Annotated in this window: 61 protein-coding genes (1 of these 61 running past the window's edge); 21 read left to right on the top strand and 40 right to left on the bottom strand. The window is 65.0% G+C overall.

The genetic code is table 11. The features are described from left to right. The 4 genes from VIF40_RS13615 to motA all read right to left on the bottom strand — a co-directional run. On the bottom strand, window positions 1-362 hold the beginning of the coding sequence (locus VIF40_RS13615) for a flagellar motor switch protein FliG (protein ID WP_331938051.1). 661 nt of this gene lie to the left of the window's left edge; 362 of the gene's 1,023 nt are visible here — the first part of the coding sequence; it begins with the start codon at window positions 360-362; the stop codon falls past the left edge of the window. 18 nt (window positions 363-380) lie between these two features. Next, the gene (gene fliN / locus VIF40_RS13610) at window positions 381-680 is read right to left on the bottom strand and encodes a flagellar motor switch protein FliN (RefSeq protein WP_331938140.1); all 300 of its coding nucleotides are present in this window, start codon (window positions 678-680) and stop codon (window positions 381-383) included. A gap of 137 nt (window positions 681-817) precedes the next feature. Next, a complete protein-coding gene (locus VIF40_RS13605; RefSeq protein WP_331938050.1) occupies window positions 818-1,762 on the bottom strand; it encodes a FliM/FliN family flagellar motor switch protein in 945 nt (314 codons plus the stop codon). 5 nt (window positions 1,763-1,767) lie between these two features. Next, window positions 1,768-2,637 carry a flagellar motor stator protein MotA gene (gene motA / locus VIF40_RS13600; RefSeq protein ID WP_331938049.1) on the bottom strand — a complete coding sequence of 290 codons (870 nt, stop codon included), beginning with the start codon at window positions 2,635-2,637 and terminating at the stop codon, window positions 1,768-1,770. 156 nt (window positions 2,638-2,793) lie between these two features. On the opposite strand from motA, the gene flgF reads away from it, so the two are divergent. The 3 genes from flgF (at window position 2,794) to VIF40_RS13585 (ending at window position 5,371) form a co-directional block, all read left to right on the top strand. Next, entirely contained in the window at window positions 2,794-3,516 is a 723-nt protein-coding gene (flgF, locus tag VIF40_RS13595) for a flagellar basal-body rod protein FlgF (protein WP_331938048.1), read from the top strand. After that, window positions 3,513-4,847: a flagellar protein export ATPase FliI gene (gene fliI, locus VIF40_RS13590; RefSeq protein ID WP_331938047.1), complete on the top strand. Its 1,335-nt coding sequence runs from the start codon at window positions 3,513-3,515 to the stop codon at window positions 4,845-4,847. The genes flgF and fliI overlap by 4 nt, the downstream gene beginning before the upstream one ends. An 80-nt stretch (window positions 4,848-4,927) precedes the next feature. Beyond that, window positions 4,928-5,371, top strand: coding sequence for a hypothetical protein (locus VIF40_RS13585; protein ID WP_331938046.1), 444 nt, complete (start codon window positions 4,928-4,930; stop codon window positions 5,369-5,371). 10 nt (window positions 5,372-5,381) lie between these two features. On the opposite strand, the gene VIF40_RS13580 is transcribed toward VIF40_RS13585, so the two are convergent. Continuing rightward, window positions 5,382-5,930, bottom strand: a complete 549-nt coding sequence (locus VIF40_RS13580; protein ID WP_331938045.1) for a hypothetical protein — start codon at window positions 5,928-5,930, stop codon at window positions 5,382-5,384. 250 nt (window positions 5,931-6,180) lie between these two features. Here VIF40_RS13580 and VIF40_RS13575 point away from each other — a divergent pair, with 250 nt between their 5' ends. Next, window positions 6,181-7,374 (top strand): hypothetical protein, encoded by a 1,194-nt coding sequence (locus VIF40_RS13575; protein ID WP_331938044.1) that lies wholly within the window; start codon window positions 6,181-6,183, stop codon window positions 7,372-7,374. Between the two features lie 12 nt (window positions 7,375-7,386). Here VIF40_RS13575 and VIF40_RS13570 read toward each other — a convergent pair whose 3' ends face one another. Next, complete coding sequence (locus tag VIF40_RS13570) at window positions 7,387-7,878, bottom strand: transglycosylase SLT domain-containing protein (protein ID WP_414684808.1); 492 nt, start codon at window positions 7,876-7,878, stop codon at window positions 7,387-7,389. A 46-nt stretch (window positions 7,879-7,924) separates the two neighbouring features. Further along, window positions 7,925-9,010, bottom strand: coding sequence for a flagellar hook-length control protein FliK (locus VIF40_RS13565; RefSeq protein ID WP_331938042.1), 1,086 nt, complete (start codon window positions 9,008-9,010; stop codon window positions 7,925-7,927). Window positions 9,011-9,995: 985 nt separating this feature from the next. Between VIF40_RS13565 and VIF40_RS13560 the strand changes: the two genes are divergently transcribed. Then, window positions 9,996-10,802: a hypothetical protein gene (locus VIF40_RS13560; protein ID WP_331938041.1), complete on the top strand. Its 807-nt coding sequence runs from the start codon at window positions 9,996-9,998 to the stop codon at window positions 10,800-10,802. A gap of 270 nt (window positions 10,803-11,072) precedes the next feature. Continuing rightward, complete coding sequence (locus VIF40_RS13555; RefSeq protein WP_331938040.1) at window positions 11,073-11,474, top strand: hypothetical protein; 402 nt, start codon at window positions 11,073-11,075, stop codon at window positions 11,472-11,474. 1,168 nt (window positions 11,475-12,642) lie between these two features. Here the strand turns inward: VIF40_RS13555 and VIF40_RS13550 are convergent. The 10 genes from VIF40_RS13550 to VIF40_RS13505 all read right to left on the bottom strand — a co-directional run bounded on the left by VIF40_RS13550 (window position 12,643) and on the right by VIF40_RS13505 (window position 22,367). Beyond that, a complete protein-coding gene (locus VIF40_RS13550; RefSeq protein ID WP_331938039.1) occupies window positions 12,643-13,791 on the bottom strand; it encodes a hypothetical protein in 1,149 nt (382 codons plus the stop codon). Beyond that, window positions 13,791-14,900 carry a flagellar motor protein MotB gene (locus VIF40_RS13545; RefSeq protein WP_331938038.1) on the bottom strand — a complete coding sequence of 370 codons (1,110 nt, stop codon included), beginning with the start codon at window positions 14,898-14,900 and terminating at the stop codon, window positions 13,791-13,793. Before VIF40_RS13545 ends, VIF40_RS13550 begins: the two co-directional genes overlap by 1 nt. After that, on the bottom strand, window positions 14,897-15,553 hold the full coding sequence (locus tag VIF40_RS13540) for a hypothetical protein (RefSeq protein WP_331938037.1): 657 nt from the start codon (window positions 15,551-15,553) through the stop codon (window positions 14,897-14,899). Before VIF40_RS13540 ends, VIF40_RS13545 begins: the two co-directional genes overlap by 4 nt. Beyond that, on the bottom strand, window positions 15,553-17,205 hold the full coding sequence (fliF, locus tag VIF40_RS13535) for a flagellar basal-body MS-ring/collar protein FliF (RefSeq protein ID WP_331938036.1): 1,653 nt from the start codon (window positions 17,203-17,205) through the stop codon (window positions 15,553-15,555). Before fliF ends, VIF40_RS13540 begins: the two co-directional genes overlap by 1 nt. A 143-nt stretch (window positions 17,206-17,348) precedes the next feature. Beyond that, window positions 17,349-18,260: a flagellin gene (locus VIF40_RS13530; RefSeq protein WP_331938035.1), complete on the bottom strand. Its 912-nt coding sequence runs from the start codon at window positions 18,258-18,260 to the stop codon at window positions 17,349-17,351. A gap of 335 nt (window positions 18,261-18,595) precedes the next feature. After that, complete coding sequence (locus VIF40_RS13525; RefSeq protein ID WP_331938034.1) at window positions 18,596-19,507, bottom strand: flagellin; 912 nt, start codon at window positions 19,505-19,507, stop codon at window positions 18,596-18,598. Between the two features lie 263 nt (window positions 19,508-19,770). Further along, window positions 19,771-20,502, bottom strand: coding sequence for a flagellar type III secretion system pore protein FliP (fliP, locus tag VIF40_RS13520; RefSeq protein ID WP_331938033.1), 732 nt, complete (start codon window positions 20,500-20,502; stop codon window positions 19,771-19,773). After that, window positions 20,499-21,074 carry a flagellar basal body-associated FliL family protein gene (locus VIF40_RS13515; protein ID WP_331938032.1) on the bottom strand — a complete coding sequence of 192 codons (576 nt, stop codon included), beginning with the start codon at window positions 21,072-21,074 and terminating at the stop codon, window positions 20,499-20,501. The genes fliP and VIF40_RS13515 overlap by 4 nt, the downstream gene beginning before the upstream one ends. A gap of 19 nt (window positions 21,075-21,093) precedes the next feature. After that, a complete protein-coding gene (gene flgH / locus VIF40_RS13510) occupies window positions 21,094-21,819 on the bottom strand; it encodes a flagellar basal body L-ring protein FlgH (protein WP_331938031.1) in 726 nt (241 codons plus the stop codon). Next, window positions 21,816-22,367 (bottom strand): MotE family protein, encoded by a 552-nt coding sequence (locus VIF40_RS13505; protein ID WP_331938030.1) that lies wholly within the window; start codon window positions 22,365-22,367, stop codon window positions 21,816-21,818. Before VIF40_RS13505 ends, flgH begins: the two co-directional genes overlap by 4 nt. A 254-nt stretch (window positions 22,368-22,621) precedes the next feature. On the opposite strand from VIF40_RS13505, the gene VIF40_RS13500 reads away from it, so the two are divergent. Continuing rightward, window positions 22,622-23,290, top strand: a complete 669-nt coding sequence (locus VIF40_RS13500; protein ID WP_331938029.1) for a response regulator transcription factor — start codon at window positions 22,622-22,624, stop codon at window positions 23,288-23,290. A gap of 71 nt (window positions 23,291-23,361) precedes the next feature. Here VIF40_RS13500 and VIF40_RS13495 read toward each other — a convergent pair whose 3' ends face one another. From VIF40_RS13495 to VIF40_RS13435, 13 genes are all read right to left on the bottom strand, one after another. After that, window positions 23,362-23,826 (bottom strand): flagellar basal body-associated protein FliL, encoded by a 465-nt coding sequence (locus VIF40_RS13495; RefSeq protein ID WP_331938028.1) that lies wholly within the window; start codon window positions 23,824-23,826, stop codon window positions 23,362-23,364. A 16-nt stretch (window positions 23,827-23,842) separates the two neighbouring features. Further along, complete coding sequence (locus tag VIF40_RS13490) at window positions 23,843-24,226, bottom strand: hypothetical protein (RefSeq protein ID WP_331938027.1); 384 nt, start codon at window positions 24,224-24,226, stop codon at window positions 23,843-23,845. A gap of 84 nt (window positions 24,227-24,310) precedes the next feature. Beyond that, window positions 24,311-24,778 carry a rod-binding protein gene (locus VIF40_RS13485; RefSeq protein ID WP_331938026.1) on the bottom strand — a complete coding sequence of 156 codons (468 nt, stop codon included), beginning with the start codon at window positions 24,776-24,778 and terminating at the stop codon, window positions 24,311-24,313. Between the two features lie 43 nt (window positions 24,779-24,821). Further along, complete coding sequence (locus VIF40_RS13480) at window positions 24,822-25,214, bottom strand: hypothetical protein (RefSeq protein ID WP_331938025.1); 393 nt, start codon at window positions 25,212-25,214, stop codon at window positions 24,822-24,824. 5 nt (window positions 25,215-25,219) lie between these two features. After that, entirely contained in the window at window positions 25,220-25,969 is a 750-nt protein-coding gene (fliR, locus tag VIF40_RS13475; protein WP_331938139.1) for a flagellar biosynthetic protein FliR, read from the bottom strand. A gap of 2 nt (window positions 25,970-25,971) precedes the next feature. Next, window positions 25,972-28,056, bottom strand: coding sequence for a flagellar biosynthesis protein FlhA (gene flhA, locus VIF40_RS13470; protein ID WP_331938138.1), 2,085 nt, complete (start codon window positions 28,054-28,056; stop codon window positions 25,972-25,974). A gap of 54 nt (window positions 28,057-28,110) precedes the next feature. Further along, the gene (gene fliQ / locus VIF40_RS13465; protein ID WP_331938024.1) at window positions 28,111-28,377 is read right to left on the bottom strand and encodes a flagellar biosynthesis protein FliQ; all 267 of its coding nucleotides are present in this window, start codon (window positions 28,375-28,377) and stop codon (window positions 28,111-28,113) included. After that, on the bottom strand, window positions 28,374-28,793 hold the full coding sequence (gene flgD / locus VIF40_RS13460; RefSeq protein ID WP_331938023.1) for a flagellar hook assembly protein FlgD: 420 nt from the start codon (window positions 28,791-28,793) through the stop codon (window positions 28,374-28,376). Before flgD ends, fliQ begins: the two co-directional genes overlap by 4 nt. A 12-nt stretch (window positions 28,794-28,805) precedes the next feature. Beyond that, window positions 28,806-29,216 carry a flagellar biosynthesis repressor FlbT gene (gene flbT / locus VIF40_RS13455; protein WP_331938022.1) on the bottom strand — a complete coding sequence of 137 codons (411 nt, stop codon included), beginning with the start codon at window positions 29,214-29,216 and terminating at the stop codon, window positions 28,806-28,808. A gap of 7 nt (window positions 29,217-29,223) precedes the next feature. Further along, on the bottom strand, window positions 29,224-29,571 hold the full coding sequence (flaF, locus tag VIF40_RS13450) for a flagellar biosynthesis regulator FlaF (protein WP_331938021.1): 348 nt from the start codon (window positions 29,569-29,571) through the stop codon (window positions 29,224-29,226). A 27-nt stretch (window positions 29,572-29,598) separates the two neighbouring features. After that, window positions 29,599-30,648 carry a flagellar hook-associated family protein gene (locus VIF40_RS13445; protein ID WP_331938020.1) on the bottom strand — a complete coding sequence of 350 codons (1,050 nt, stop codon included), beginning with the start codon at window positions 30,646-30,648 and terminating at the stop codon, window positions 29,599-29,601. Between the two features lie 19 nt (window positions 30,649-30,667). After that, window positions 30,668-32,155, bottom strand: a complete 1,488-nt coding sequence (gene flgK / locus VIF40_RS13440) for a flagellar hook-associated protein FlgK (RefSeq protein WP_331938019.1) — start codon at window positions 32,153-32,155, stop codon at window positions 30,668-30,670. Between the two features lie 24 nt (window positions 32,156-32,179). Then, a complete protein-coding gene (locus VIF40_RS13435) occupies window positions 32,180-33,418 on the bottom strand; it encodes a flagellar hook protein FlgE (RefSeq protein ID WP_331938018.1) in 1,239 nt (412 codons plus the stop codon). A 238-nt stretch (window positions 33,419-33,656) separates the two neighbouring features. On the opposite strand from VIF40_RS13435, the gene VIF40_RS13430 reads away from it, so the two are divergent. The 12 genes from VIF40_RS13430 to VIF40_RS13375 all read left to right on the top strand — a co-directional run bounded on the left by VIF40_RS13430 (window position 33,657) and on the right by VIF40_RS13375 (window position 42,945). Beyond that, window positions 33,657-34,079 carry a hypothetical protein gene (locus VIF40_RS13430; protein WP_331938017.1) on the top strand — a complete coding sequence of 141 codons (423 nt, stop codon included), beginning with the start codon at window positions 33,657-33,659 and terminating at the stop codon, window positions 34,077-34,079. 80 nt (window positions 34,080-34,159) lie between these two features. Next, entirely contained in the window at window positions 34,160-34,423 is a 264-nt protein-coding gene (locus VIF40_RS13425; protein WP_331938016.1) for a hypothetical protein, read from the top strand. A 383-nt stretch (window positions 34,424-34,806) separates the two neighbouring features. Then, on the top strand, window positions 34,807-36,282 hold the full coding sequence (locus VIF40_RS13420) for a methyl-accepting chemotaxis protein (RefSeq protein ID WP_331938015.1): 1,476 nt from the start codon (window positions 34,807-34,809) through the stop codon (window positions 36,280-36,282). Between the two features lie 2 nt (window positions 36,283-36,284). Further along, window positions 36,285-36,755, top strand: a complete 471-nt coding sequence (locus VIF40_RS13415) for a chemotaxis protein CheW (RefSeq protein ID WP_331938014.1) — start codon at window positions 36,285-36,287, stop codon at window positions 36,753-36,755. 42 nt (window positions 36,756-36,797) lie between these two features. Beyond that, window positions 36,798-37,076 carry an STAS domain-containing protein gene (locus VIF40_RS13410; protein WP_331938013.1) on the top strand — a complete coding sequence of 93 codons (279 nt, stop codon included), beginning with the start codon at window positions 36,798-36,800 and terminating at the stop codon, window positions 37,074-37,076. After that, the gene (locus VIF40_RS13405; RefSeq protein WP_108916853.1) at window positions 37,073-37,438 is read left to right on the top strand and encodes a response regulator; all 366 of its coding nucleotides are present in this window, start codon (window positions 37,073-37,075) and stop codon (window positions 37,436-37,438) included. The genes VIF40_RS13410 and VIF40_RS13405 overlap by 4 nt, the downstream gene beginning before the upstream one ends. Window positions 37,439-37,473: 35 nt before the next feature. Continuing rightward, window positions 37,474-39,630: a chemotaxis protein CheA gene (locus VIF40_RS13400; protein WP_331938137.1), complete on the top strand. Its 2,157-nt coding sequence runs from the start codon at window positions 37,474-37,476 to the stop codon at window positions 39,628-39,630. Window positions 39,631-39,681: 51 nt separating this feature from the next. Next, window positions 39,682-40,560 carry a protein-glutamate O-methyltransferase gene (locus VIF40_RS13395; RefSeq protein ID WP_331938012.1) on the top strand — a complete coding sequence of 293 codons (879 nt, stop codon included), beginning with the start codon at window positions 39,682-39,684 and terminating at the stop codon, window positions 40,558-40,560. Window position 40,561: 1 nt separating this feature from the next. Next, window positions 40,562-41,608 carry a chemotaxis response regulator protein-glutamate methylesterase gene (locus tag VIF40_RS13390; protein WP_331938011.1) on the top strand — a complete coding sequence of 349 codons (1,047 nt, stop codon included), beginning with the start codon at window positions 40,562-40,564 and terminating at the stop codon, window positions 41,606-41,608. A gap of 16 nt (window positions 41,609-41,624) precedes the next feature. Beyond that, window positions 41,625-42,014 (top strand): response regulator, encoded by a 390-nt coding sequence (locus VIF40_RS13385; RefSeq protein WP_331938010.1) that lies wholly within the window; start codon window positions 41,625-41,627, stop codon window positions 42,012-42,014. Between the two features lie 5 nt (window positions 42,015-42,019). Next, a complete protein-coding gene (locus tag VIF40_RS13380) occupies window positions 42,020-42,556 on the top strand; it encodes a chemotaxis protein CheD (protein WP_331938009.1) in 537 nt (178 codons plus the stop codon). Further along, entirely contained in the window at window positions 42,556-42,945 is a 390-nt protein-coding gene (locus VIF40_RS13375) for a hypothetical protein (RefSeq protein WP_331938008.1), read from the top strand. The genes VIF40_RS13380 and VIF40_RS13375 overlap by 1 nt, the downstream gene beginning before the upstream one ends. Before the next feature lie 6 nt (window positions 42,946-42,951). Here VIF40_RS13375 and VIF40_RS13370 read toward each other — a convergent pair whose 3' ends face one another. The 9 genes from VIF40_RS13370 to VIF40_RS13330 all read right to left on the bottom strand — a co-directional run bounded on the left by VIF40_RS13370 (window position 42,952) and on the right by VIF40_RS13330 (window position 51,345). Then, window positions 42,952-43,329, bottom strand: a complete 378-nt coding sequence (locus VIF40_RS13370) for a hypothetical protein (RefSeq protein ID WP_331938007.1) — start codon at window positions 43,327-43,329, stop codon at window positions 42,952-42,954. A gap of 121 nt (window positions 43,330-43,450) precedes the next feature. Continuing rightward, window positions 43,451-43,825, bottom strand: coding sequence for a hypothetical protein (locus tag VIF40_RS13365; RefSeq protein WP_331938006.1), 375 nt, complete (start codon window positions 43,823-43,825; stop codon window positions 43,451-43,453). Window positions 43,826-43,837: 12 nt separating this feature from the next. After that, complete coding sequence (locus VIF40_RS13360; protein WP_331938005.1) at window positions 43,838-45,310, bottom strand: methyl-accepting chemotaxis protein; 1,473 nt, start codon at window positions 45,308-45,310, stop codon at window positions 43,838-43,840. Between the two features lie 186 nt (window positions 45,311-45,496). Next, window positions 45,497-46,117, bottom strand: coding sequence for a DsbE family thiol:disulfide interchange protein (locus VIF40_RS13355; RefSeq protein WP_331938004.1), 621 nt, complete (start codon window positions 46,115-46,117; stop codon window positions 45,497-45,499). Next, entirely contained in the window at window positions 46,114-46,275 is a 162-nt protein-coding gene (gene ccmD / locus VIF40_RS13350; protein ID WP_331938003.1) for a heme exporter protein CcmD, read from the bottom strand. The genes VIF40_RS13355 and ccmD overlap by 4 nt, the downstream gene beginning before the upstream one ends. Continuing rightward, on the bottom strand, window positions 46,272-47,045 hold the full coding sequence (locus VIF40_RS13345; RefSeq protein ID WP_331938002.1) for a heme ABC transporter permease: 774 nt from the start codon (window positions 47,043-47,045) through the stop codon (window positions 46,272-46,274). Before VIF40_RS13345 ends, ccmD begins: the two co-directional genes overlap by 4 nt. Window positions 47,046-47,112: 67 nt before the next feature. Further along, window positions 47,113-48,462 (bottom strand): S41 family peptidase, encoded by a 1,350-nt coding sequence (locus VIF40_RS13340; RefSeq protein WP_331938001.1) that lies wholly within the window; start codon window positions 48,460-48,462, stop codon window positions 47,113-47,115. Beyond that, window positions 48,459-49,940: a murein hydrolase activator EnvC family protein gene (locus VIF40_RS13335; protein ID WP_331938000.1), complete on the bottom strand. Its 1,482-nt coding sequence runs from the start codon at window positions 49,938-49,940 to the stop codon at window positions 48,459-48,461. Before VIF40_RS13335 ends, VIF40_RS13340 begins: the two co-directional genes overlap by 4 nt. A 139-nt stretch (window positions 49,941-50,079) precedes the next feature. After that, window positions 50,080-51,345 carry a hypothetical protein gene (locus tag VIF40_RS13330; protein ID WP_331937999.1) on the bottom strand — a complete coding sequence of 422 codons (1,266 nt, stop codon included), beginning with the start codon at window positions 51,343-51,345 and terminating at the stop codon, window positions 50,080-50,082. Window positions 51,346-51,430: 85 nt separating this feature from the next. Between VIF40_RS13330 and VIF40_RS13325 the strand changes: the two genes are divergently transcribed. Further along, entirely contained in the window at window positions 51,431-52,138 is a 708-nt protein-coding gene (locus VIF40_RS13325; protein WP_331937998.1) for a hypothetical protein, read from the top strand. Window positions 52,139-52,202: 64 nt separating this feature from the next. Here the strand turns inward: VIF40_RS13325 and dnaN are convergent, their stop codons facing one another. Beyond that, a complete protein-coding gene (gene dnaN / locus VIF40_RS13320) occupies window positions 52,203-53,321 on the bottom strand; it encodes a DNA polymerase III subunit beta (RefSeq protein ID WP_331937997.1) in 1,119 nt (372 codons plus the stop codon). 250 nt (window positions 53,322-53,571) lie between these two features. On the opposite strand from dnaN, the gene VIF40_RS13315 reads away from it, so the two are divergent. Beyond that, window positions 53,572-55,046, top strand: a 1,475-nt coding sequence (locus VIF40_RS13315; RefSeq protein WP_331937996.1) for a transglycosylase domain-containing protein, incomplete at its 3' end; no start/stop codon positions are given.

Genomic DNA, 55,046 nt, shown 5'->3' with positions numbered 1-55,046 from the left:
GCGGAGCCGACGCGGCCCCAGACGGCGCTGTTCGAGCTGCCGAGCACATCCGACATGATCTCGGCGATCTGATCGGGCGGAATCACGCCCGTCAGCAGCTTCTCGGCCTCGCCGGCCGTGCCGCGGAGATCCGACCCGCCGCTCTCCAGCCGCGCCATGAAATCGTCGATGAGCGGCTCGATCGTGCTGGCGGAAACCGAGCCGAGGCCGGCCGCGAATTTGGTGATCTGCCGCAGCTCGTCGCGGTCGAAATGCTTGAGAACGCGCTGCGCCACGTCCTTGTCGACCGACAGCAGCAGCGCCGCCACTTTCTCAGGGCCGTTGAGCGTCCGGCCCGCGTCGGCGGCTATCAAATTCGTCATTGCGGGCTCCCGCCTCCGTCACATGCGCCGCGCGCCGCTCCCGGGCTCGATGATCTCGGTGAGCGAGACCCCGAAGCGCGTGTTGTCGTCCTCGACCACGACCACCTCGCCGCGCGCGATGAGCCGCCCATTGACGACGACATCGACCGGCTCGCCGATCTTCTGGTCGAGCGGCACGATCGCGCCGCGTCCGAGCTTGAGCAGATTGGAGACCGGCATGGTCACCGAGCCGATCACCACCTGCATGACCACGGGAATCCGCAGGATCGATTCGAATTTCCGCGGATCGATCTCGGGCTCGCTGACCCGCGATTCCATCACGAAATCCTCGCCGATCGCTCGGGAGCCGCCGATCAGCCTCTCGAGCTCCTCGCTCTTCGAGCTCTCCAAGTCGAACTCACCCATGTCGATCTCTCCAATGTCGTCCTCGGACGCCGCCGCCGTCCCGCCTGCGCTCAGCCGCGCAGGACGTCGTCGATGAATTCCTGCTGCTGATCCACGAAATCGTCGATGCGAATCGTATAGGAGCCGTCCTTCTGGCCGATCTCGCACCAGAACAGCGATTGGCCTTCGCACATCAGCGCGACCAGACCCGTCGGCGACACCGGCAGCTCGATGACCTGGCCGACCTCGAAACGCGCGACATCGGCGAGCGTCAGATCGGTCTTCTCCATCACCGCGCTCAACGTCACCTCCGTCTGCGTGACGCGCTCCTTCATCCGCTTCGCCCAAAGCGGATCGGCCGAAGGCGCCGCCGTCGACGCCGCCTGCGACAGCGCGTCGCGCATCGGATCGAGCGTCGCCTGCGGAATGGCGACGAACAGCTCGCCCTCCGTTCCGAAGGCGCGCAGCCGGCAACGGCAGACCACGCAAAAGCCGTTCTTGCGCGCGCCGCCCGCGGGCTCCGCGCGAGCCTCCGCCGGCTCGAGCGAAAAGCTGGTTCCGGCCAGCGAGAGGAAGGCCGCCTGCAGCGCCGACGTCACCCGCGCAAAGGCCAGCATGCCGACGCGCGTCTCGATCGCCGTGAGCGCGCGCTCCATGTCATAGGGCGTCTCGGAGCCGTCCGAGCCGAACAGCGCCTCGAGCAGCGTGAACACGAAGCGGCGATCGGCGCCGATGATCGTCTTGGCGTCCAAATCCGCGCCGGAGACATAGGCGGCGGCGAGCGCCGAGCGCTCCGCCTCGACCACGACGTCGCCGGCGCGCGCGACGCTGGTCGCCTCCACGACGAACTGCATCGCGCCTTCGGCGAGCCCGCGCATCGAATCCTGCACCTCCGACGCCATAGCGTCGAGCACGGCGCGCAAGAGCGGCATGCGATCGAGCGACGGGCCGCCGCCAGAGAGCAAGCGCTCCCTCACTCCTCGCGAGGCGTATTCGACGGCGCGGTCCATGCTCATGCCTATCACGCCGCCTCGGCGGCGCCGCCGGAGAGCGTCTCGTTCTCGACCTCGTCGATCGAGGGGCGCTCGTGGGAGGGAATGGATTTGCGTCCGTGCTCGACGGCCACTTGCGGCATGGCGCCGTTCATGAAGGCGAGCAGCGTCTGCTTGACGATGACGTAGAGATGGCATTCCTTGCTGCGCGCCACCTTGACCTTGAAGGCGAGCGGCGTGACGATGCCGTATGAGACGAAAATGCCGGCGAACGTGCCCACCATGGCGGCGCCGATGAGGCCGCCGAGCAGCTCCGGCGATTGATCCAGCGCGCCCATCGCCTTGATGACGCCGAGCACCGCCGCGACGATGCCGAGCGCCGGCAGGCCGTCGCCGACCGAGGTCAGCGCATGATAGGGCTTCAGCCGGTCATAGCGGATGGCGGCGATCTCCTCGTCCATCAGCGCCTCGATCTCGAAGGTGCGGACATTGCCGATGATGAAGAGCCGGCAGTAATCGCAGATGAAGGTGGTCATCTCCTTATTGGCGAGCACCTTCGGAAATGCGGTGAAAATCTTCGATTCCGCCGGATTGTCGACATGCGCCTCGACCTCGTTGCGCGGCTTGCTGCGCAACTCGCGCATCAATGCGTGCAGCAGGCCGAGAATGTCGAGGAAGTCGCGATGCTTGGGGCCTTTGTCGAGGACGGCCTGGCCGAGCGCCTTGCCGGTGTCCATGATCACTTTGGTCGGATTGGCGACGACGAAAGTGCCGAGCGAGGAGCCCATGATGATCACGAACTCCCATGGCTGCCACAGCACGATCAAATGGCCGCCGAGCGCGGCGAAGCCTCCGAACATGCATCCCATCGTGATGATCAGCCCGACTAAAAAGCCCATGACGCCGTCTCTCCCGATGCAACCGCATCTGTGGAATTAGTGAGCGTCGCTTGCGCGAAGCTGACATTTTCTTTCAGCTTCACACAAGCAAAACCGGGCAATTTCAGGAAAGAGCGACGGGATCGAGCCGCCGCGCTGGGCACGGAAATCGAGAACATGCAATCGGCCTTTTACGTCTCGCTTTCGGCGCAAGTGTCGGTCGACAAGCGGCTGGAGACTCTCGCCAACAACATCGCCAATGCGGCGACGCCCGGCTATCGCGCAGACGGCGTGAGCTTCCAGCAGGTCGTCTCCGCGACCGACACGAGCAAGACCGCCTATGTGTCGGCCGGCAAGGATTTCATCTCGCGCGCCGTCGGCGAGCTCACCAAGACCGGCGACCCTTACGACATCGGCATCGTCGGCAATGGCTTCTTCGCGATTCGCACGCCGGACGGAACCGCCTACACGCGCGACGGACGCATGCGCATGTCCGATACGGGCGATCTCCAAACGGTCGGAGGCTTTCCCATTCTCGACGCCGGCAATTCGGCCGTCGTGCTCGATCCCAATGGCGGTCCGCCGATGATCTCGCGCGATGGAATGATCACGCAGAGCGGAAGGCAGATCGGCGCCGTCGGCCTCTTCGCCGTCGACGAGACCGCCGATCTGACCCGCGGCCCGAACGCCAGCATCATCCCTTCCAAGCCCGCCACCGCAGTGCTCGATTTCGTGCGCAACGGCGTGCAGCAGGGCTTCATCGAAGGCTCCAACGTCAATCCGATTCACGAAATGGCCAAGCTGATCGCCACATCGCGCGCTTTCGACAGCATGAGCTCGATGAACGACATGCTCGACAGCTCGCAGCGCGAAGCGATTCGCACGCTCGGCGGCTCATGACCTCGCTGCAACGACTTCGCGAGGCCGTCGAGCGCCATCAGCGCCGCGCCGAGCATTTTCGCGTCTTCGGGCTGGTGACGGAAGTGACGCCGTCGCATTGTCGGGTGAGCGGCCTTTCGGACTTCGTCGAGCTCGGCGAATGCGTGCGCATCGGCTCGCCGCAGGACGGCGCGCTGGGACAGGTCGTGCGCGTCGGCAAGGACGGCGCGATCGTCAAATCCTTCGACAACCGCGTGCGCATCGGCCTCAATTCGCCGGCCTATCGCGCCGGGCCGATCGCCGTCGCTCCCAATGACGACTGGGCCGGACGCGTGCTCGACGCCTTTGCGCGGCCGATCGACGAGCGCGGCGCCTTGTCGGAAGGCGACACCGCCTTCGACGTCGACGCCGCCGCGCCCAAGGCGATGCGCCGCAACCGCGTGAACGTCGGCGTGCGCACCGGCGTCAAGGCCGTCGATTGCTTCACGCCGATTTGCGCCGGACAACGCATCGGCATTTTCGCCGGCTCGGGAGTCGGCAAATCGACGCTGCTGGCCATGCTGGCGCGCGCGCCGGGCTTCGACACGGTGGTCATCTGCCTCGTCGGCGAGCGCGGCCGCGAGGTGCGGGAGTTTCTGGACGATGTGCTCTCCGGGCAGGCGAGCGAGTCGATCGTCGTCGTCGCGACCGGCGACGAGAGCCCGATGATGCGCCGTCTGGCGCCGCTGACGGCGACGACGATCGCGGAGTATTTTCGCGACATCGGGCGCAATGTTCTGCTCATCGTCGATTCCGTCACCCGCTTCGCGCACGCCTCGCGCGAGGTGGCGCTTGCCGCCGGCGAGCCGCCCGTGGCGCATGGCTACACGCCGAGCATATTCGCCGACATTCCGCGGCTGCTCGAGCGCGCCGGCCCGGGCGAGGAAGGACGCGGATCGATCACCGGCGTCTATTCTGTCCTCGTCGACGGCGACAATCACAATGATCCGATCGCCGATTGCGTGCGCGGCACGCTCGACGGCCATATCGTGCTCGATCGCGCCATCGCCGAGCAGGGCCGCTATCCGGCGATCGATCTCAAAGCGTCGATCTCGCGCCTCGCCCATCACGCATGGAAGCCCGAGCAACGGCATCTCGTGCAAAAGCTGCGCGCGCTGGTGTCTCGATATGAGGACACGCGCGATCTGCGCATGCTCGGAGGCTATCAACGGGGAACCGACACCGAGCTGGATCAGGCGGTCCAGCTGGTTCCCAAGCTCTATGATGCGCTGATCCAGTCGCCGCAATCGCCGCCGAGCGTCGATCCGTTCCGCGAGGTCGCCGACAAACTGCAGGGCGCGGCGCACGGCTGAGCGGAGCCCCGGCCCGCTCGATCAACCAATCTTTCACTCCTTCGCGGTCATGATCCCGGCCTCGCCTGCGGCTCGGAACCATGACGGATTTCGGAACCATTCTCGACTGCCTGGAAAAAGCGTCCCATCGAACGGAACGTGAGTCCGGGCCCCTGCGTCCCCCGCCGGTCGGGACGATTCTGCGCGCCGCCCCGCCGCCTGCGCCGCCCTCCGACGAAGACCGCGCAACCCGCGTCTGCCGCGCCTATGGCGTCGATCTCCCGAAGCCGCCCGAGCCGCCGCCCCCCGCCCCACAGCCGAAAGCAGCGCAGCTGCCGGAGCGCGAGGAGGCCCTCGCCGAGCTCATGCGCGCCGAAGGCTCGCTCGCAAAGCTCGGCGCGCTGCGACGGCGGCTCGCCTGGGCCTGCCACCCGGATCGACAGGAAAAGTCCCGTGCGCGGCAGGCCGAACGCCTGCTCGCGGAATTCAATGCGCAGATCGATCAGGCGATCGCGCGCGCGAATCCGCGCCTCCCTCGGCGATGATCCGCGCCGATCAATTGCCGATGACGACGCCGCCCGTCGCCACCAGCGCCCAATTCTCGCCGCGGCGCTCGAGCGCGGTGACCCGGCCGAGGCCCTCGACGAGATCGCCCGCCGAAACTTTGATGATCGCGTTCGGCGTCTGCAGCAGAGCGACGCCGGATCGCACGCTGAGCAGCGAGAAGCCGGGAACGCCGGCCTCCGATTGCGCCTCGCCGATCGAGCCGACGGGGGTGAAGTCGATCTTGCCGCGCTGATCCGCGACCTGAGTCTGAATGCGCCTCGCGGCGATGACCGTAGGACGGCTGTAGATCGCGAGATGCTCGAGACCGGCGAATTGCGGCTGCCGCTCCGCATTCGAGATCATATAGGCGGCGAAGGCCGTGGAGACGACAGCGAGACCGACGCCCGCGGTGCGCACCGCCATCTCGCCGATCTCGCGCGCGGGGCGCGTGGGCGGCGTGCGGCGATCCGCGACGAGCGGCGGCCTCGCAATCTTCGGCTTTGCGTTCGGCGGCGTGCGGCGCGTCGCATCGGGGCGAAATGTCGGAGCGTCAACCATGCGATCGTTCCTCGAATCGATGAACTAGAAATGGATAGCTCAAAATCGCACGAAGTTGAATCGCGCTGCGAAATTTCGACAAGCTTCGGGAAATGTTGAGTCGTTAGCAATCGCATCCGAAGCGAGACGCGGATCGACGGCCGAAATTCCTCGCCGCAGAGCGTGATGGCGAACCATATGGCCGAGTTCCGTTCGGCAATCGGAGCGGGCAGACGGTGAATTGATGCGTATGGACCGATCGTCGGATCCCATGAACACACTACCGATCGGCCTGGCGAAGCTCACGAGGCTCGCCTTCGCAGGAGTCGATCTGAGCCGCGTCGCCGGCCGCCTGCTCGGCATGTGCGAGCGCGACCCCGATCACGCCGGCGCGCTGATGGACCTCGCCGTCATCGATCAGCTCGAGGGAAATCTCGCGACAGGATTGAAGCGGCAGGCGATGGCGCTGAGCAAGCAGCGCGTGTTCCGCAGCACCTGCTGCGGCGCCAATCCGCGACTGCGCGTGCTGGCCTTCGTCGCCGCCGCGGATATCGGCGCCAACACGCCGCTGGAATTTCTGCTCGAAGGCTCGGACATCGCCTTGACGATGGTCTATGTGCTGGCCGGGCGCGCGCTGCCGACGGAGCTGCCGGACCATGATCTGGCTTTCGTCGCGATCGCCGCGACGCGCCCGAACCGCCCCCTGCTCGCCGAGCTCGAGGCGCTGCTCGCCTATTGGCCGACTCCGGTCGTCAATCTTCCCGGCCGCGTCTCCATGCTCGAGCCTGTCGAGCTCGCCGCCAATCTGACGGATGCGGGCCTGCGCACGCCTATTCTGCGTCGCGTCTTGCGCGACGAGCTGCGCGCCGCCACGTCTTCGCATGCTTCGGACTGGCGCTTTCCGATCGTCATCCGCGCCGTCGAGCAACGCAATGAGCGCGGCGCCGAGAAGATCGACACGCCGTTCGGGCTCACGCTCTTTCTCGGGAAGCGCTCCGATCGCTCTTATCTCGTGTCGCCCTTCGTCGATTGCCGAGGTCGTGACGGACTCTATCGCAAGATTCGGCTGCTCTTCATCGATCGCCGCCCCTACGCCTGTCATCTCGCCGTCTCGGAAGGCTGGAGCGGCTCCTATGTCGACGCCAGAATGGAAGCAGACATGCGGCGCCGGAGCGAGGAGGAGCGCTTCTTCGCCACCTTCGACACGGAATTCGTGACGCGTCACGCCGATACATTCGACGCTCTGGTCGAATGTATCGGCCTCACCTATTTCGGCGTCGATTGCGCGGAGACGGAGAATGGCGAGCTGATCGTCTTCAAGGTCGATCATACTCTGCTGGTCCATGACATGGACCCGGTCGACGTCTTTCCCTACAAGCCGCCGCAGATGCGCAAGATCTTCGACGCCTTCGCCTCCTATCTGCATCGCGCCGCGAGCGCGGCGGGCGAAACCGAGCCGCGCTGAACGCCGGCGCGCTCAGCGCGACGCGGCTTCCCGGCGCTGACGGCAGAAATCGCGCGAGGCGTCGGTCCAGGCGCCGAAGCCGCTGGCGATCATATTGCCGATGACCGAGCAGACGTAGCTCTTTTGCGCCGGCGCATTGTTCGGCCCCGCGTGATAGCGCGCGACGGCCGACGTCCAGCTTCCTTCCCTCTTGCGCAGATCCTTGAGGAAGCGCGCGGCGTAATCGACATTGGCGCGCGGATCGAACATCGCCTCCACGCTCGCGAATCTCGCGCCGTGGAAATGATGATTGACCTGCATGCAGCCGATGTCGATGAGCACGGCGCCGGATCGCCGCGCCGCGAGAAAGCGCATCATCGCCTCGCGGAAATCGGCGCTGAACACAGCGCGCCCTTCGACATTCATCGCGAAAGCGTTGAGCGCGCCTCTCTGCCCCGTCTCGGTGAGCGCCACCGCATAGAGCACAGCGAGCGGAACCGCATTCTCATTCGAGGCGCGGATCATCTCCCTTTCGCAAATATTGGAGGTCGGCCGGCCCTCGGCGCGCGCGTCACAGATAGAGGTCGCCGCCACGACGATCAGCGACGCGCCGATTGTCGCCGTTCGTCCCCGGCTCAGCGGCTTCGCCGCCGGCGCCGCGCCTGCGATCGCCCCCCTGTCCGCCATAGCCCGCTCCCTGTCGTCCGACGCTCTGCTCGTCGCGCCCGGCTCCTGCGCCGCTCGATTGCGCATAGGCCGCGCCGCCATCGGACGCGGCTTGCGCATTACCGCCATCCCCTGTGTTCTGGCCGATCTGAATCGTGCAGGAATCGACCGAGCAGCCGGACGATTGCATCGCCTCGATGAGCTGGTCGCGAGTCGAATCGAGCCGCCGCAGCGCCTCCGTCGATTCGACGCTGATGCGCATGTCGATTCCCGAATGCCCCAGCTTCATCTTGACGACGACCGCGCCGAGCGACGCAGGCTCCAGCTCGATCGTCAAAATTTTCGGCGCGACGCTCTGACGCTGCGTATCGGCGACAGGAGCCCCGCGTGCGGCGGCGGTAGTCTCGATCGGCGCCGATGCGGAGGCCAGCAGGCTGCGCGCTTGCGGCGCGAGCAATTCGGCGAACGCCGCCGGCAATTGCGTCGGCGACGCGAGAATGGCGAGCGTTCCGATCGATTCCGGCGCGCTTGCGCTCGTCGACGCCTCGTCGACCCGAGCGTCGCTCGACGTTGCGACGACAGTCGAAACGTACGCCGGCGCGAGCGACGCCTCGGCTGGCGCCGAGACGCCGCCCTGGACATCGAAGGCCCAAGGCTCGATGTCGACGGAAGCCGTCGATCGTCCGGCCGTCCCCGTGAATGCGCGATGATCAATGCCGCCTTCGCCGCTCGACGACGAGTCCTGCGCGCCACGCGCGCCGGCGAGCGGCGCTGCGACATCGGCGAAGGAATCGAGAGGCGTCGCTGCGTCAGTCGCGAACGCGCGACGATCATTGCTCGAGGAGCGATCCGCCGACCCCGGCGCCACCGTGCGAGCTCGGGTGGAAGCGGCGACGACGGGCGCTGCGTCCGCCGCCGCAAAGGCGACCTCAGCCGTCCGAGGCATGGCGTCGACGGCGACAGTCGAGGCCGGCGATGCGGTCTGCGACACTGCGCGAGCCTGCCGCGGCCGCATCGTCTCCTGCGACGGGCGCGGCTCCACGGCGATCGCCGCGCTGCGCGGTTCCGCGCCGCTATCGGCGACATGCGCCTGCGGTCGCCATCCAGTCGCGGTCTGCGTAGCAACGGCGCTCGACAAATCCTGCTGCGACAGCGCTGGCGACCATCCGTCGTTCGCAGAGACAAGATCAGCCGCAGCAGAGCTCGATCGCGCGATTTGATCGGAGACAGCGCTCGGGACGACGGGCCTACGCGTCGATGGCGCAGCCGTGGGCGGCCCCGAGCCGCGATCGGCGACGACGAACGGCGTCGATGCAGGATCGGCGATCCCAGCGCCTGCGGTCGTCTGCTCGAGGTCGGTCGATGTCGTCGGCGCGAAAGCGGGACTCGCGGCGATCGACGTCGCGCTGTGTCGATCTCGCGATTCCGAGACGAGAGCCGACTGCGCGTCCTCGTCGGCTCGCGTTCCGACGACGGCTGGACCCGCCGATGCTCGCCGTTGCGGCGCGGCGGAGAATGCATCGCTCGGCGCGACAGTCTCCGCAACCGCGGCGGCGCCGCCGAAAAGCACAGAGCGCGTCGCTTCCGACGCAGCATTCGTCGCATCGGATACGTAACTTGTATCGAAAGACGTCGGCGCGGCTCCGTCGCGACCCGCTGTGACGTCATCCGTCGACTGGTCGACGTCATATTGCGACGTCGGAACGCCAAAATCCCGCCTTTGCGTCGCGCTCGCCGATGCGCTGCGCAGGTCGAAGGACCCGATCGAGCGTTCGGCGCCCGCAGCGGCCGGCGGCGTCCGGAACACGGCGTCTGATTGCGGCGCGCCGCTCACGAAATCCGTCGGCCGAACAGAAGCGGAGGGCGCAGACGAAACGCTGCGGCGCAGATCGAATTGAGGGAATTCGCCTCGAGCCCGGGCCGCATCGGCGCGCGAAGCCGAAGAGCGGTCATCCGACGACGGCGCGCGATCGATCGTGGTCGACGGTTGCGGCGATGCAGGCGTAGCCGTGCTTGCCGCGCTGCGCAGATCGAGTTGCGAGATCGTGCTGGCGTCGCGCCACGAATCGGCGCGCGCGTCCTGTCCCGCATCGGCGCGCAAAGTCGAAGAGCGGTCATTCGACGATGGCGCGCGATCGATCGGCGGCGACGGTTGCGGCGATGCTGGCGCAGCCATGCGTGCCGCGCTGCGCAGATCGAATTGCGAGATCGGACTGGCGTCGCGCCACGAATCGGCGCGCGCGTCCTGGCCTGCATCAACGCGCGACGCCGAAGAGCGGCCATCCGACGACGGCGCGCGATCGATCGTGGCCGGCGGTTGCGGCGATGCAGGCGCAGCCATGCTTGCCGCGCTGCGCAGATCGAATTGCGAGATCGGGCTGGCGACGCGCCACGAATCGGCGCGCGCGTCCTGGCTCGCATCGGCGCGCGAAGCCGAAGAGCGGTCATCCGACGATGGCGCGAGATCAATCGTGGTCGGCGGTCGCGGCGATGCAGGCGCAGTTGCGCTTGCCGCGCTGCGCAGATCGAATTGCGAGACCCCGCTCGTGTCGCGCGCCGAGCTTGCGCGCCATGTGGAAACCTCGACTTCGGTCGAAGGCGCGGGAGTCGCGGCGTCACGGACCTGCCCCGAAGCAGAAGCCGAAGACGTCGTGAGGTCTCGCAAATCGAATGGCGAGAAAGCGGCTTCCCTGTCATCGATCGCGATAGCCGGCTCTGCCGGGGCAGCGTCGAATTGTGGAGTCGCGGCGCCGACGTCCCGTCTTTGGACCGGAGCGGCATAGCTCGTCGGCGACGCATTCGTCAGTTCGAATGAAGAGACCGCGCCACTGTCGGAAGACTCATTCGTATCTGTCGCCGCAGACGCGACGTCGGCCGAGGCCCTCGAATCGACGCCTGCCTGTGTCCGATCCATCGCGGACAGCGCAGACAGCGGCGTTCCGCCGGGCGGACCGGCGAACGCGCTGGCGCCGTCAATTGGCGCCGTGAACGATTGGACCGCCTGAATGTCGCTGGAGGCGACGCGCGGCGATGCGTCCAGCAGATCGGTCGCAATGGCCGGGCCGCCATCCCCCATATCGGCCGTGGACGGCGTCGATAACCGAGCGTCGGACTGCGGCGCAGAGCTCGGGAGATTCTGTCGCGCGAACGCGACCGATGTAGCCGTCGGCGACACGCCGGGCATCGCCTCGCTCGACGACGTCCGAGCCGAGGGCGACTTTTGGACATCGCCTGCTTGCTGCGCATTCGCTTCGATGGGTCGCGGCTCGGCTCGCAAAAAGGCGGACATGCGATCGTCGGCGCCGACGCTCGGCGCGATGTCGCGATCGTTCGGACGCTGCGGGCTCTGTGCGCTCGCGATCGAAGGAGCAACGCTGCGCGCAGCGAAGCTCGAAGGCGCGGCGACGTCGTCGTTTCGCGTCGCCGATGGCGCAGCAACTTGGATCGCGCTCTGATCGTCGACGGATGCCGTGGAGATACGCGCCGCGACATCGAGGGCAACTTGCGCCGACTGATCGACGGAAGGCGGCGTTGCGGTCGCCGACGTCGAGCGCGATGCGCTCGAACCGCGGCTCTCGATCGATCGCCCACCCATATCGACGACTTGCGGCGTTCCCGCGCTCGCCGCATCGACGACAGACGCTGTCGCGGTGATGGATTCAGGACGCTGCGGCGCCGTGCTCGAAGACGGCAAAGGCGCCGGATTCGTAGCCGAAGCGTCGCGCAGATCCGACGTCGAGACGAGATGGGCTCCTTCGCCGCCGCCGGACGCAACGGCGTCTCGACCACTCTCGCGCGCGACATTCGACGCGGACTCGACAGCGCTTCGACCAAATGTCGAAACAATGTCCGGGCTCGCAGCGGCAATCGAAAAAGTCGGCGGCGTCGCTGCGTCGGATGTCGGTTGCGCCGTGGCGACGCGCGCCTGCTGCGCGACGACATCGGGCGCGGCGTCCGTCGCGCGCCGCGTTCGCACCGTCGCCGTCGAGGGCGCAGACGTCGCGACGACGGACGCACGAGTCGCCGGCTGCGTCGATGTCGAGATATCATCCGACGTCGCCGCCGCTGGCGGATCGACAGACGACCGTGAAGCGGCCGCCGATGTCGCGCGCGAGCCTATGCGCGCATCATCCGTAGCGCGCAAATTGGTCGCAAACGCGTTCGATGGATGCACGATCGCGCCGGCGGATGGCGGAGCGCCGTCGGCGAACGACGCGCTCCCATCGTCGACGGTCGTCGTAACGTCGCCGGTGGACGTATTGGATTCGGAGTGAGCGTCGGCCGCTCGCGGAATCGCAGAGGGCGACCAATTCAGGTCGAAGACCGGAACCGCTGCGAAGGGCGGCATCTGCGCCGGCGCATTGCTCGACGCGTCGGACGTGGCCGCTTCGTCGGTCGCGCTCCGTCGCGCAGCACGGTCGTCGGAGCCTTCGATCGTAGCGGCGGTCGCGTCGACAACCGCGACACGTGCGGCGGGGGCGCTCCGATCGTCGAGATCAGAGAGAAGCGAAGCAAATTGGCGCGCATCCGCGCCTTCCGCATCACGCTGTCCCTGTGAAGCGGAGTCGGTCTGTCGACCGAGCAGACGGCCCGTCGCCAGATTGGTGAAGAGAGGATCGAGAGTCATCGGCGCGTCGCCCGCTGGAGCAAAGCATCGGTGTCGCTCAACGCCTGCAGCGCGGAGCGCTCCACCGTCGACTCGGGGCGCGCATCGACGGGCTCCGGCGCCGCGGACGACACGCCGTCCGCCGCGCCTTGAAGTCGGCTGATCGCAGCGGTCACGATATTGCGCACCTCGACCTCCGCCGAAGGAAGAATCCTCGGATCGATTTTCTGAAACTCAACCTCCGCCGTCTCGAAATCGCCGGCGAGGCCGGCGAGCGCGGCGCGATAGAGCTCGACGCGCGCGCGCGCGGAGGGTGAATCGGCCAGCGGACCGGCATATTGCGTTTCGGTCGTCGCCAGCGCGACGCGGCCGCTGAGAATCGCATGACGCGCGACGCCCATATGGGTCTCGAAACGCAAGGCGGGCGAGGCGCTCTTCATCATCGCGCGGAATTCTCCGAGGCGTGGCGCCTCGCCACTGGCGGCGGCGCGCAGTGTCGCCGCGCGCATTTCGTCCCAATAGTTGCGCGAGAAGGGCGACTTGGCATATTGCGCGCCATAGCGACGGCCGAGCACGAGAAATTTATTCGAGTCCTGCACGGCGTCGACGATCGACAGCTCGCGTCGCAACGCCGCTTCCTCGACGAGCGAGCTCGGCATCAACAAACGCGCGAGATCGAATAATTCGCGCGCCTTCGCCTTGTCGGAGGCGATCAGCAACCCGCCCTGTATCAGCGCCAGATGCGCCGCGAGCGTGTCGGGGAGCGCCCGCGCGTCGATCGGCGTCAGCAGCTTGGCGGCGTCCTGATTGCGCCCTTCCGCATAGGCGACCGCGCCAGTGACGAGCGATGCGTCGGCTTCCGGAATGAGATGCGCATCGAGGACCTTGCGGATCGAACGGGATGGCCCGCCGCAGAACAGGAAGATCGCCGCGGCGCTCGAATTGCCCTTCTCTTTCCAAGCCTCGCCGTCGATGGACGCAACGACATCCTCGATGCGCGCGATCTGCGCCGGGATCGCGCCGCGCGCCCCCGCCGCGCCTTGCACCATCGCGCCCTGGAGCGTGTTGAGCGCCCTCACCTGCTCGGTGAGCTCTCCCGCTTCGGCGCTAGATGCGAGAGGAATGATCAGGCCGGTCGCCAGAAGGACGACGCGCGCAAAAATCATCACCTTTCGCTCCTGCGCAGCAAGATTTCGATACGGCGATTGACGGCCGCGAGCGGCTCCTTTGGCGCCTTCGGCCGACGGTCGGCGAAGCCCGCGATCTTCACGACGCGCTTTTCGGGAAGGCCGCCGCGCACGAGCATGTAATAGGCCATGTTGGCGCGATCCGACGAGAGACGCCAATTGTCGTAGGTCGCGGATTTATAGGAGCGCCCGTCGGTATGTCCACGCAGCTCGATCTCGCCGCTCTGCTTCGCCAGAAGCTGGCCGATCCGGCCGATGATGTGAACGGCCTGCGGCCGAGGCTCGACGGAGCCGACAGCGAACATGGAGAAATTGGCGTCGTCTGTGAGGCTGATGAGCAAGCCCTCCGAAGTCTCCGCGACCTCGACATGCGGCGCGGCGCGCAGCGCGGCGAGCTCCGCCTTGACCACTTTTTCCACCGCGGCCTTCATGCCGGCGGTCGACGCCTCGCCCTTCTTGTCCTCGACGGGCGGCAGCGCTGCGACGCTGGAGCGCGGCGAAGGCGCGGATGATTTGACGTTGCTCGGCGGCGTCGAAGGAGCCGGCTTGGCGCGCGGCCCCTCGAGGGCTTCGGCCGATGTCGATTTGTCGGGCGAGCCGCTGTCTTCTATACGCTCGTCCACATAGCCGACGCCATGCGCGCTGCGATCGAAAGGATCGCCGAAGGACGACGGTTGCGACGATTTCCGGTCGATCTCGTCGAGCGTCGTCATCGGGTCGTAGAGAAGAGCGGCCTCGCGCTGCGGACTGTCTTTCTCCGATGGCGCAGGCGGCGCCGAGGCGGTCGCGCCCTTGTCCGGAGCCGTGTTGGACTGCTGGCTCTTTCCCTGGCCGGCCTCCGCCGGATCGCGAAGCCCCTTATGCGCGGGATTGGAGTCGATGAGCTGGACGGGATTGAAATATTGAACGATCGCCGCCTTGGTTTCCTTCGAGGTCGAGTTGATGAGCCACATCACCAGAAAGAAGGCCATCATCGCGGTCATGAAGTCGGCGAAGGCGAGCTTCCAGACGCCGCCGTGATGCGCCTCCTCCTCCTCGCCGTGCTTCTTACGGATGTAGATAATCTCGCTTTCCTCGTGATCGCTCATGCGGCCTCGTCTCCCTCGCGCAGCTGCGCCATCCAATCGCCGAGGCGCGTCTCGATCGTCGTCGCATCGAGGCGAGCGCGCACGTCGACGCCGCCGACGTCATCGATCTTGGTCGCTATGTCCTCGCCGTGCAATTTCGTGCAGATCGCTTCGAGCAGATCGACCGGCCCGCTCAGATGGACGACTGGATTTTCGCGATCGGCGATCAGGACCCGCAAAGTCTCGATGAGCCCGACCAGCATCTTCTCCCTGATCTCGCGCACCACGAAGGGCTCGAGAATTCGCTCGACGTCATCGCCGATCCGCGCCGAGAAGCGCCCGAGCGCATCGCGGAATTCACGACCGAGCCGCTCGCTCTCCTCGCGCGCCCAGCGCCGCCGCTCTTCCTCGAGCCGCTGTGTGAACGCAGCGCGCTCTCGCTCGATCTTTTGGTCGCACTCGGCGGTCGCGGCGGCACGTCCTTCGTCGAGCAATTGCGCGCGCATTTCATCCGTGAGGATCGGCGGCATGTCCTCCGGCTCGGGCTCGGGCGCCTCGACCTCCGGCTCCGCCTCCGCCTCGACGAAGTCGATCGCCGGCGGGGACGGCTCGGGCGCGGCAATCTTCGGCGCTTCATCGAAGCGTGGGAGATAGAAAGCCACGGAGCGCGCCATCAGACGCCGCCTTCCGCATACATCCACTGCTTCAATATCGCCACGGCCTGCATCTCATCGGCTTCGATCAACTGCTCGAGCCGCTTCTGCTGCGTGAATTTCTCCTGATTGGCGATGTCTTCGATGAGCCCCGTGTCCATGGCCGCGGCCATGGTGAACTCCGGCGCCTCGAGCGGCGTGAAGGGCAATTCGACGGCATTGTCGATATCGAGCATCGACGCGCCGGAGTCGGCGATGGCCGCCGCGGGCGCCTCCGCCAGCAAAGCGCGCGTCGCCGGACGCAGACCGAAGACGACGAGCATCACAGTGACGGCGATCAGCGCCAGCGCATTGATCACCGAGCCGAGCTGATGGGTGAGCGCGTCGGCCCACCCCGGCGCTTCGACCGGCCCCATGTCGTTCTCGTTCGGCATGAATTCGACGGCCGAGATCTTGACGGTGTCGCCGCGCTCCTTGCGCAGGCCGGCGGCCGTGGAGACCAATAGCTCGATCTCCTTGATCTGCCGTTCGATAGCCTCGGGCTTGGGCGCATCCTTGCCGGTGCCGCCGAGACTCGCGCGATTGACCAGCACCGCGATCGAAATGTTCTCGACCGTGTAGCCGCCGCTGACCGTGGTGATCGTCTTGGACGAGAGCTCGAAATTGGTGAGCTCTTCGTTCTTCTTGTTCTCGTCGTTGGACTGCTTGCCCTCGGAGGAGGAGGCCTGCTTGTTGTCCTGTGGAATGTTGCGATCCGCGCCGGCGGCGCCGGTCGTGCTGTTGTTCTGCGAGGTGGAATTCTCTTTGACGACGCGCACCGATCGCTCGACCCGCGATTCCGGGTCGAAGATCGTTTCATTGGTCTGCTTGCGATCGGTATTGATGCGCGTTCGCACGCTGACCTGGAAATTCGACAGGCGGAGATAGGGCGTGAGCGTGCGGCGGATATTGTCCTGAATATCCTTGGCGACCGTGCGCTCGAGCGTCAGCGTCTTGCCGGGCACGGCGTCGCTCTCGTCGCCTTCGGAAGTGGTCAGCAGCATGCCGTCCGTGTTGAGCACCGTCACCTGATCGACCGTCATGCCGGGAACCGAGGCCGCGACGAGATGCCGGATGGCGTGAGCGGCCTTCGAATCGTCCGGACTCTCGGTTCGAATGACGACCGAGGCGGATGGCGGCTGCTTGGCGCGGCGGAACGAGCCCTCGTCGGCGAGCACGATATGGACTCTGGCCGCCTTCACGCCGCGAATCAGCTGGATGGTGCGGGCGAGCTCGCCTTCGAGCGCGCGAATGCGCGTCACCTCCTGCATGAAGGAGGTCAGGCCGAGCGATCCGACCTTGTCGAAAAGCTCGTAGCCGGCGTTGGCGCTCTGCGGCAGACCTCTTTCGGCGAGCATCATGCGGGCCGGCGCGGTCTGTCCATAGTGAACCGAGACGGCGTTGCCCTCAGGATTGATATCGAAGGGAATCCCGCTCGATTTCAAAGCGGCGCCGATACGGCTCACATCCTCTCTGTCGAGGCCCGAATAGAGGACCTCGAAATTGGGACGCGAAAGATAATAGGCCCCGACCCCGGTTACTGCGAGGACGAGGACAAAGATCATGGCGAGGGCGGCGAGCTTGCGAGGACCGAGTCCGAGCAGATTGTCTCGCAGCTGATTTAGGCGGTCCATCGGGGGCGTTTCATCGGGTTGACGCGATGCGATGCCCGCAATGTGCAGCCGGTGGCTTGCGCGAACTTTGCCGACCGTCTCGGCTCATACGACGAAGGGCCTCGCCGCGCGCGGCGAGACCCTTGCTCGTTTCGTTCGAATGCTCACTGGAAGAGCTTGAGGATGATCTGGCTATTCTGATTGGCGATCGACAGCGACTGGACGCCGAGCTGCTGCTGCGTCTGCAGGGCTTGCAGGCGCGTCGAGGCCTCGTTCATATCGGCGTCGACGAGCGAGCTCACGCCATTGGTGAGCGCTTCGTTCAACGTCTTGACGAAGGCCGCCTGGCCGGTGATCGTCGTCTGGGTCGCGCCGATCTGCGCGGCGTATTTGGTGAGATCGGAAATCGCCTTGTCGGCATTGGTCAGCGAATCCGTGATGATCGAGCTCGAGCCGACATCCGTCGCGGACAAATTGGTGAAATCGGTCGCAGCCGTCGCGCCCACACCCTGAGAGGCTTCGAGAATGCCGGAACCGGCCGCCACGGCAGGCGATACGCCGCCGCCGCCGATCAGCGCGGTCGCGGAGAGATTGATCGTGTTCAAAGAGGACGCCGTAGAGCCGCCGCCGTCGGTGTAGGAGGCGATGAAGGCGAAGTTGGACTGCGATCCGTCCAGAATGTTGAGGCCGTTGAAGCTCGCCGAGGCGACGATGCTCTTCAGCTGATTGCTGAGGCCGGTGAGGCTCGTGCCGATCTTGGCCGTGTCGGCGCCCGGCTGCGCCGCCTGCGCGACGGCCGACTTGATATTGTTGAGCACGGAGATCGTATTGGTGACGGCGGTCTGAGCGATGTTGAGCAGGGACGAGCTCACCGTCATCGAGTCGCCGATCGTCGACAGCACGCCCTGATCCGACTTCATCGTCTCGGCGATCGACCAGGTGGAGGCGTTGTCGGTGGCGCTCGAAATCTTGAGGCCCGTCGAAACTTCCTTCTGCGTGTTCGCGAGCGCCATCTGCGTCGCCCGAAGCGATTGAAGGGCCGTGATAGCCGAGGGGTTAGTGAGAATGCTGGACATGACTCATCGATCCCTTTTGGGGTGAAACTAGTGACGAAGGGCATCCCGGAATTTCACCGGCTCGACGGAAACGGCATCATGCCTTTGGGCCCGAAAAGCCCTATCCGAAGCAGTGATCGGCGGAGCGCCAGGACATCGCGGGAGCCAGTCCACTCGACGACCCGTCGAAACCGTTTCGGTCTCGACGGTTACAGCACAGCCTGCACAGTGATTAACCTAACTAGATAACCTTAATAAAGGTCTAAACGAGCAAAGCGGCCGCGTCGCGCGCGCGACAAAAAAAAAGCCGCGCCCCGAAGGGCGCGGCTTCTTTTCGAGATTTGGAGAGTGGCTGATTACTGGAACAGGCGCATGATGATCTGGCTGTTCTGATTGGCGATCGACAGCGATTGAACGCCGAGCTGCTGCTGCGTCTGCAGCGCCTGCAGGCGGGTCGAAGCTTCGTTCATGTCGGCGTCGACCAGCGAGCTGACGCCCGCCGTCAGACCTTCGTTCAACGTCTTGATGAAGGCCGACTGTCCGTTGACGCTGCTCTGCGTGGCGCCGATCTTCGACGCATATTGCGTCAGATCCGCGATCACCTTGTCCGCATTCGACAGAGTGTCGGTGATCGTCGAGCTCGAAGCGACGTCGGAGGACGAAAGGCTCGTGAAATTCGTCGCCGCAGTGGCGCCGGTGGCCTGAGCCGCCTCCAATATGCCCGCGCCGGCGGCGACCGCCGGAGAGGCTCCGCCGCCGCCGATCAGAGCGGTCGCGTTGAGATTGATCGTGTTCAACGACGAGGCCGCGGAGCCGCCGCCGTCGCCGTAAGAGGCGATGGAATTGAAGGTGCTGCGCGAGCCGTCGAGCAGATTCAAGCCGTTGAAATTCGCCGAAGTGACGATGCTCTTGAGCTGATCGCTGAGGCCCGCGAGGCTCGTGCCGATCTTGGCCAGATCCGCGCCGGGCTGCGCGGCCTGCGCGACGGCGGATTTGATGTTGTTGACGACCGAAATGGCGTTGGTCACCGCCGCCGTGGCGACGTTCAGCACCGAGGAGCTGACCGACAGCGAGTCGCTGATCGTCGAGAGAACGCCCTGATCGGATTTCATCGTCTGAGCGATCGACCACGTGGAGGCGTTGTCGGTGGCTGACGAAACCTTCAGGCCCGTCGAAATCTCCTTCTGGGTGGAAGCGAGAGACGACTGAACCGAGCGCAGCGACTGCAGAGCGGTGATGGCGGAGGCGTTGGTCAAAATGCTGGACATGACTCGTCGATCCTTGGATGAGGTGAACGCGACATCCCGGAAACTCACCGGCTCGACGGAAGCGGCATCATGCCTTGGGCGCCCTGCCCTATCCGAAGAACTCTGTCGAAGGCGCGCCTGCGGTCTCCCATGGCCGCGCCGGACAATCGGATATTACATGCAGGATAAAGGAGCGCCACAAGTCGCATAAAATGCGATTAATGAAGGCCTAAGAGGGATTTGGAGCCGCTATGCGCGGCTTCGGGCGCTTCCCCGAGGCGTCGTCAGGAATACGATCGAATGAGACTGCCGACGAGCAGATTCCAGCCGTCGATGAGAATGAAAAACAGCACTTTGATAGGCAGCGAGATGGCCGTGGGCGGCAGCATCATCATGCCCATCGACATGGTGATCACCGCGACGATCATGTCGATGACGAGGAAGGGCAGGACGATGAGAAAGCCGATCTCGAATCCGCGGCGCAGCTCCGAGATCATGAAGGCCGGGGCGAGCACTTGGAGGCCGAGCTTGTCATAGTCCCCGGTCGTCGCCTTGTCCTTCACGAGGTTCTCGAACAGCTTGATGTCCTTGTCGCGCACATTGGCGATCATGAAGCGCCGGAACGGCTGCGAAATCTTGTCGAACGCCTCGACCTCGGTGATCTGATTGTCCATCAACGGCTTCAGGCCGTCCTTCCAGGCCGCGTCGAAGGTCGGCGCCATCACATAGAAGGTCATGAACAAGGCGAGGCTGATCAGCACGAGATTGGCCGGCGTGCTCTGCAGCCCCAATCCGCTGCGCAGAAACGACAGGGCGATGGCGAAGCGGGTGAAGCTCGTCACCATTATGAGCAGGCCCGGCGCGATGGAGAGAACCGTCAACAGGACGAGAAGCTGCACGATCTTGCCGCTCGCCGCGCCTCCCCCGGACGGCAGCAGCGCATTGAGATCGAACCCCTGCGCGACAGCGGCCGTCGGCGCCAGGAGAAGAATGAAGATCGCGGCCCACCGCTTCATTGAACGACCAGCGCTTGAATGATGACCTCCTGAATATGTCCCTCGGAGCGGATGGCCGCCCGATCGGTCAGATCCTCGTGCAGACGCCGCAGGCCGTCCGAGCCCTCGAGAGTGGTCAGCGTCATCGTCCGCAGAAAGGCGACAATGTCCGCGGTGACCTGCGAGACCAATATGTCGGGCTGCGGCACCGCCTGGGAATCATAGACGATCGACGCCTGGAGACGCACCCAGCCCGTCTCCGGGACGGCGAGATTGGTGACGATCGGCGCGAGTTCCTTGAGCTTCATTTTCGCCGCCCCGTCCTTCGCGGCGCCCTCGGCAGGCGCGGCGGCGCCGTGTCCGCCGTGTCCTTTGTCCGCCGACTCCGCGCTCTTTTTCGGCGGCGCGCTCTCGTGCTGCTGCGGCTCGCCGGCGGACGGTTTGGCGGTCGCGGCCGTGTCGCCCGTCAGCGTGAAGCCGAGGAAGCCGCCGCCGCCGGCGCCGAGCGCCGTCGCGACCACGAGCGCGAGCACCAGCTGCCCGGAGGACGACGAATGCGGTTCGGCGGCGGTGGAGCCAGGCGACGCGGCCACGATCGTTTCCCTCTCTGTCTCAGAACGGCGCGAAAATGTCGTAGGCCTGCTGGCCCCATGCGGGCTGCTGCACCTCCGTCAATCTGCCGCGTCCGCCATAGGAGACACGCGCCTCGGCGATCTTGTCGTAGGAGATCATATTGTCCTTGCCGATGTCGCGCGGCCGCGCGATGCCGGCGATCGTCAGCACCCGCAGCTCGTAATTCACGCGGATCTCTTGCGATCCCCGCAACATCAGATTGCCGTTCGGCAGAACGGCGGTGACGACCGCGGCGACCGACAAGCGGATCTGCTCCGACCGATTGATCGACCCCTGCCCTTGTGTCGATGTGCTCGACTGCAGATCATTATTGACCGAGCCCGTCCATTTCCGCTCGGGCGGCGCAGAGGACGCCCCCGCCAGGAAGTCGAACAGGAACGACCAGGTCGTCTTGATCTTCGAGTCGCGCGAGCGATCCGTCGAATTGCCGAGAACCGCCTTGTCGTCCATCGATATATTGACGGTGACGACGTCGCCGATGGTCATCGCGCGCACGTCGCGATAGAGATTGACTCTGTTCTCGTCGAGCCGCATTTGCGGTCCGAGCGCCGGCGGACGCGTCGAGCCTGTCGGCAGCTGATCGTCATAGGCCGACAATCCGCTGCCCACCGGGCTCATATGCGGCTCGCGCCCGATGTCGCGCGGGTCCGCGGCGCATCCAGACAGCGCGAGCACGGAAGCGATCGCCACACCCAGCCTGCTCATTGCTTCTTCCCGCCGCCGACGAGGCTCGACAAGGCGGCCACCTTCTTGGTCAGCATCACGGCGCGGGAGGCGTCCATCTCGTTGAGGATCGCGCTGGACTGCTTGGGCTGGAGCCGCATCAACATCGCCGCCGCCATATCCTCCTCCATGTTCGCGAATTGCGCGGCCGCCGCCTCCGGCCGCATGCGTCCATAGATCGAGACGAGTCTTTCGTCCGTCTGCTTCAAAAGCGTGTCGTAGCGATCGAGAACGTCCTGCAGCTCCGAGCGCTTGGCTTCGAGCTCGGCGGTGCGCTTGGCGATACGCTGCTCCACGTCGAGCAGCTCCTTCTCCTGCCGCGCGTTGCGCGCCGCGCTGGCCGCCGCAGCGATATCGGCGCAATATTGACGCGCATCGGGCGCCGGCGGCGCAGCGCGCGCTTCCCGCACACGCGCAGGCTCGTCCCGGGAGATCGGCTCCGCCTTCTTCTGCTCCGCCCCGACGGCGAAGGCGCAGGAAGCGAACGCCGCCGCGGCGACGAGCGGGAGCGCCTTTCGCAAATTTGACATTGGCTCTGGCTCGGGCTCTGGCTCGGAATCTGGCTCGACGTCGATATCTGTGACGCAGCGCAGGCTGCCCGATCCGCCTTGCGTGTGGCTTGCACGGCGCCGAATTCGACGACGCCGGCGCGGACACAATCATGAAGGAAGCGTTACTTTATTTGGTTACTATTTCATTGACGCCGCGGAATCGATGCGGCTAAGTAGTCACTATAGTGATTCGCGCAGATTGCCAGGGCGAGACGGATGTCAAGGGGACGGCAATGTTCATAATCGTCGACGAGCGTGAACTGGTGACGAGTGGGTATGCGCGCCACTTCGGCCAGGAGGGGATCTCCTCGGCGGGATTTTGTTCTGGGCAGTTCATCGATTGGGTCGACTCCGCCATCGAGACGGATTTGCTCGCCGTGGAGGCCTTTTTGATCGGCGAATGCCCAGAGCGCGAAGAGCTGCCGAAGCTCATTCGCAAGCGCTCGCAGGCGCCCGTCATCGCGATGAACGAGGCGCCATCGCTCGAGCAGACGCTGGGGCTGTTCACAGCCGGCGTCGACGATGTGGTGAGAAAGCCGATTCACGTGAAGGAGATTCTCGCGCGCGTCTACGCTATTCGGCGCCGTGCGGAGACTCGCCGTGATTACGCCGTCGTCGGGCCGATGCAGGTGTTCTTCGACGGCCGCGATCCTCTGGTGCGCGGCGAAGCGTTCAACCTGCCACGCCGCGAGCGCAGAATTCTCGAATATTTCGTGATGAATCGCGGTCGTCGCCTGACCAAGTCGCAAATATTCAACGCGGTCTACGGCCTGTTCGACGATGTCGTCGAAGAGAATGTCGTCGAAAGCCATGTGAGCAAGCTGCGTAAGAAGCTGCGCGCCCGCCTCGGCTATGACCCGATCGATTCGCAACGCTTCCTCGGCTATATGATGGTCGGCTGAAGCAGAGCGTCGGTCGAAACTATCCAAAATCCACTGAAGGTCCCGACCGGCATCTCGCCGGTCGGCCTTTTTTAATGCGGAATATCGTCTTTCGGGACGAAGGCGAAGCTCTTCACCAATGTCTCGCGCACGAGATCCGCGCCGAGCCGTTGATTGATGCTCTTTGTGAGCTCCTTGGTCAGCGAATTGAGATCATATTTCTCGATCCGCCGAAAATCGAGATTATTGTCGGCATAAAGTCGCCGAAACGCCTCGTCCATCACATAGCTGTCCGCATCGACCGCGGCGCCGCCGCCGCCGTGCGCCTTGTTCGACGCTTCGACGACATAGGCGAATTCCGCCGAAATATAGCCCTTCAATGTTCCTTCCGAGATGATCGGCACGGTGATCGGCTTGACCTTCTTGACCTCGAGCTTTTCCGCATGCTGAGCGGCGTCGGCCGGCGCGCTACGATGCGTTTTCCAATAGGACGCGCCGAAGGTCGAAGCGAGCGTCACAACACAGGCCCAAATTGCGATCAAAACCATTCGCATCATCGACTCGGCTCCAAACTCAGCGATCCCTCGACGACCGGGTGGAATAGGTCCCGTCGGACTCCGCCATTTCGATCGTGCAGATCATGATGCCGGCAATCTCCCGCATCGCGCGAAGGCGGCGCTCCAACAGCTTCCCATTCTCGAGGAGCGTGACGCGAAGACTTTCTATTTTCGATTCGATCGTCGCCGAACGCGGCGTGGCATAGGCGCGAGACGCGCGGGAGAACTCCAACAACGCATGGGTCTTGCGCGCATTGAAGTCCTCGAAATCGACAGTGGCGCGCGACCGTAGCGCCTCACTCTCACGTTCGATGAGACGCGTCAGTCGATCGACGCAACCGATAAAGGCCGCGCGTCGGGCCTCGTGAGCATGATCGCTCCGGAATGGCGCTCCATCCAATCTCTCATCTCTGTTTCGATACGCAGCCATGTCCCAAATCCATTCAAACCGAGGCGAATCGTAATCGAGCAGACACAGACGCGATCACGAGGTTTTCGGGGGCGCCGCGCGCGTCGATAGATCGTGATCGAGAAGCTTGCGCAGACCCAGTCCGCCGGCCTTCGCGATCTGGTCGCCGATCTGTTCGGCGATCATCGACCGCCATACGTCGCCCGCTGTGCCACGACCGAAGAATCCTCCTTCCGATTTCGGAAGAATCGTCTCGAGGGAGGATTGAATGATGAAGGCTTCGAACTTCTGCGTCGCTTCGCCGGGACGAATGCTCGACAACCCCGTCGGGCCGGAGCCATTCGTCGCGATCGGCGATGCGACAAACGGCTTTGGAGAAGGCGGCGCCGTGTGATTGTCGGTCATGAGAGTCGCGAAGCCGTCGATCGAATTCGGCGTCGCCTTCGAAATTTCGCTCAGCCGTGCGACCGCCGCATCGCGACGAGTCGGATCCGCGGCCTTGGCGACTTCTGTGACGAGATCGGTAGCGGGAAAGATCGACATGCGTCTCTAGTCCTTCGACAAAGCCTCTTCTACGCGAAGAGACTTACGGCGCGCTGTAGTCGCGCGACGTCGCGCAATGCTCGATGATCTCGGCAAGCGCCTCCAGCTCCGAAACGCGCTCTCGCTCGATCTCGGCGTCGGCGACGAGTCGCTCGGCCTGCTTCACGCGCTTGGCCTGCTCCATCGTGACATTCGCCTGCCGATCGACCTCCTTGCGCAGCTCCTGCTGCTGCCGGATATTGGACTTCAATCGTTGCAGAACGAGCTCGGGAAAGAGCGCGATCATGTTTCGATTGCCATCGAGACATTCGACGATGCGCGCCTCCTCGTCCTTCAAATCTCGCGCCTTGCGTTCGAGCCGCGACAAGCGCCCGAGCTCGATGCGATGCAATTGCTCATGCACCGCGAGAATCCGCCGTTGATTTTTCCAGTTCATCGCCGTTATCCCGACAAGAGCCAGGCGCCGAACGCCGAGGTGAAAGCCGTGAAGAAGTCATTCGCCATGACATAGAACCAATAGACGCCGAGCCCGATCAACAGCGGCGTGGACACGAAATAGACGGGCACTGTCGGCGACATGCGATTGAGAAAGCCGAAGGCGAGATTGACGATGAATCCAAACAGGAGAAACGGGCTACTGATGCGCAGAGCCAGCAGGAACGCTTGCGACAGCACGTTCATATATTCCCGCAGCAATCCATCGGCCGGCATCCCGTCCCGCACCGGTATCGCGGAATAGGAGGCGAACAGCCCGCGAATCATCTCCCAATGTTGGTCGAGAACGAAGACGAGCGTCGTGGCGCCGAGCATGATGAACGAGCTCATCGCCGGAAGCTGCTCCGCCTCCTCGACCGATGAGCCCAGAATATTGCCGAGCCCTGTCGTCATCGCCGCAGCGGTCGTCATGGTCTCGAGCGCAAAGAAGAACAGACGCGCCATCGAGCCGATCATCACGCCGACGAGAAGCTCGCCGAGCAGCACGAACAGCACGCCGCTCGGCGTAGCCTCCGCCACGACAGGCCCGACGACATCGGCGAGCGACGGCGCCAATGCGATCGTCACGCCGATCGCAATGTAGAGGCGCGCGCGCACCGGCACCCTCTGGCTCGAAAAGCCCGGGATTGTCATGATGCAAGCGCCGATCCTGCAAAATAGCACGAACAGCGTCGTGATGACGCCCGTGAGCCCCATCGTCACGAAATGGTTCCGAGCGACTTGATCTCGACGCCTCGGGCGATCTCGAGGTGCGAAAGAATCGGCAGCGCGGAAAAAAGACGCCCTATGATCATCTTCACATAAGGCCGCGCCTCTGGAGTCGTCACGACGGCGAAGATGTCGCCGCGCTCGATGCGCTCGCGAATCGCCGCGCCAGCCTCCTGGCCGAACTGCTCGATGAGCGACGGATCGGCGTTGAATTCGACGATCTCGCCTTTGGCGTCGCGCCGCAGACTCTCGTGGAAGAACAGATCCCAGCGCGCGCCGAGCCGCAAAACGCTCAATGCGCCATTCACCGAGACCTCGCCGCAAATTTGTGGCGCCAGCCTGGTCCGAACATGCTCGACGATCGGCTCGGCGCGGCGCGCATACGGAACCACCTCGCTGACCGCCTCGAGAATGAGATCGAGATTGCGGATCGACACGCGCTCGGCGAGCAGCAATTTGAGCACGGAATGGAGGCCGGAATTGGAGATGAGATTGGGCACCATCTCCTCGATGAGCTTGCGATACTCTGGCTCGAGGCGGTCGAGAAGCATGCGCGCGTCTCGATAGGACAGCAGCTGCGAGAGATTGTTGCGCAGCACTTCCGAAAGATGGGTCAGCAGCACCGAAATCGGATCAACGGGCTCGAATCCTTCACGGCGAGCCTCCGCGACCAGCGCGTCCGGTATCCAGAACGACTTCAGACCGAAGGCCGGATCGACCGTCTCGTCCCCCGGAAGATCGGGGTGACGCCCCTGGCCGACGATGATGAGATGCTGGCCGAGCTGCAGCTCCTGTGTCGTGACAACGGTGCCATGAATCTTGATCTGATAGCTCTTCTGCTTCAGCGCGAGATCGTCTGTGAGCTTGATCTCCGGTATCACGAAGCCATATTGCCTGGCGAAATTGCGGCGCATCTTGCCGACACGATGCGCGAGCTCGTCCTGCGACATCAACAGACGCGCCGACAACTGCTTGCCGAGGCAGAGCTCGACTCCCGGCGTCTTCAAATATTCGCGGATCGAATCCTTGGCTTCCGCCTGCACGCGCCGATCATCCTCGGCTTTTTTCGCGTCTTCGGTGGCGCGGAGCTTTGCCGCCTGCTTCGGCATGGAATAGGCGACGAACGCCATGGCGCCGCCGAGCATCATGAAGGGGGTGAGCGGCAGACCCGGCATGATCGCCAACACGAAAAGCAACGATGAGGCGACATACAGCGCCTTCGGATAATTGCCGAGCTGACGCACGATATTCTGCTCGGTCGAGCCGCGCGTGCCGCCCTTCGAAACGAGAAGACCTGCCGCAAGCGAAACGATGAGCGCGGGAATCTGCGAAACGAGGCCCTCGCCCACCGAGAGCTTGGTGAACACATCTGCGGCGCTCGACAACGGCATGCCATGCCGCGTGACGCCGATGACGATCCCACCGAAAATATTGACGGCGAGGATGATGAGGCCCGCGATGGCGTCGCCGCGAACGAATTTCGACGCGCCGTCCATGGAGCCGAAGAAGGAGCTCTCCTCCTCGAGCTCCCGACGCCGCGATTGCGCCTGCTTCTCGTCGATCAACCCGGCGGAAAGATCGGCGTCGATCGCCATCTGCTTGCCGGGGATCGAGTCGAGGGTGAAGCGCGCGCCGACTTCCGCGATACGCGTGGCGCCCTTGGTGATGACGAGAAAATTCACGATGACGATGATCGAGAAGACGGTCAGACCAATGACGAAGTCTCCGCTCATCACCAATTTGGAAAAGCCGGCGATGATATAGCCCGCCGCCGCAGTGCCCTCCGCGCCATGCCCCAGAATGAGGCGCGTCGTCGCTATGTTGAGCGAAAGGCGCAGGATCGTCGCGACGAGGAGGATCGTCGGAAAGGCGGAGAATTCGAGCGGCTTCTGAATCCAGAGCGACACCATCAATATCAGCACAGCGAGCGCGATCGAGAAGGCGAGGCCGATATCGATGAGAAAGGGAGGGATCGGCAGAAAGAAGATGCAGAGGATGAAGATAATCGCCAGAGCGAATCCGACGTCCTTCGCGCGTCCCTCGGGCGCGCCTCCAGCCAATGCGACGTCGGTCATCATCTCGCTCCCAGCGGCATCGAACGCCCCGCGACGTCGCGGGCGCAGCCGCCCTCAGAATCCCTTTTCTATACGCGAATACGCATAGTCGGTGAACGCCTGGATCTGCGCGCCGAGGAAAGGCGCGGAGAGCCCGAGAGCAACGAAGATCACGACGATCTTCGGCACGAAGGTCAAGGTCATTTCCTGGACCTGCGTCAGCGCCTGCAGCAACGCGATCACGATGCCGACCGCCATGGCCGCGCCGACCACTGGACTCGAGACGATGAGCACGGTGAAGATCGCGCGCTGCATGATCTCGAGCGCGTCCGCCTCGTTCATCCGCTCACCTTGACGCCCGAACCGATCGAAATGGTCGAACCGTCGGTAAGCGTCGCCGTCACGCCGGAGCTCGATGTCGAGACCGAGGCGACGACTCCGGAGGTCGAGCCGTCGGATGACGACACGGTCTTGCCGATGAAAGAGCTCGCTTGCGTGAGCAAGTTCGAATTGAGAATCGAGGTCAGCGTCGTGTTCGTCTTGACCGCCTGCTCCACCGACGAAAACGACGCGAGCTGCGACACCGTCTGCGTCGGATCCATCGGCTTGGTCGGATCCTGATACTTCATCTCTGTGACCAGAAGCGTGAGAAACTGGTCATAGCCGAGCGTCTGCGTCGAGTTGCTGGTCGAGGGCGTCCCGCTCGTGCTCGTCGTCGCGGTCGCATTGGTGACGGAGGTCGTCGAATTCACAGTCATAGTATCGCCTCCTCAGGCTGCCTTGTCGCTGCCCTGCGCCGCGCTCGGGGCCATTATTTCCAATTCGAAAGGAAACAGCGTGCGAATGGTCTTCAACGCATCGAACATCCGCTTGTCGTCGACATGTTTCGCGGCCACCGCCAATCCATTGAGGATCCGAGGATCGGGAAAAGCGGTATTGAGCGATGCGAGCATGCTGCGGCACATATCCAACGCCGCCGTCGTGTCATTCGGCGACATCAACATCAGCTGCACGACGAAATAGAGCTGCCGCAGCGGCGATGTCGCGTCTTTTGCCTGCATCACATGATTTTCGAGCAGAAAGGTCACGTCGTTGAGAAGCTCGATGCACACTTTCCGATCGGCGCGGATCACCGCGCCATTGAGATAGAGCTTTTCGCCCCGCCGTAACGAAATATTCATGCCGCCCTCAGCTCAGTCCATCGGCTATCATTTGGTTGATTTCGATAACGCCGTCGAAATTGTCAGACCTGCCACAGTCGATTGCCTCCAGCTCACGCAGAACCCAAAGGCCGATCGAAATGAGTGAGGCGCGAAGCGCTTCGGGAAGCGCATTCCCGTCGCTCCCGAGATCTTCGATGAACACTGTCCAGATTCGTCGCACGTTCGCCGTCGCCTCGAACGACTCACTGCTTCTCACCCCTTTGACTTTCGCGACCGCGAGAAGCCGGATCCCACGCTCGAGCAAGGCGCGCTCGCACCCGCGGACCGCAGCAGGGGATTCTTCTACCGTCTGCGCATAGACATTACGATACATGCGGTTCTCTTCGAGTCAGTCGTGCGCTCAGATATATTTCGACAGCGTCAGCTGTTGAATCTTTCCGGTCAGCGTATACGAGGTCTCGAGCTGAGTGGTGAGATTGTTCAGCCGCGTCGAGGCCTCGAAAGGATCGACGTTTTCGAGAGAGCCGATCTGCGTCGTGATCATGTCGCGTTGCGCAGAGAGCGCATCATTCGCGTCAGAAACGCCCTTCTGCATCACGCCGACTTTCGCTCGCAGGGTCGTCAGCCCCGATATCGCATCAGACATAGTCGTCGACGCAGTCTTGAGAATCTGTTGATACGCGGGATCGCTCAACGAACCGACGCCGAGATCGGCGACCATCGTATAGGCCTGCGCAAGCTGCCGTAGCGCCGATTCATTCGCCGATACCGAAGTTTCCGAGGTCTGCGACAAAGAGATCCTGTTCGTCGCCGTCTCATCGGTAGCGTTCGACCAGTCGCTGCTCCATCCCGACGACGAGAAAAGGTCGGCGAATGAGCCGGACAGGAACGTCTGCATCTGCTGGTCGGTGATGGAAGCCGCCCCGGCGCCGCCCTGCGTCGTTCCGAAGGCGCCGAAGAACGCCTGATCGACCGCCTGCTTGGACGTCGACGATGGAGTGGAGAAATAGTCGGCGAGCGGCGCGACGCCCGTGTTCACGCCACCGAAGATGTGCACGCCGTCGACACTGGTGTCGAGAGCCGAGATCAGCGATTTCAATCCGGTCTGGGCGTAGCCTTGGATGGCTCCCTGGTCACTGCCCGCGCCCGATTGCGCGCTGACCAAAGTCTGCAGGAAGTTCTGGGCCGTGCTGGCGAGCGAGCTCAGCGCGGTATCCGTCGCGGTGAGGCGCGTCGAGACGATAGTGTTGCTCGCCGTCAGCGCTGTGAGATCATCGGCACGAAAGCCGTAGGAATAGTCCTGCTGAATTGCGGCGCCGAGTCCGAGGCCGAGATCGGCGATGCGCCCGGTCGAGACCTCGGACTGAGCCTTCGACAATTGCGTCTGAACGTCGAGAACGGACCGACGCAGCGCATTGGTGAGCGATTGGGTCGAAGTGATCGAGACCATTTAACCGTCCGTCCTTCCGTCAGAGCGCCTGGAAGAGCGCGGTGTACATCGCGTCGATCGCGGAGATTAGCTTCGCAGACGCTTGATAGGAGTTCTCGAGGTCGAGCATTTTCGACATCTGCTCGTCGAGATTGACTCCACTCGAATTCGAGAGCGCGTCGGTCGTCTGGGACAGCAGCGTCGACTGATAGGATTCGGTGTCCGTCGCCTGCTGACGTTGAGCCTCGAACCAGCCGAGCGAGGAGGTCGCATAATCCATTAGAGACTGGCTCGACCCGAGGCCTGCCGAGGAATCGAAGCTCTGCGCGGTCGAGAAAGAGGCCACGAGCTGGTTTATGCGATCCGTGAAGCCTGCTGCGCCGGTCGTGTTGTAGACATACGCCGAATTGGTCGGATCCGAGATCCCGCCGTCACGCAGTCGATCGAGATTGCCACCCTGGCTCGGGTCTGCATTGGGATTGACGATGATGTCGCCGGCGAGTCCGGGAATGACGGATGCGCCGGGAACCGATGTCGCGCCCGAGTAGGTGAACAGTCCCGGGACAGAGCCGCCCAATCCCGATTGATCGGTTTCTGCGAAAGAGGCGATCAAGCCGCGCGCGGTCTCGTCCAGCTGACTTTGATATTGGGGAGCGACGACGTCGCGCAGCTGAGTGAGCCCCTGCAATTTTCCCGATTGGAGCGGCATGGAAGCAGAAGCGCCGGTCACCGGCACGCCATCCACGTAGACAGCGTTTCCGGTGGTCGACGCTGTATAGGACGCGCTCGCCTGGAAGGTGACGGAGCGCGGCGACGTCTCGAACAGAGTGGCTCCGCCGTCGGCGTAGATCACCATGTCGTTATTGGCCCGCGTGACCGTGGTGACGCCGATTTCAGACGACAGCGATTTGAGCAGCGCGTCCCGCTGATCGAGCGCGGAGGTCACATCGCGCCCGGCCTGCGTGCCGGCGACAACCTCCGTATTCACCTGTTGGAATTGCGTCAGGATCGAATTGATGTTGGCGACCGAAGTGGCGATCTCGCCGTCCGCCTGCGCGCGCAGCTGCTGCACTGTCGTGGAGGCCGTGTTGAGGGCCTGCGCCACCGCCTTGGCGCTCGAGAGAACGGTCTGCGCGACCGTCGTGTCCGAGGGCGAAGCGCTATAGCTCTGCAACGCGCTCTGGAGCGCCGAGAGCAGCGCTGCGGGCGAGCGATTGGTGGAGGTGTTGGTGGCGGTCCCAGACGAGAGTCCGAGGGCCTGATCAATCTGATCGAATCCAGACGACAGCGCCGATGCAGCGGCTTGCGTCGCGGAAGCCTGAAGCGAATTTTGGAAGAGAGCGGCGTTGGTGGCGCGCGCCACGCCGTTGATCTGCGTTCCGCCATTGGACGTAGTCGAGACCAGGGCCGTCTTGGTCGCATAGCCGGAGACATTCACTCCGGCTATGTTGCGCGATACGACATTTATCTGAGCGGCGATCGTCCCGAGCGACTGATTGGCGATCGCCCCGGCATTGGTGAGTGACATGGGAACCGCCTATCTTTGAGTCGCTTACTTCAGATTGTTCAGCACTTGCATCAACTCCGACGCGACCTGGAACACCTGGCTGTTCGCGGAGAAGGAGCGCTGCGCCACGATCATGTTCGACAATTGAGTCGCGAGGTCGACCGTCGAGCCCTCGAGCTGATCCGAGCCGATCGCGCCCATTGTTCCGGAATTCGCGTCGCCGAGATAGGCCGCGCCGGACTCCTTGGTGACGGCGAATGTATTGCCGGACTGCGCCTGCAGATTGGTCGGGCTCGCGACCGTGCCGAGTGGAATCTTATAGGCCGACACGCTTTTGCCATTGCCGAGCACATAGCTCAGCGTTCCGTCTTTTGCGATGCTGACGCTGCTCACCGGCGAAGCGGCGTTGCCGTTGATCGTCGGATTGGAGACCGAGAAGGTGGAGCCGAGCTGCGTCAATCCGGAGAGATCGAGCGAGAGCGTGGAGCCGTTAGGAACGGCGATCGACGCGCTGGCGCCGCCGGTGATGCTTCCGTCGGTCGCCGAGAATGTGAGAGACTGCGTCGTGATCGCGCCGGACGAATAGGGGAAGCCGCCATTCGTCGCGGTCGATGCGTCGAACACCGACATTTCCCAGCTGTTGGACGACGTCTTGGAGAAGTAGACGTCGAGCGTGACCGGGTTGCCGAGATTGTCATAGGCGGTGACGGATGTCTTCTTGGAATAGGTCGATGTCGACGCATTCGCGGAAGGAAGATCCGCAGCGTTGATCGTGTCCGCGGTCGATGGAAGATTAGCCGTCAACGACCCTTCGGTCGACGCTGTGCCGATCTCTTTGCCATAGGGGATGGTGACCGCCTCGAGACCGGATGGATCGGTCGGCGCGGATGCGACCGAAGAGCTGTAGCCCATGAGATAATAGCCGGCCGAATTGACGAGTCGACCGGTCGAATCGGGGAGGAAGGAGCCAGCTCGCGTCAGGAAGGTATTGCCGCCCGTGTCGCTGACGACGAAGAAGCCATCGCCCTGAATCGCGAGGTCGGTCGACGACGTCGTGCTGGTCATGTTGCCGGACTTGGTGACCTCTACGACATTGCTCGCGGAAACGCCGCCATCGGCGTCGCTGCCGCCCTGGAAACTCGTCAAGAGCGTTTGAAATTGCGTGGTCGCTTCCTTATAGCCGACCGTGCTCGAATTCGAGATGTTTTCCGCGACCGCGCTGAGCGCCGTGGTCTGCGCCGACATGCCCATAACCGACGTGTTGAAAAGCGCGCTCGCCGTCATCTGTCGTTCCTTCATATCCGTGAGACGCCGGGATTAGAAGTCGCAAAGCTTGCGTGAGGCTGTCGGCCGCGTGCAAAGGGCGCTCGAAATGAATTCGTTAACCTTGAAATAATCTCGTTCTCCTATCTTTCGATGGCCGACGCGATGTTCGCTTTTTCGTGATCGTGCGGCGCGAGCTGTCGTTAGAGGGGCGTTCGAGTTGACGAGACGAGATGCGATCAAGCCGCTGCTTCATGGAATGAAAGCGCGCGACATCGGCGCAGGCGCGTGGATGCGAGCCTTTGCTTCACGCATGCTGCCACGCGAGGGCGTCGTCACCTATTCGGTCGTCGTCGAGACGTCCGCGTCCGTCGTCGAACGTCGACGAGAGGCCAGGCGGCCGGTGCATCTTCAGTCGGGCAAGATCCTCGATGGCGGCGAACGCTTCCTGACGGAATTTTTATACAAGAACCGGACGCAAGGCGGCATCAGGCTGCGTCTCGCGCAGCGGGTTCCGCTCCCGCGGTCGATCCTTCTCTATGATGATCAACAGGGGGCGCTGCTCGCAGCGAATGTGGTTTGGCAAAACGGCGTCGACGCCGGCTGCCGAATGAAAGGTCGCTGGCCGCACAATGAGAAATTGATTCTTCGAATGAGCGGCCCCTACTATTCGGTTCAATGAGTAGGCGGGAGAGGACGCAAGGCTCGCACCAGATTTGCTTACTAATTTATTAACGACCGCCGTTCCTGGGAGACCTCCTTATGCACCCGATCAATGAATTGAAGCAGCTCCGCGAGCAGATGATCGAACAGCTCACTCAGATACCCGAGTATCAGGCGTTGAAGGCCATGGAGCGCTTCATCGGCGAGCTGTCCAGCATCTATGAGAGCCCCAACGCCCCCGCGATGAACGACGGTCCCCTCCACAAGCCCACGGTGGCGTCGCTCGATAGCCGCCACAAGAACGACATGCCGAGCTCGTCCCCGCGCGTCACTCCTTATATTCCTGCGCATCGCGTCGCGTGACGCGATCGGAATCGATGCGCTGAGTTTTCGGCGCAACGGCGTGTCCGAGTCTCTAATCACGGCGTCCGCCCGCGGCGGGCGCCCTTATGTCCGCTAATGAAGATTTAACCGGCCATCGCTAGGCTGAAAGCATATCGGGTTGACCGCACGCGTTTGGACGTTGGTCAAAAGCATGAAGCTGCCTCGATATGCCGGCGATCCGGCATGTCCCTGTCGGGGCGCCTCCTTCCTCACTGTCAGTCGAACCAGCGTGACGTCGCTCTTTGCGAAGAGCCGACGTGTACGCGACGAGACCTCTCGTCCTTTTCGTCTGTATGAGCGATCGTAAGGATTCCCCTGCGGCGGAGCCCGATCGTCTTTACATCAGCAGCGAGGGCAGAGCGTTGAAACTCTACGCGACACTTCTTCCGCCCGTCATCGCGATCGCGATCGGACCGCTCATCGTGCTCGGACCCCGCGTGCTGCAGGGAGGAGCCGGCTTCGATCCTCTCTGGGGAGCCGCCGGCGCGAGCGTCACCCTTCTCGGAGCCGTCGCCGCCTATCGCACGATCGCGCGCCGTGTTTCGCACCCGGCGGCGACGCTGGTCTCGACGCTAGAGCGCATCGGCGGCGGCGACATCGAGACGCCTGTCGCAGGCCGCGACAAGACAGGCGAGCTCGACGCCGCCTTCGCTGCGTTGGAAAATCTTCGCGCCGCATTGCAGAGCGAGGCGCGCCGCCGCATTGAGGCGGAGAGCGCCGGGCAACGCGCCGCCGCCGAGCGACGCGCGGCGCAGGACACCGAGTCGCGCGGCTATGTCGAGGCGCATGAATTCTTCATGAAATCCTTCACCGAAGGACTCGAGCGCCTCGCCGCCGGCAATCTCAAGCACCGGCTGACCGATCCATTCTCGGCCGACTACGAGAAGGTGCGCCATTGCTACAATATGGCGATCGACAAGCTGCGTGGCGCCTTCGCGGACATTCTGGACCATATCGACGGGCTGACGACGAGGACCAGTGAGATCGCCGGCGCCGCGGACGCGCTCGCGCAGCGCACCGAGCAGCAAGCGGCGAGCCTCGAGCAAACCTCTGCGGCGCTCGAGCAGATCACCGCGACAGTTCACAAGACGTCGGATGGGGCGCAACGCGCCGCCGGCGTCGTCTCGGAGGCGCAGGCCGACGCGACGCGCAGCAGCGAGATCGTGCGCAATGCGATCGACGCCATGGGGCGGATCGAGACCTCGTCTCGCCAGATCGGCCAGATCATCGGCGTGATCGACGAGATCGCCTTCCAGACCAATCTTCTCGCCTTGAACGCCGGCGTCGAGGCGGCGCGCGCGGGCGAAGCGGGCCGCGGCTTCGCCGTCGTCGCTTCCGAAGTGCGCGCGCTCGCGCAGCGCTCCGCCGACGCGGCGCGCGAGATCAAGAGCCTGATCTCGACCTCCTCGTCGCAAGTCGAAGACGGCGTGGCGCTGGTCGCGCAGACCGGCAAATCTCTCGATCGCATCGTCGTTCAGGTGGTGGAGGCGAACAAGGTCGTCGTCGAGATCGCCAACGGCGCGCGCGAGCAGGCGACAGGCCTCGCGGAGGTCAACACCGCCGTCGCGCAAATGGATCAGTTCACGCAGCAGAACGCCGCGATGGTCGAAGAAACGACAGCGGCGAGCCATGGCCTGAAGAGCGACATAGAGCGGCTCTCGATGTCCGTCGACGCTTTCGATCTCGGCGAGCGGCCGGCGGTCGCTGCTTCGACCAAGCGGACGAAGCCGCTATCGACGAGCAAGGCGTCGCCGCAGCCGCGGCGCGTCACGACGCGCGGCGGAGCGCTTCCCAAGGAGCAGGTCGCGCAAGTCGAAGAGGGCTGGGAGGAGTTCTGATCATGGCCGAGACGATTTCCCGCGTGATGACGAATGAGGCGAAGGAGTTCATCGCCTTTCATATCGGCGCGCAGACATTCTGCATCGACATAATGGCGGTGCGCGAGATCCGCGGCTGGACGCCCGCGACGCCGCTGCCACATTCGCCGAGCTTCGTTCGCGGCGTCATCAACCTTCGCGGCGCCGTGCTGCCGGTCATCGATCTCGCGACGCGTCTCGGCCTGACGCAGAGCGAGCCCACGGCTCGTCATGCGGTCATCGTCGTGCAATCGGCCGGTCAGGTGGTCGGCCTGCTCGTCGACGCGGTGTCGAATATTTTGACGCTGACGCCGGACGCGATCCAGCCGACGCCGGAGGTCGCCTCCGAGATCGCGCGGACATTCGTCAAGGGCGTCGTCGCCGCGGGAGACGAGATGATCAGCGTGCTGACCATTCAGAATCTGCTGCCGGAGCCGGTTCTCGACGCGGCGTGACCGATGACGCCGCCCCTTCCGCAACGAGAATGAGATGAGCCGATGGTCACTGTCCGTCTACCCGAGATCCTCGACATTCGCGCGGCGTCTCCGCTCGCCACGGAGCTTCTGCTTGCGCGCGGCAATCCGTTGACGATCGACGCTTCCGACGTCGCCAGGGTCGGCACGCAATGCGTTCAGGTGCTGTTGTCGGCGCATGCGACATGGGCGGCGGACGGACTCTCCCTGAACGTCGTCCATCCGACCGACACTCTCCTCGAGGCCCTGGAGACGCTCGGCATTCCCTTCACTGAAATTTCCGAACAGGAAAGCGCGAAATGAGCAAGACTATTTTGACCGTCGACGATTCCCGAACCATGCGCGAGATGCTGATGCTCGCGCTTTCGGAAGCCGGCTTCAGCGTCGTGCAGGCCGAGGACGGGGTCCACGGTCTCGAAGTGCTCGAGAAGGCGACGCCCGATGTGATCGTCACCGACATCAACATGCCGCGCATGGATGGTTTCGGATTCATCGAAGGCGTGCGCCGGCACGAGAAGCATCGCGGCGTGCCGATTCTCGTGCTGACGACCGAGAGCGACGGCGAGAAGAAAGACCGTGCGCGCCGCGCCGGGGCGACGGGCTGGATCGTCAAGCCGTTCAATCCCGTGAAGCTCGTGGACGCAATTCGCCGCGTGGCCGTGTAGAGCGTTGCATTGTGAGGAGTTCGCCCGTGGACCCGATGGCCGCCATCAAGCAGACATTCTTTCAAGAGTGTGAGGAGCAGCTCGTCGAGCTGGAGAGCGGGCTGCTCAGAATCGAGGATGGCGACGACGATCTCGAGACCGTCAACGCCGTGTTTCGCGCGGTCCATTCGATCAAAGGCGGCGCGGGCGCATTCGGCTTCGACGAGCTCGTCGAATTCGTCCATGTGTTCGAGACGACGCTCGATCTCGTGAGATCGGCCAAGCTCGCCGCGACTCCGGCCGTGACCAAGACGCTGCTGCGCGCCTCCGACGTGCTCGCCGATCTCGTCCGTGCCGCGCGCGAAGGCGGCAGCGCCGACGCGGGCGCGGTGAAGATCATCGCCGACGAGCTCAACGCTCTGCTGGGCAGCGCGCCGCGGGGCAATGACGAGGATGACACGATCAGCGTCGACGCTCTCGATTTCGAGCCCGTCTGCATCTCGCTCGATTCGATCTTCGACCTCGGCGAGCCGGACGCTCCCGCGACGCAGGACTTCATCTTGCGGTTCAAGCCCAGCGCCGGACTCTACGCCAAGGCCAATGAGACGCTGCGTCTGCTGCGCGAGCTCGGCCGCCTCGGCGAAATGACCGTCGAATGCGACCTCCACGAGATTCCGCAGCTGACCGAGCTCGATCCGGAAGGCGCCTATCTGTGCTGGACGATTCATCTGACGACCGGCGTCTCCGAGCAGCAGGTGCGCGAGGTTTTCGAATTCGTCGAATGGGACTGCGAGCTGTCCATCGAGACCGCCGATGTCGGACGGTTGCTCGAAGCCTTGCAGGAATCGCTCGAGCCGCATGAAGCGCCCGCTGCGCCGACCGTGGTCGCGGAGCCGATGGAAAAGCGCATCGCCGTCGCTTCCCCGCCGACGTCCTATGCCGCGCCGAGCGACGATCATCCCGCCGCCGCCAAGGCGGATGCGGCCAAGAGCGACGGCTCGGGCTCCGTGCAGGCGACGATCCGCGTCGATCTCGATCGCGTCGATCGCCTCATCAATCTGGTCGGCGAGCTCGTCATCAATCAGGCGATGCTGTCGCAGCGGGTTTCGGAGGCCGGACTCTCGCGCGCCTCCTCCGTCGTGATCGGCCTCGACGAGCTCGAGCAGCTGACCCGCGACATTCAGGACAGCGTGATGGCGATTCGCGCGCAACCGGTGAAGCCGGTGTTCCAGCGCATGTCGCGCACGGTGCGCGAGGTCGCGTCGATGACCGGCAAAGCCGTTCGCCTGGTCATGGAAGGCGAAGCGACCGAGGTCGACAAGACCGTGATCGAGCGCCTGACCGATCCGCTCACCCATATGATCCGCAACGCCGTCGATCACGGCATCGAGAAAGCGGAAGATCGGATCGCGGCCGGCAAGCCGGAAGAAGGCGCGCTGCGTCTCTCGGCGATGCATCGCTCCGGCCGCATCGTCATCGAGGTCGCGGACGACGGCGCCGGCATCAATCGCGCTCGCGTGCGTCAGATCGCGGTCTCCAAGGGCCTCATTCCGGCGGAGGCCAATCTCACCGATGACGAGATCGACAATCTCATCTTCCTGCCCGGCTTCTCGACCGCCTCCTCGGTCTCCAATATCTCGGGCCGCGGCGTCGGCATGGATGTGGTCAAGCGCGCGATTCAGGCGCTGGGCGGCCGCATCTCGATCTCGTCCGTTCCGGGGCGCGGCTCCACCTTCTCGATGAGCCTGCCGCTCACTCTCGCCGTCCTCGACGGCATGGTCGTCACCGTCGGTGGCCAGACTCTGGTGGTCCCGCTGACCGCGATCATCGAGACGCTGCAGCCCAAGAAAGAAAGCGTGCACGAGCTCGGCAGCGGCGCACGCGTCATCGCCACGCGCAACACCTTCACGCCACTGATCGATGTCGGCGCCGTGCTGCTGTATCGCGACGAGCCGATCGAGGCTGCATCGCAGGTCGCGCTGCTCGTCGAATCGGAGAGCGGCGCGAAATGCGCGCTGCTCGTCGATGCGATCCAGGGCCAGCGTCAGGTCGTCATCAAGAGCCTCGAGACCAATTACGGCCATGTGCATGGCATTGCGGCGGCGACGATCCTCGGCGATGGCCGCGTCGCTCTGATCCTCGACGTCGATGCGATCGTCGCGCGACCGCGCGCCGACATGATCGTCGCCGAAATGCCTGTGGCGGCCGAATAGGCCGCCACGCCGCCACGCCGCCCCGAGACGCACCGAACAGCAAGCAGCCGCATGAAAAACCGTCACGTCGCCACGGCTCCGCTCGTCCCTGGAGAATTCCTGCTGACGCAGGATGATTTCAAGCGGATCGCCTCGATCCTGCATGAGGACGCCGGCATCTATCTGCCCGACTCGAAGGCCACGCTGGTCTATTCGCGTCTGGCCAAGCGGCTGCGCAGCCTGGGGCTCGAGAATTTTCGCGATTATTGCGCGCTCGTCGTCAGCGAGGATGGCGTCGACGAGCGCCAGACGATGATGGCGGCGCTCACCACCAATGTCACGCGCTTCTTCCGCGAGCCGCATCACTTCAAGCATCTCGAGGAGAATGTTCTCGCCAAGCGCGCGGCCGCGGTGCGCAAGGGCGCGCGTCTGCGCATTTGGTCGGCCGCCTGCTCCAATGGCCAGGAGCCCTATTCGATCGCCATGTCGATCCTCTCCGTCATACCGGAAGCGGCGGATCTCGACGTCAAGGTTCTGGCCACCGACATCGATCCCAACATGGTCGCGGCCGGCGCCAATGGCGTCTATGGGCGCGACGTCATGGAGGCGGTGCCGTCGCATTTGCGCAGCCGCTGGTTCACGCCGCTCGGCGGCGGACGCGAGGAATGGGGCGTGACGGAGGAGCTCGCCTCGCTGGTCTCCTTCCGAGAGCTCAATCTCATCGGCCATTGGCCGATGACCGGCCGCTTCGACGCCATCTTCTGTCGGAACGTCGTGATCTATTTCGAAGAGAAGACACAAGAGAACATCTGGAGCCGCTTCGTTCCGTTCTTCAATCCGGATGGGCGTCTCTATATCGGCCATTCCGAACGCGTGTCCGGGTCTGCCACTTCCGCCTTGGAATATGACGGCGTCACCACTTATCGTCTCCGGTCCAGAGGAAACTCGTAAGATGTCTGTTCGTGTGCTGATCGTCGACGATTCCGCCACCATGCGAGGACTCATCGCGGCGACGCTCTGTCGGGACCCCGCCATCTCCGTCGTCGGCGAGGCCGCCGATCCGCTCGAGGCGCGGCTGGCCATCAAGACGCTCGATCCGGACGTCGTCACGCTCGATGTCGAAATGCCGAATATGAACGGCCTCGAATTTCTCGAGAAGATCATGCGGCTGCGTCCGACGCGCGTGATCATGGTGTCGACGATGACGGAGCGCGGCGCTTCGACGACGATCAAGGCGCTGGAGATCGGCGCCTTCGACTGCGTCGCCAAGCCCTCGGCCAAGGACCCGCGCTCTTTCGACGCGCTGCCGGCGAAGATCAAGGCGATCGCGGCCTCGCCCATGGGCCGGCTGGAGCCGCTGCGTCAGGAGATGGCGTCCGCCGCCGCGCGTCGAGACCCGCAGTCCGCGTCCTCACGCTACGCGCCGGACGGACGTCTCGTCGCGATCGGCTCGTCGACCGGCGGCGTCGAGGCGCTGCTCACGATTTTGTCGCAGTTCCCCGAAAATTGTCCGCCGACCATCGTCACCCAGCATATGCCGCCGGTGTTCACGGCGAGCTTCGCCGCGCGGCTCGATCGCATGTGCAAGCCGCAGGTCGCCGAAGCGGTGGACGGCGCGCCGATTCTGCCCGGCCGCGTCTATCTCGCGCCCGGCGGCGGCGCCCATCTCGAAGTGGTGAAGCATGTCGGCGGCTATCGCTGCCGACTCGCCAATACGGAAGCGGTGAACGGTCATCGTCCCTCGGTCGACGTGCTGTTCAATTCCATCGCGCAGTGCGCCGGTCGCAACGCGCTCGGCGTGATCCTCACCGGCATGGGCCGCGACGGCGCCCAAGGGCTGCTCGCGATGCGCAACACCGGCGCCGAGACGATCGGCCAGGACGAGGCGAGCTCGCTCGTCTACGGCATGCCGAAGGCGGCCTTCGAGATCGGCGGAGTCGGAAAGCAGCTCACGCTGCAGCGCATCGCCGCTCATATCCTCACTTCGACGAACCAATAATAGCACGGGGGAATCCATGGCCATCACCGACCAGTTGAGAATCTTGATCGTGGACGACACGAGCACGAGCCGCATGCTCATTCGCGACGGCCTCGAGGAACTCGGCGTGCGCAACATCTTCTTCGCCGGCGACGGCGAGCAGGCGCTGCAATTCATGATGGCCACTCCCGCGCATCTCGTCATCTCCGACTTCAACATGCCCAAGCTCGACGGCCTCGGCCTGCTGAAGGCGATCCGCAACTACAATCCGACGAAGAAAGTTCCGTTCATCATGCTGACGGGGCGCGCCGACAAGACGCTGCTCGAGAATGCGGTGAAGCTCGGCGTCAACAATTTCCTTACCAAGCCATTCACCGTTCCGGCCCTGAAAAAAGCGCTCGAAGCGATCATCGGCAAACTCGCGTGACGCAAATGAACCCAGGCATCAAGCGAATCCACATCATCCAGGGTGAATATCGGGTGCTCGACGATCCCAACGCCGTTCTCGCGACGGTTCTCGGATCATGCGTCGCCGCCTGCCTCAGGGACGCCGAAGCCGGCGTCGGAGGAATGAATCATTTTCTGCTGCCCGGCGACTTCACCTCGTCGCGCAACGGCGAGGCCGAGCGTTACGGCGTGCATCTCATGGAGCTGCTCGTCAACGGCCTGCTGAAGAAAGGCGCGCGGCGCGATCGTCTCGAAGGGAAATTGTTCGGCGGCGCGCGCATGATGGAAGGCCTGTCCGACATCGGCGCGCGCAACGCCGAATTCGCGAAGCGCTTTCTGAAGAACGAGGGCATCCGCCTCGTCGCCGAGCATCTCGGCGGCGACAGGGGACGACGCGTCGAATATGAGCCGGTGTCCGGACGCGCGCGACAGAGCCTTCTCTCCGGCTCGACGCCCCATGCCGCGCCGCCGCCGATCGTCATGCCGAAGCTGCCGGCCGCCGGATCACTGGAGCTGTTCTGATGACAGAGCCGAAGACGACCTCGCCCTGCGGCGCGAATGAGCGACCCGAGCCGCTGGCCGAGGTCCTCTCGCGGCTGGCCATGGAGCTGCGCAATGCGGCCAAGGAGACGGATCGTCTCCATTGTCTCGTCGACGGCGTCGAATGGAGCAATGTGAAGGAAAAGCACGAGCTCATCCACTCGGCGCAGGCGATCGACGCGATCGAGCAGACGCTCTCGGGTCTCTCGGATTTCGTCTGCGCGCTGGCGGAGCTGGCGCGGCCCGATTGGCGAATTTCCGGCGGGACGGCCTCGCGCAGCGTCAAGCTCGCCGAGCTCGCCGCGCGCCTCGGCGATCATGACGACGACGGGCGAACGGATCATCCGGCCGGCGAGCTCGAATTCTTCTGAGCGCGCTTACGCCTCGTCGGTCAGCAGCGCGCGCAGCTTGCGGCTTTTCGCCCATTGCGCGACATCCTCGGCGACATCCTTGAAGGCGCCGACATCGGCCGGCTCGCGCGCGCGCTCGGCCGCCGTCTCCATCGAGCCCGCGGCGACAGACAGAAGCACGGTCGCGGCCGCGCGCAGAAATGGCGCGGCGTCGCCTCCGGCGTCCTCCACCTCGGCCAGCACGCGGTTCACGACGCCACGCAGCTCGTAATCGAGCGTCTCCAATTCACGACGCAGCAGCGGCTCCAGGTCGCGGCAATCGGCGATGGACAAAGGTCCGAGCGCGGCGGGCGAGGCCGTCTCCGCGTCGCTGCCCGGTGAAGAGGGTCGATCGACCTGTGTCACGGCGACCTCCAATCGCTGACCGGCGACAGCCGCTCGTTTCGAGCCCTACAGTAAGGCCCCGCTGGAATCAATCCGATAGACAACCCCTCGTTGCGGCGGCGCGTCCGCCTCGCGCGGAGCGTCACCGGAAGTCCGGCCCGCATCGCTGCGCGTCCATCTGCGCATTGACGGCGTGCAGCTCGCCTTTGAGCCGCGCGATCTCCGGCTCGCGGTCGCTCTCGAACGGCGTCCCCATCGGCGTCGGGACGCCGAGGGTGCGCGTGCGATCGTCGGCCGCGATCTGATCCTGAGCCGAGCCGGAGAAGATCAGCGTCTGCGAGATGCGGGCGCGCCGCGCCACCAGCTGGGCGCAATCGGCGCCGGCGAAGAGCGCCGGATCGACCGGAGCCGGCTCTATGTCCCGTGTGGTCTTGGCGCAGGCCGAAAGGCCGAGCGCGGCCGCCAGCGCCAAAGCCGCGCGTCGCGGAACGAGTGGGGTGAATTGCTTCGCTCTCATTGTCATGCGCGTTCAAAAATCCGTCCAGGCCCGGCTGCGACGATCGCTCGCGCCCAGGCGTCGGTCGGGCGCGCCGACGCGACGCGGCTCGTAGGCGTCGCCGCCGGAGGCGACGAGGCGCGGTCCGGCCGCACGCGAGGCCGAGGCGTCGTGCGCGCGGGCGTCATGCTCGCGGGGGATGCGGAAGCGCGAGATCAACTCGATCAGCCGCCGCGTCTTCTCGCTGAGGCCATGGCTCACGGCGGTGGTCTGCTCCGCCATGGCGGCGTTCTGCTGCGTGATCATATCCATCTGGCGGACGGTGCCATTCACCTCGTTCAGCGCCGCCGCCTGCTGGCGCGCGCGATCGGCGATCTCCGCCACCATGCCGTTGACGCGCCCGATTTCCTCGACGATATGCGAGAGCGCCTCGCCGGTGTCGCCGACGAGCGAGACGCCGCGGACGATCTGCGCGTTGGAGACCGAGATCAATGTGTCGATCTCCTTGGCGGCCTTGGCGCTGCGGCGGGCGAGGTCGCGGATCTCGGCCGCCACCACGGCGAAGCCGCGCCCCGCATCGCCGGCGCGCGCCGCCTCGACGCCCGCATTCAGCGCCAGGAGATTGGTCTGCGTCGCGATCGAGTCGATGACGCCGATGATCTGCGAAATCTTCTTCGACGATTGCTCGATATCGCCCATGGCGCCGATCGCCTGCCGCACGATGCCGCCGCTGGCCTCCGCCTCGGAGCTCATTTCGGAAACGATCTGCCGCGCGCTCCCGGCGTCTTCCGCCGTCTGCGTGACGGTCTCGGTGATCTGGGCGAGCGCGGCGGCGGTCTCCTCGAGATTGGAGGCCTGGCTCTCGGTGCGCCGCGACAGATCATCGGCCGCGGCGACGGTCTCCTGCATGCCGGAGCCCAGCAGCTTGGTGCTCTCGGCCATTTCGCCGATCGCCTCGGACAATTGGCCGACCGCTGTGTTGAAATCGATCTGCAGCCGCCGATAGGAGCCGGGAACCTCGTCGGTCAATCGAAAGGTCAGATCCTTCTCGGCGATCTTGGCCAGCCCGTCGCCGAGCAGCTGGACGATGCGCGCCTGCGTCGCATTGGCGTCGGCGATCAGGCTCTCGTCGGCGCGATGGTCGAGGATGACCTGCCGAAGATCGACAAAAGCCTCGGCGAGGCGCCGCACGCTCTCGGAACATTCGTCGATCTCGAGCCGATAGGACGTGTCGCCGTCGGCGAGCCGGCGGATCGCCTCGGTCACGGCGGCGAGGGGCGCGACGACGCGCGTGCGCATGGCGACGACGCCCAAAATGCAGACGAGGGCGATGAGGACGGGACCGATAAAGAGCGTCGCCAGCCTCGGATCGCGCGCGGCCTCCCAGCCGCTGGCGGCGGCGAAGAGTCGCCAGCTCGCGACAGCCTGCACGAAAGCGATCACTGCGATGAAGGACAGCAGCATCGCCGACCGTATGCGCAATCCCGTGGGAACAACAGCGCGCAAGCTATCACCCTCTAATTTCTGCGCCCATCCGCAACGAATGGTCGACCGCGACGCGCTCGGACCGCGCCGGATCGCAGGCGCGGCAGGCCGACGCCCGCCTCCGAGCCGAAGCCCGGTCGATCGGAAAGCTGAACCGCCGCCAGACACTCATGGCAGAGGCAACGTTAAGTTAAGGTTAATAGAAGCCTACTTCTGCGCGTCGGCGAGCGCTGCGGCGCGCGTCGTTGCGAGCGCCTTCTCGATCTCGGGAAGCAGAATCTCTTCCAGAGCCTGCCGGGTCAGAGGCCCGACGAATTTATAAGCGATGGCGCCGTCGCCGCGAATGACGAATGTCTCCGGCACGCCATAGACGCCGAAGTCGATCGCCACGCGCCCGGCGAGATCGACGCCGATCGCGGCATAGGGATTGCCGACGTCTTCCAGGAAGCGCCGCGCATTGGCCGGCTCGTCCTTATAGGCGAGGCCGGCGAGCGCGACGCCGGCGCTCACGAGCGCAGGGTCTTTGGCGAGCGCCAGCAATTGCGCATGTTCCGCCCGGCAGGGCGCGCACCAGGAGGCGAAGACATTCACGACGCTCACATGCCCCTTGCGCAGATCGTCGCCGGCCAGGCCGCCGACGCCGGCGAGCCCCGGCAGAGCGGGAAGCGCGAAGGCCGGGGCCTGCTTGCCGATGAGCGCGGAGGGCAGCCGCGAGGCGTCGCCCGCGAAGAGACGCGCGAAGAAGAGAATGGCGAGAGCCGCGAAGATCGCGAGCGGCAGGAACAGCGCCAGCCGGCCGCGCGGCGCAGGGGATTGCTGCACGCTCATAGCGTCTCCCCACGCTCGCCCGCGCCATTCTTGTCGAGGCGCGCGAGCTCGCCGCGCAGGCGTCGATGCTCGAGCAAAATGCGAATGAGCAGGATGAGAATGGTCGCCGCCGTCACGCCATAGGCCAGCGCGATATAGCCCCAATGCTCGTCGGTCACTGCGCCGGCTCCAGCAATTCGCCCGCGGCGCCGCCCTCTTCGCCGGCGGCGGCCGATTGCAGCGTCAGCCGCGCGACGCGGCGACGCAGGATTTCATTGCGGATCGCCATCAGATGCATGGCGAGAAACAGCGCCGTCGCGCCCAGCGCCATGATCATCAGCGGCCACAGCATGGAGGGCGCGATGGTCGGACCGCCGGCGCGGAACACAGAGGCCGGCTGATGCAGCGTGTTCCACCAGTCGACGGAATATTTGATGATCGGAATATCGACGAAGCCGACGAGCGTCATGATCGCCGCTATGCGCGCGCCGCGCGGACTGTCCTCCATCGTCTGGCGCAACGCGATCAGCCCGAGATAGAGCAGGAAGAGGATCAGCATGGAGGTGAGGCGCGCGTCCCACACCCAGAATGTCCCCCACATGGGCTTGCCCCAGAGCGAGCCGGTGACGAGGCAGACGAAGGTGAAGGCGGCGCCGAGCGTCGCGGCGGTCTTCTGCGCGGCGTCGGCCAGCGGATGCCGCCACACCAGCACGCCGAGCGAGGCCGAGGTCATGACCATGTATGCGAACATGGCGAGCCAGGCGGCCGGCACGTGGATATACATGATCTTCACCGTCTCGCCCTGCTGGTAATCGGCCGGCGAGACGAAGAAGACGAGATAGAGGCCGAGCCCGAAGAGCAGCGCGCTGGCGCCCCCCAGCCAGGGCAGGACGCGCCGCGTCAGCCGCAGGAACACGGCGGGATTGGCGAGAGACGAAAACGCGATCATGACGGCCCGCGGAACGAGACGGCGCGAGCGGCGGAGGGCTTCGGCGCCCTCCCCGCCCGCGTCGCGATCAATTGGAGACTTTGGACTTCGACGGCTCCGAAGGCTTCGACTGCTCGGCCGTCTGCGGCTTGAACTTGCCGTGCAGAATCTCGACCGCCGCGATCAGCTGCTTGTCCTTCTTGGCGTCCGGCGGAACATAGGCCTGCGAGCCGGTCTTCTCGTCCTCGCCATTCTTGAGATGGCCCTTCAGCGAGGCCTCGCCCTTGGTGTCGTCCTTGCCCTTGAGCTCGTCCGGCACATCCTGCAGCAGCGTGATGTCCGGATCGATGCCCTTGGCCTGGATCGAGCGGCCGGACGGCGTGTAATAGCGCGCCGTGGTCAGGCGCAGCGCGCCATTATTGCCGCCGAGCGGGATGATCGTCTGCACCGAGCCCTTGCCGAAGGAACGCGTGCCCAGGATCGTCGCGCGCTTGTGATCCTGCAGCGCGCCGGCGACGATCTCCGAAGCCGAGGCCGAGCCGCCGTTGATCAGCACCACCACCGGCTTGCCGCGGGAAATATCGCCCGCCGCCCGCGCATTGTAGCGCTGCGTCTCGTCGGCCGTGCGGCCGCGCGTCGAGACGATCTCGCCATGGTCGACGAAGCTGTTGACCACCTGGATCGACTGGTCGAGCAGGCCGCCGGGATTGTTGCGCAGATCGACGATATAGCCCTTGAGCTTGTCGCCGGGCATTTCCTGCTGGAACTTCTGGATCGCGGTGCGCAGGCCGTCCGAGGTCTCCTCGTTGAACTGGGAGATTCGGATATAGCCGACGTCGTCGTCTTCCTTGTGCGAGCGCACCGATTTGATGTGAATCTCGGCGCGCGTGAGCTTGACCTCGATCTTCTCCCGGTCCTTGCCGCGCAGAAGGGTGAGCTTCACCGCCGTGTTGATCGCGCCGCGCATCTTGTCGACGGCCTGATTGAGCGTGAGGCCCTGCACATTGTCGTCGTCGATGGCGAAGATGAGGTCGCCGGACATCACGCCGGCGCGCGAGGCGGGCGTGTCGTCGATCGGCGTCACGACCTTCACCAGGCCGTCCTCCTGCGTGACCTCTATGCCGAGGCCGCCGAACTTGCCCTCGGTCTGGGTCCGCATGTCCTTGAAGCCCTTGGCGTCGAGGTAGCTCGAATGCGGATCGAGCGAGGTGAGCATGCCGTTGATCGCCGATTCGACGAGCTTCTGCTCGTCCGGCTTCTCGACATAGTCGGCGCGGACCTTGTCGAACACGTCGCCGAAGAGGCTCAAATTCTTATAGGTGTCGGCGGCGGCGGCGAAGGCCGGGGAGCCGAGCAATAGCCGCGCATTCTGTCCGAGCGTGGCGCATCCCGCCCCGATGACGATTCCCGATATGATCAATGAGGCCTTGCGCATCATCCGCCAACCTTCTGAAGTTCCGGCTTCGCCCACCATGGGCCCGGATCGATGGACGTTCCGTCCTTGCGAAACTCTACATAGAGAATGGGCTGTTTCGCGCCGATAGCAATGGCCGCCGCAGTCCTGACGGCGCCGCCGCCCATGTTCGCCACCGGCTCGCCGGCGAGGACGAATTGCCCCACGGCGACGGAGATCTGGTCCATCCCGGCCAAGGTGACATAATAGCCGCCGCCGGCGTTGATGATCAAGAGTTGTCCATACGAACGATAACGCCCGGCAAAGACGACCCAACCGTCGCTGGGCGCGGCCACGACCGCGTTTTCCCGCGCCGCGACCGACACGCCCTTCTCGGTCGCGCCAGCGCCGTCCGAGGCGCCGAAACGCTTCACGATCGCGCCCGCCGCAGGCAGCGCCAACCGACCTTTCAGATCGGCGAAGGCGACGGCTGGAGCGAGACGGGCGGGGTCCTTGAACGGGGCGGCCAGCGCCTTGACGCGGCTCTCCTGGGACATTGCGGCGTCGGCCTCCGCGCGCTCGGCGTCGGCGCGGCGCGCCGCATCCGCCGCGCGCCGCGCCGATTCGATCTCGCCCTCCATGCGGGCGATCAGCTCTTTCAGAGTCGTCGTCTTGGCCGCCAGCGATCGCGCCCGCTCGGCCTCGAAATCCAGCGCGCTCTGCGCCAGCATCATCGCCTTCTGCCGCGTCTCGACCAGCGCGGCGAGACGCACGCGCTCCTCTTTCAAATGCTCGAGCTCGGCCAGCAGGCTCGCGCGCTCCGCCTCTATGCGTCCGCGCAGCGCGACCAGCTCCGAAAGATCGGACTTCAGCGTCTCGATCTCGGCGCGCATCTGCGGCAGCACGGAGCCGAGCAGCATGGCGGCGCGAATGCTCTCCAGAATATCCTCGGGCTTGGCCAGCAGCGCCGGCGGCGGCTTGCGCCCCATGCGCTGCAGCACGAGCAGCACCTCGCCGATCAGCGCGCGGCGGCCGGCGAGCGATTGGACCAGCGCCCGCTCGCTCTGCACCGAGGCGTCGAGCCTCGCGCCGACCTCGTCCGAACGCTTCTCCAGCACGCCGACGCGCTGCACCGCATCGACGAGCGCCGCGTTGAATTTCGCGCGGTCGGCGCGCAGCGTCTCGATCTCCGCCTCGATCTTGCGGCGGCTGTCGGCCGAGATGGTCAACGTATCCTCGAGGCTGCGCAGCTCCGAGCGTTTTCCGGTGATTTCGGGCTGGTCCTCGGCGCTCGTCAGCGTCTCGACGACAGGCGTCGGCTTGAGCGTCATCGTCGAGATGGCGCCGCGTAGGCTTTCCGCGCGCGCCGGATCGGCGGTCGCGGCCAGAGCGAGCCAGAGCGCCGGCGCGAAGCAGAGCGCCGGGAAAGAGACGACCGGGGAAAAGATCGTCCGGGTGAGGCAGTTTGCCGCAGCCGTGCGCCCTTCGCCGAGCAACTCCCACCGCTCCGTTCTCGGTCCCATCGTCTCCGCCGCTCGCCCTTCGCTCCGAAGCGGCGTCGATTCCGCCCGCGACTATCCGCGCCCGCCGATGCCGAGGGGCGAATCTCGTTCGCGGCAGTTTGGCTATTCAATAGCGTCCACAATACGGCGGAGGGTTCGCCTATCGCCGCGGCGACAACAGGAAATCGACGCCGCTCCCGCTCTCGGCCTCCGGCGCGCCCTTGGACACGGGCCGCCCGCTCTCGCCGGCGACCGAGAGACGCCCGCGCTCGACGCCCATGCGGCCGAGATAATCGACGATCCGGGCGGCGCGGTCGCGCGCCAGCGTCCGCGCCGGGCGATCGCCGCCCTCGGCGCGCACGCGCACGTCGACCTCCGTCTGCGGGCAGCGCTGGAGCAGGCCGATGGCCTTATCCAGCGCCCCGGTCGAGGCTCGCCGCACACCGGCGCCCTGCCGGCTGAACCGAACGGGCTCGCGGGCGAGAGCGCCGGTCAGCGCCCTCTGGCAGGTCGGAACGTCGAGCTCGCCGCTCGCCGGAATGGCCGCCGCCGCCGCGCTCTGCTCCGGCTCGCCGGTCGCTGTGGCGGAACGGGCCGGCTCGGAGGGCGCGGCGGTCGAGCCCGGAGCGACGGGCCGGGCGAGATCGGGCGCAATCGCCGGCGGAGCAGCCGGCGCCGGCTTTACGCCATTGCGCGCCTGGTCCTTGGACTTGGCGGCGGGTCCCGAGGGCGCCGCCGGGGCGCCGGCGCCTTTTGCCCCGTTCGGCGGAGGCTCGGCGCTATCGGGCGCGGGCGCAATGCCGGATGCAGGCGGGGGCGACGCCTCGCCCTCGCGCGCGGCGCGGCGGGCGGTCACCGCGTTCTCGTAATTCTTGGCCGCGGAGCCGGCGAGTCCATCCACATCCGCGATACGGCGGACGCCGGGAATTTGCGCGATCTCCGCTTCCGCCGCGGCGCGATTGGCGGCGTCGCGCGGCAGCCGAATGTCGCGGCCGGCGACATCGAGATAGGCCGGATCGCCGCCGAGCTTCTCGATCACGCTCGCGGCCTTGCGCTTCAAATCCTGCTCCACCGAGCGGGTGGCCAGCACATCGGCGCCGAGCCAGATCAACGCCAGCGGCAGCAGGCCGATCGCCCAGCCCTCATTGTCGCGCAGCGAATGGCGGCCGAGCAGCGCGCCGAGCCCCGCTCCGACGAGAAAAGCGGGGAAAAGCAGCAGTCCGGTCTCGAGCCAGAAGCCGGACCGCCCGGGCAAAAGCCCGAGCATGGCGACCGGCAGACCGGCGGCGAAAGCGAGAGCGAACCAGACCAGCCAGCCGGCGACCGGCCCGCGCTCGGACCGTCTCGCGACCGAGAGCGCCGTCGCGAGCCCGACCGCGAAGGCCGAGACGCCCCAGGCCCAAAAATGCGTGAGGAGATAAGTCATGGCGCTCGAATGGTCAGGCCGGGGTGGCGAGATTGCGTCACGGGCCGATCTTTGGCAAGGCTCGGGCCTTCAGCGGGAGACGCGCGTGACGCGAACATTGTGCTTATTCCTCTGCCTCGCCGCGACGCTCGCCGCCGCGCCGGGCGGGGCGTTGGAGACCGTCGAGACCAGGGCGCCGACTCTGCCCGTGGAACGGACGCCCTTCCATGCGCCCGTCTTCCGCAACGACGCCGTCGCCATGCTGAATGTGCTGCTGCCGCCCCATCGCATCGCGCCCTATCACGAACATTCCCGCGATTTCGCCTATGTGGTGGTGCGCGAGAGCCCCACCCTCGTCCAGAATTGGGGCGACGCCGCGCCGGCGTCGATCCGTTGGCCCCGCGGCGCGGTCGGCTTCGGCGCTTTTTCCAAACAGAGCCTCACCCACAAAGCGGAAAATGTCGGGGATAGCGCGCTCGCCATCGTCGGCTTCGAGCTTTTGGAGCCGGCGCCGCGAGGGCGCGCGCCCTCCGCCCGCCCATCCCGCTTCGAGCAGATCATCGACAATGAGCGCCTGCGCGGCTGGCGCCTCGCGCTGAAGCCCGGAGAAACCGTCCCCGCTTTCACGCAGACCGCGCCCGGGGTGCGGATCGTCGTCGAAGGCGGCGAGCTGATCGAGACGGATGCGGAAGGCGCCGGGCAGAATTTGGCGCTGCAGCCGGGCGCGTTTCAGTGGCGCGACGCCGGCCCCGCCCGCGCGCTGCGCAACGCCGGGGACACGACGATCGAGATGGTGGAATTCGAGCTGAAGTGACGTCGCAGGGCGGCGTGCGCCCCCTCTCCCGCGCAGGTTGGGGAGGGGGTCTGCGCGCGAAACCTCACACCCGCATCGGCATCAAAACATACAATGCGCTCGCGCCGTCGCGGTCCTGGATCAGCGTCGGCGAGCCGGGATCGGCGAGGCGGAACAGCGCCGTGTCGCTGTCGAGCTGATCGGCGATGTCGAGCAGATAGCGGGAGTTGAAGCCGATATCGATCGGCGGGCCGTCATAATCGGCCTCGATCTCCTCCACCGCGGAGCCTTGATCGGGGTTGGTGACCGAAAGCACCAGCTTTCCTTCCGAGAGCGCGAGCTTCACCGCCCGTCCGCGCTCGGAGGAAATGGTCGAGACGCGATCGACCGCCTCGCGGAACACGCCGCGCTCGACGGTCAGCCGCTTGTCGTTGCCGGCGGGAATGACGCGGCTGTAATCGGGGAAGGTGCCGTCGATGAGCTTGGTCGTCAGCACGGTCTCGCCGAAGCTGAAGCGCATTTTATTGGTGGAGAGCTCGATCTCCACCGCGCCCTCGGCGTCCTCGACGAGGCGCAGAATTTCGTTCACCGCCTTGCGCGGCAGGATGACGCCGGGCATTCCCGCCGAGCCGGCCGGCGCCGGCAGCTCGACCCGCGCGAGGCGATGGCCGTCGGTGGCCACGGCGCGCAGCAGCTGATGGCCCTCGACCTCGGTCGCATGCAGGAAGATGCCGTTGAGATAATAGCGCGTCTCCTCGCTGGAGATGGCGAATTGCGTCTTCAAGATCAGCTTCTTGAGGTCCGCTGGCGGCAGCGCGAAGCGATGCGAGAACTCGCCCGAGGTGACATCGGGAAAATCGCTCTCCGGCAGGCTCTGCAGATTGAAGCGCGAGCGGCCCGAGCGCAAGGTGAGCTGGCCCTGCTCGCCGGTCCCCTCGAGCGAGACCTGCGCGCCCTCCGGCAATTTGCGGACGATGTCATAGAGCGTATGGGCGGGCAGCGTGGTCGCCCCCGGCTGCGCCACGTCGGCGGGGACTTTCTCGGTGATCTCGAGATCGAGATCGGTGGCCTTCAACAGCAGCGTCCCGGCCGAGGCGTCGATGAGCACATTGGCGAGAATCGGAATCGTCGTGCGCCGTTCCACTACACGGTGAACATGGCCGAGGGCGCGCAACAGCGCCGCTCTCTCGATGGTGACTTTCATTGCGCTCGATCCGTGCCGCGGTTTTTCACTCCAAGGGCGAGACTTTGGCAAGCCGCAACGAATAGCGCAAGAGCCGCAAGGGGATCGGCGGGCGGTCTGTGCATAAGTTCCTATCTGCGCCACGAGGCGACGCCGAGAAGCGCCGCGCTTTGCTTAACCGGCCCTTAAATCGACAGCATTAAAGCTACTCTCGGCGTCGACAGCGGGCATCACGCCGCGACGCACAGGAACCCGAGGCGGCGGAACCCCCATGGCGCGCGACAAACAACGCCGCGAACCGCGTTTCGACGGCGACGGGAACGGCGATCTTCGCGCCGACCCGCGAGAGGATCGCATGGCCAAACCCAAACGCAAAGGCAAGAGCGCGCCGCCGCCGGAGGACGACGACGACGCCCCGCCGCCGCGCGCCGCCAAAGCCAAGAAAGCCAAAAAGCCGAGCCGCCTGGGCCTCGGAGGGCTCGTCTATTGGGGCGCCGTGCTCTCCATCTGGGGCGTGATCGGCGTCGGCGGACTGTTCGTCTATCATGCGGCGCAGCTGCCGCCGATCGACACTCTGGCGATCCCGAAGCGCCCGCCGAACATCGCCATTCTCGCAGCGGACGGCGATTTGCTGGCCAATCGCGGCGACACGGGCGGCGCCGCGGTGCGGCTCGGCGATCTGCCGCCCTATCTGCCCAAGGCCTTCGTCGCCATAGAGGACCGCCGCTTCTATTCGCATTGGGGCGTCGACCCGATCGGCATCGCCCGCGCCTTGACCCGCAACATAACCGGGCGCGGCGGCATGCAGGGCGGCTCGACGCTGACTCAGCAGCTCGCCAAAAATCTGTTCCTCACCCAGGAGCGCACCATATCGCGCAAGATCCAGGAGGCGATCCTGGCGCTCTGGCTCGAGCATAAATATTCCAAGGACCAGATTCTCGAGCTCTATCTCAACCGCGTCTATTTCGGCTCCGGCGCCTACGGCGTCGAGGCCGCCGCTCAGCGCTATTTCGGCAAGTCGGCGCGCCAGGTGAAGGTCGCGGAGGCCGCGATGCTGGCCGGCGTGGTGAAATCTCCCTCGCGGCTGGCGCCCAACCGCAACCCCGCGGGCGCCGAGCGCCGCGCCCAGACCGTGCTGACCGCCATGGGCGAGCTCGGCTTCATCACCGAAACCATGATGAAGACCGCGCTCGCGCAACCAGCCCACGCCGTGAAGCCAGCGGGTGCCGGCTCCGTCAACTACGTCGCCGACTGGATCATGGACGTGCTCGACGACCTCGTGGGCCGCATCGAGCAGGACCTCGTGGTCGAGACCTCGATCGATCCCGCGCTGCAGACAGCGGCCGAAAAGTCGCTGGTCGACGAGCTCGCGCTGCGCGGTCAGAAGTTCGACGTCGCCCAGGGCGCGATCGTCGCCATGTCGCCCGACGGCGCGGTGCGCGCCCTGGTGGGCGGCAAGAACTACGCCGAGAGTCAATACAATCGCGCCGTCGTCGCCAAGCGCCAGCCGGGCTCAGCGTTCAAGCCGTTCGTCTATCTTGCCGCGCTGGAACGGGGGCTCACGCCCGAGACCATCCGCGAGGACAAGCCGATTGCGGTCAAGGGCTGGAAGCCGGAGAACTACAGCCGTGAGTATCACGGCCCGGTGACCCTGACCCAGGCGCTCGCGCTCTCGCTCAATACGGTGTCGGTGCGGCTCACGCTCGAAGTCGGGCCCGCGGCGGTCGCCAAGACCGCCTATCGCCT

The sequence above is a fragment of the Methylosinus sp. genome, assembly GCF_036560965.1.
Lineage (GTDB): Bacteria > Pseudomonadota > Alphaproteobacteria > Rhizobiales > Beijerinckiaceae > Methylosinus.
The sequence above is the reverse complement of the archived record's forward strand: the minus strand, read 5'-3'. Positions and strand labels throughout refer to the sequence as shown.

What these genes read in the sequence shown, in the direction of transcription:
- VIF40_RS13430 (WP_331938017.1), top strand. Translation starts at nt 33,657, where the DNA reads ATGAAAGCGCGCGACATCGGCGCAGGCGCGTGGATGCGAGCCTTTGCT.
- VIF40_RS13545 (WP_331938038.1), bottom strand. Translation starts at nt 14,900, where the DNA reads ATGAGCGATCACGAGGAAAGCGAGATTATCTACATCCGTAAGAAGCAC.
- VIF40_RS13335 (WP_331938000.1), bottom strand. Translation starts at nt 49,940, where the DNA reads ATGGGACCGAGAACGGAGCGGTGGGAGTTGCTCGGCGAAGGGCGCACG.
- VIF40_RS13330 (WP_331937999.1), bottom strand. Translation starts at nt 51,345, where the DNA reads ATGACTTATCTCCTCACGCATTTTTGGGCCTGGGGCGTCTCGGCCTTC.
- fliR (WP_331938139.1), bottom strand. Translation starts at nt 25,969, where the DNA reads ATGGGGCTCACGGGCGTCATCACGACGCTGTTCGTGCTATTTTGCAGG.
- VIF40_RS13345 (WP_331938002.1), bottom strand. Translation starts at nt 47,045, where the DNA reads ATGATCGCGTTTTCGTCTCTCGCCAATCCCGCCGTGTTCCTGCGGCTG.
- VIF40_RS13400 (WP_331938137.1), top strand. Translation starts at nt 37,474, where the DNA reads ATGGCCGCCATCAAGCAGACATTCTTTCAAGAGTGTGAGGAGCAGCTC.
- VIF40_RS13380 (WP_331938009.1), top strand. Translation starts at nt 42,020, where the DNA reads ATGAACCCAGGCATCAAGCGAATCCACATCATCCAGGGTGAATATCGG.
- VIF40_RS13480 (WP_331938025.1), bottom strand. Translation starts at nt 25,214, where the DNA reads ATGAACTGGAAAAATCAACGGCGGATTCTCGCGGTGCATGAGCAATTG.
- VIF40_RS13580 (WP_331938045.1), bottom strand. Translation starts at nt 5,930, where the DNA reads ATGGTTGACGCTCCGACATTTCGCCCCGATGCGACGCGCCGCACGCCG.
- flgD (WP_331938023.1), bottom strand. Translation starts at nt 28,793, where the DNA reads ATGACTGTGAATTCGACGACCTCCGTCACCAATGCGACCGCGACGACG.
- VIF40_RS13425 (WP_331938016.1), top strand. Translation starts at nt 34,160, where the DNA reads ATGCACCCGATCAATGAATTGAAGCAGCTCCGCGAGCAGATGATCGAA.
- flbT (WP_331938022.1), bottom strand. Translation starts at nt 29,216, where the DNA reads ATGAATATTTCGTTACGGCGGGGCGAAAAGCTCTATCTCAATGGCGCG.
- VIF40_RS13375 (WP_331938008.1), top strand. Translation starts at nt 42,556, where the DNA reads ATGACAGAGCCGAAGACGACCTCGCCCTGCGGCGCGAATGAGCGACCC.
- VIF40_RS13390 (WP_331938011.1), top strand. Translation starts at nt 40,562, where the DNA reads ATGTCTGTTCGTGTGCTGATCGTCGACGATTCCGCCACCATGCGAGGA.
- flhA (WP_331938138.1), bottom strand. Translation starts at nt 28,056, where the DNA reads ATGACCGACGTCGCATTGGCTGGAGGCGCGCCCGAGGGACGCGCGAAG.
- flgH (WP_331938031.1), bottom strand. Translation starts at nt 21,819, where the DNA reads ATGAGCAGGCTGGGTGTGGCGATCGCTTCCGTGCTCGCGCTGTCTGGA.
- flgF (WP_331938048.1), top strand. Translation starts at nt 2,794, where the DNA reads ATGCAATCGGCCTTTTACGTCTCGCTTTCGGCGCAAGTGTCGGTCGAC.
- VIF40_RS13575 (WP_331938044.1), top strand. Translation starts at nt 6,181, where the DNA reads ATGAACACACTACCGATCGGCCTGGCGAAGCTCACGAGGCTCGCCTTC.
- dnaN (WP_331937997.1), bottom strand. Translation starts at nt 53,321, where the DNA reads ATGAAAGTCACCATCGAGAGAGCGGCGCTGTTGCGCGCCCTCGGCCAT.
- VIF40_RS13415 (WP_331938014.1), top strand. Translation starts at nt 36,285, where the DNA reads ATGGCCGAGACGATTTCCCGCGTGATGACGAATGAGGCGAAGGAGTTC.
- VIF40_RS13530 (WP_331938035.1), bottom strand. Translation starts at nt 18,260, where the DNA reads ATGTCCAGCATTCTCACTAACCCCTCGGCTATCACGGCCCTTCAATCG.
- VIF40_RS13555 (WP_331938040.1), top strand. Translation starts at nt 11,073, where the DNA reads ATGGCCGGGCCGCCATCCCCCATATCGGCCGTGGACGGCGTCGATAAC.
- VIF40_RS13385 (WP_331938010.1), top strand. Translation starts at nt 41,625, where the DNA reads ATGGCCATCACCGACCAGTTGAGAATCTTGATCGTGGACGACACGAGC.
- VIF40_RS13395 (WP_331938012.1), top strand. Translation starts at nt 39,682, where the DNA reads ATGAAAAACCGTCACGTCGCCACGGCTCCGCTCGTCCCTGGAGAATTC.
- VIF40_RS13505 (WP_331938030.1), bottom strand. Translation starts at nt 22,367, where the DNA reads ATGTCAAATTTGCGAAAGGCGCTCCCGCTCGTCGCCGCGGCGGCGTTC.
- VIF40_RS13405 (WP_108916853.1), top strand. Translation starts at nt 37,073, where the DNA reads ATGAGCAAGACTATTTTGACCGTCGACGATTCCCGAACCATGCGCGAG.
- motA (WP_331938049.1), bottom strand. Translation starts at nt 2,637, where the DNA reads ATGGGCTTTTTAGTCGGGCTGATCATCACGATGGGATGCATGTTCGGA.
- VIF40_RS13500 (WP_331938029.1), top strand. Translation starts at nt 22,622, where the DNA reads ATGTTCATAATCGTCGACGAGCGTGAACTGGTGACGAGTGGGTATGCG.
- VIF40_RS13525 (WP_331938034.1), bottom strand. Translation starts at nt 19,507, where the DNA reads ATGTCCAGCATTTTGACCAACGCCTCCGCCATCACCGCTCTGCAGTCG.
- VIF40_RS13365 (WP_331938006.1), bottom strand. Translation starts at nt 43,825, where the DNA reads ATGAGAGCGAAGCAATTCACCCCACTCGTTCCGCGACGCGCGGCTTTG.
- fliP (WP_331938033.1), bottom strand. Translation starts at nt 20,502, where the DNA reads ATGAAGCGGTGGGCCGCGATCTTCATTCTTCTCCTGGCGCCGACGGCC.
- fliF (WP_331938036.1), bottom strand. Translation starts at nt 17,205, where the DNA reads ATGGACCGCCTAAATCAGCTGCGAGACAATCTGCTCGGACTCGGTCCT.
- VIF40_RS13445 (WP_331938020.1), bottom strand. Translation starts at nt 30,648, where the DNA reads ATGGTCTCGATCACTTCGACCCAATCGCTCACCAATGCGCTGCGTCGG.
- VIF40_RS13355 (WP_331938004.1), bottom strand. Translation starts at nt 46,117, where the DNA reads ATGAGCGTGCAGCAATCCCCTGCGCCGCGCGGCCGGCTGGCGCTGTTC.
- VIF40_RS13435 (WP_331938018.1), bottom strand. Translation starts at nt 33,418, where the DNA reads ATGACGGCGAGCGCGCTTTTCAACACGTCGGTTATGGGCATGTCGGCG.
- flgK (WP_331938019.1), bottom strand. Translation starts at nt 32,155, where the DNA reads ATGTCACTCACCAATGCCGGGGCGATCGCCAATCAGTCGCTCGGGACG.
- VIF40_RS13340 (WP_331938001.1), bottom strand. Translation starts at nt 48,462, where the DNA reads ATGATGCGCAAGGCCTCATTGATCATATCGGGAATCGTCATCGGGGCG.
- flaF (WP_331938021.1), bottom strand. Translation starts at nt 29,571, where the DNA reads ATGTATCGTAATGTCTATGCGCAGACGGTAGAAGAATCCCCTGCTGCG.
- fliQ (WP_331938024.1), bottom strand. Translation starts at nt 28,377, where the DNA reads ATGAACGAGGCGGACGCGCTCGAGATCATGCAGCGCGCGATCTTCACC.
- VIF40_RS13495 (WP_331938028.1), bottom strand. Translation starts at nt 23,826, where the DNA reads ATGATGCGAATGGTTTTGATCGCAATTTGGGCCTGTGTTGTGACGCTC.
- fliN (WP_331938140.1), bottom strand. Translation starts at nt 680, where the DNA reads ATGGAATCGCGGGTCAGCGAGCCCGAGATCGATCCGCGGAAATTCGAA.
- VIF40_RS13585 (WP_331938046.1), top strand. Translation starts at nt 4,928, where the DNA reads ATGACGGATTTCGGAACCATTCTCGACTGCCTGGAAAAAGCGTCCCAT.
- VIF40_RS13605 (WP_331938050.1), bottom strand. Translation starts at nt 1,762, where the DNA reads ATGAGCATGGACCGCGCCGTCGAATACGCCTCGCGAGGAGTGAGGGAG.
- VIF40_RS13485 (WP_331938026.1), bottom strand. Translation starts at nt 24,778, where the DNA reads ATGTCGATCTTTCCCGCTACCGATCTCGTCACAGAAGTCGCCAAGGCC.
- VIF40_RS13540 (WP_331938037.1), bottom strand. Translation starts at nt 15,553, where the DNA reads ATGGCGCGCTCCGTGGCTTTCTATCTCCCACGCTTCGATGAAGCGCCG.
- VIF40_RS13410 (WP_331938013.1), top strand. Translation starts at nt 36,798, where the DNA reads ATGGTCACTGTCCGTCTACCCGAGATCCTCGACATTCGCGCGGCGTCT.
- fliI (WP_331938047.1), top strand. Translation starts at nt 3,513, where the DNA reads ATGACCTCGCTGCAACGACTTCGCGAGGCCGTCGAGCGCCATCAGCGC.
- VIF40_RS13570 (WP_414684808.1), bottom strand. Translation starts at nt 7,878, where the DNA reads ATGATCCGCGCCTCGAATGAGAATGCGGTTCCGCTCGCTGTGCTCTAT.
- VIF40_RS13550 (WP_331938039.1), bottom strand. Translation starts at nt 13,791, where the DNA reads ATGATTTTTGCGCGCGTCGTCCTTCTGGCGACCGGCCTGATCATTCCT.